Here is a 57671-nt window from a genome sequence, read left to right as displayed (position 1 = left end):
ATGTTTGGCCGCCTGATTAATGCCATCCCCAATGCGGACAAAGCAATTTTCTCAACCCACTGCCACAACGACTTGGGCTTGGCCGTGGCTAACTCTCTCTCGGCCGTTATGCACGGCGCTCGCCAGGTTGAGTGCACCATCAACGGTTTGGGTGAGCGCGCCGGTAACGCCGCGCTGGAAGAAATTGCCATGGCTGTGCGCACCCGCCAGGACATGATGCCCGTACAAACCGATCTGGATGTGAGCCACATTGTGCCCACCTCCCGCCTCGTTTCCAGCATCACAGGCTTCGCCGTACAGCCCAACAAAGCCATTGTCGGCGCCAACGCGTTTGCTCACGAATCCGGCATTCACCAGGACGGCGTTCTCAAGCACCGCGAAACGTACGAAATTATGCGCGCCGAAGATGTGGGCTGGAACACCAACAAACTGGTGCTGGGAAAGCACTCCGGTCGCGCTGCAGTAAAAGCGCGCTTTGAAGCGCTGGGAATTACCTTCGATAACCCCGAGGCGCTTTCCGCCGCCTTTGAACGCTTCAAAGACTTGGCGGACAAAAAGCATGAAATTTTCGATGAAGATTTACAGGCGTTAGTCAGCGACGTAAAACCGCATTCTGTTCCCGAAACCTATCAGCTGGGCGACTTAGAGGTGATGTGTAAAACCGGCCAGCAGCCGAATGCCAAACTAAGTCTGGTGATCGACGGAACCACTCAGCACGCCGAAGCTACTGGCAGCGGCCCGGTTGATGCAACCTACAAAGCCATTGAACGCTTGGCCAAAAGCGACGCCACCTTAAAGTTGTATTCGGTCAATGCCATCACACAAGGTACTGACTCGCAGGGCGATGTCACGGTGCGCTTAGAAAAAGACGGACATATCGTCAATGGCGTAGGCGCCGATACCGATATCGTTGTCGCCTCGGCTAAAGCCTATTTGCACGCTCTGAATTTACTTGCCGCACCCGAGCGCTCACACCCTCAACGCGAGGGCATATAAGCCGTATGGATGAAAGGCAGCGCCATCAGTACCTAAGCGCTCTGGGGGTAGACAGTTTTGTTCCCAGGGTGGTGCTGCCCTATGCGCCTGAGCCTGTGCTGTGCGACCTACCCGTAGCGGCGCCAACAGCAGCTGCGCCGACCGCACCCGTACCAGCAGCCACGGCCGTGAGCGAAACAAACCAAACAGTCGCGCCAACCAAACCGCAACCTGCAGACAGCAAACGCATAGGCAATGTACTGGACGATATGGGCATTACCCAGTCCAGCAAGCCCGTGCGCAAAGAGCCGCTGCAAATTAGCGCCCCCAAAGAGAAAAAAGGCGTAACACCTGTACACCTGCATCTTTGGCGGCCAAGCAAAAAATTATTGATTATTGATGAGCACACCCCGGGAAACGCGCTACCCACCGATAAATTGCTGACGAATATTCTGCGTTTATGCCGCGAGCAAAACACCCCACTGAATAACCCCGAGCGCATGCGCTGCCCACTGAACGAGCAGCTGGCAAAAATGTACACCGAGGCCGATTTACGCGAAGAACTGCAAGCGTGGTTAAGCGAAGAACTGGCCAAGCAACAAGAGCCTGAACTCTGGCTAATGGGAACCAGCGCCGCACAATGGTTTGTGACCCCAGAGGCCGAAGTCAACGAGTTTAAAAAAGTTGCGCTCACGCTAGCGGGAACACAGCAACTCACCGCCTTAGTGTTACCTAGCTTAAGCAAATTGCTGCAAGAACCCGCCCTTAAACGCCATTTATGGTCCGCATTACATGCCGTTTAAACCCTTGGACGCAACAACACTGGCGGATAAGCGCACTACCGAACACGGACAATGCATTCGCTTTAAACTTCTCACCCAAAATGAGATAGATGCGCTTTGCGCTATCGAGACCCGAGCGCACTCGCACCCGTGGAGCCGTACATTATTTGCCGATTGCCTACACTCGCGCCAGCATTGCGTGCTTATTTTTAACGAGCGCACACTTGCGGGATACTTTGTGGTTACGTCAGCCGCAGGCAGTGCCGAGCTGCTCAATATCGCCATCGATCCTTCACACCAAGGCAAAGGCCTGGCCTTCACCGCGTTGTCTTTTTTACTCGAGAAGCTCGAAGGCGTGGCAGATACCCTTTATTTGGAAGTGCGCGAATCAAACCAGGCGGCCATTGCACTGTATCAAAAACTGGAATTTGCCGAGGTAGGGATTCGCCCCAATTACTACCCGGCCAATAAAGGTCGCGAAGATGCCGTAATTATGGCGTACAGTTTTTTAAGCAGTTAACGAGCAAGCAGTGAGATAAAAAAACGGCTCCGCTGAACGCGGAGCCGGAGAGCTTTACAGACTTAACACCTTCTCGCCTCGGGCAATACCCGACACACCTGAACGAACCACTTCTAGAATAGAAGCATCGCCCACGGCTTGTAAGAAAGCGTCCAGCTTATCGCTGGTACCGGTAATTTGGATAATGTACAAGCTGGCAGTCACGTCCACGATCTGGCCGCGAAAGATATCTACGCAGCGTTTGATTTCAGCACGCTGAGCGCCAGCCGCTTTGACTTTAATCAGCATCACTTCGCGTTCGATGTGCGCGCCTTCGGTCAAATCCACCAGCTTTACCACATCAATTAACTTGTTCAGATGCTTGGTAATTTGCTCGATTTTATGGTCATCACCAATAGTGGTCAGGGTCAGACGAGACAGTGTCTCATCCTCCGTTGGTGCCACAGTCAGTGACTCGATGTTGTAACCACGCTGTGAAAACAAACCCACCACCCGTGAAAGAGAGCCGGGCGCGTTTTCCATTAGTACAGAAATAATTCGTCTCATGTTATGTGCGCTCCGTCTTGCTCAACCACATATCGCGCATAGAGGCGCCGGCAATTTGCATGGGGTAAACATGCTCGGACGTATCGACCGCAATATCCATAAAGACCACACGGTCTTTCATGGCAAAGCACTCTTCCATTTTTGCCTTCAGCTCTTCTTTTTTCGTCACACGAATACCGACGTGACCATACGCGTCCATCAGCTTAATAAAGTCGGGTAATGAATCTTCGTATAAGCTTTCGGAATAGCGGCTGTCGTACTGCATGTCTTGCCACTGCCGCACCATGCCCAGGGCCTGGTTATTGAGGCAGATAATCTTTACCGGCAGGTGATACTGCTTAAGCGCCGACAACTCTTCGATGCACATCTGAATGCTGCCTTCACCGGTCACGCAGGCCACCACCGCATCGCGATGAGCCATCTGCACGCCCATAGCCGCAGGCAAGCCAAAGCCCATGGTGCCCAAACCGCCCGAGTTGATCCAACGGCGCGGTTTATCAAACAGATAGTACTGCGCCGCAAACATCTGGTGCTGCCCCACATCAGAGGTAATGTAGGCGTCACCGCCGGTAACCTCGTGCAGGGTTTTAATCACGTCCTGCGGCATGATTTTTTCACCGCTGTTGTCGTAACGCGGTGCGGTGTAAATACCGTGGTTGTCACGCCACTCGTCGATCTGCTCCCACCAGTTTTTCACCGCTGAGGCATCGGGCTTTTGCTCGCTTTCAAGAATCAGCGCCAGCATTTCACTCAATACGCTGTCTACCGCACCCACAATGGGGATATCCGCGGTAACGGTTTTAGAGATAGACGCCGGGTCCACATCAATGTGAATGATTTTGGCATTGGGGCAGAACTTGTTCACCGCGTTGGTTACACGGTCGTCAAAGCGCGCGCCCACGGCCAAAATGGCATCGGCGTGGTGCATGGCCATGTTCGCTTCGTAGGTACCGTGCATCCCTAACATGCCTAAAAACTGGCGATCAGAACCCGGGTAGGCCCCTAACCCCATCAGGGTGTTGGTTACCGGGTAGTTCAGTTTGCGAGCGATGTCGGTTAGCAGCTCAGAGCCGTTACCCTGCACAACACCACCACCTGCGTATATAACCGGGCGCTTGGCATCCAGCATTAGCTGCACGGCCTTTTTAATCTGTCCTGCGTGCCCGCGAGTAGCAGGCGTGTAGGAGCGGATTTTGACCTTTTCCGGATACTCATAGGGGTAAGTATCAAACGGGTTGGTGATGTCTTTGGGTATATCAATCACCACAGGCCCTGGCCGGCCGGTGCGGGCAATGTAATAAGCCTTTTTCACCACTTCGGGAATATCGCGGGCATCACGCACCATAAAGCTGTGCTTTACGATGGGACGCGAAATACCGACCATATCGGTTTCCTGGAAGGCATCTTCACCGATACGCTCCGAGACCACCTGACCGGATAGCACCACCATAGGAATAGAATCCATATACGCGGTGGCAATACCGGTAATGGCGTTGGTAGCACCTGGGCCTGAGGTGACCAGTACGGTGCCGACTTCGCCGGTTGAGCGCGAGTAGGCATCCGCTGCGTGAGTGGCCGCCTGCTCGTGGCGCACCAGAATATGTTTGACGTCTTGCTGCCGGAAAATAGCGTCGTATATGTGCAGCGCAGCGCCACCGGGGTAGCCGAAAACGGTTGTTACGCCTTCGTCCCGCAGCGCGCGAATTAACATATCGCCGCCTGATAGCATTTCCACGTTATTTCCCCTTTCACTACTGAATAAAATAAATACGCTCCACTATAGCAGAGCGCCAACGCCTGTTGCCGCCGCAATAGCAGAGCTAATTGAATATCAGGATTCCCCAAGTTACGCGCTGGTAGCGACTGCGGTTTCTTGGGCAGGCGGCATCGGTGGATGCGCCTACGCGGTGCGGATGGTTCAACAAGCGGGTGACTTGCTGGCGCGGCCGAAGCAGCCGAGGTTGTCGGCGGACCTGCGAGCCATCTAGCGAGACTGGGTATTGTCTCAATATATGCAATAAAGTCAAGATTTTAGCCGTGAAATCGGAGATATAAGGTGGCGATTTCACAAATTCCAAAGCGGGCTCACCCCCTAGATATAAATAAGGTTATAGTGCCAGTCGGATAACGAATGAGTAGGTGGGGCTATGCTGTCAAATAAATCGTGTACGCAACCAAAACGCAAATGGCTGTTAACACTTATCTTTGCCACACTCTGCCTGGGTGGCCTTGCTGCTCAAGCGGCTGAAACTTTTTACAAATGGGAGGATGAAAATGGCAATACCCACTTTGGCACCCGACCACCCAATGGGGTAAAAAGCACAGCTATTCAACCCAAAACCGGCCACAGCGAACCGGTGGACTATTCTCACATGACGCCTGAGCAGCAGAACGCCCAAAGCTCCAGCGCTCAGGCAGAAGCGCAAAAAGACCCAGAGCGCTGCGAAGCAGCACGCCAAAATGCCGAAGTCTTGGGGCGCGGCGGCCGTGTGCGCGAGTCAACCGACGATGGCAGCTTCCGCTATCTGAGTGAAGAAGAGAAAGCCGAGCGTCTGCAACAAGCCCAAGAGGCGATAAACGAATCTTGCTAGGAGCACCCACTCCGACAACAAAGCCGCCTTACTGAGGCGGCTTTGTTGATTCGGACTAAATCAACTAGTGAATCTGGCGTGATCTAAAGGTGATTTTATCGCCTTCCAATACCGCCTCGATGGTGTCACCGGGTGAGAATTTCCCAGCCAAAATATCCTGCGCCAAGGGGTTTTCAATATGTTGTTGGATTGCCCGCTTGAGTGGCCTTGCACCATAGACAGGGTCATAACCCGCTTCGGCGAGCTTATCCATCACCTCATCGGAAATATTCAGCGCCATATCTTTATCCGCTAAACGCTTACCCAGTTGCGCGATCTGGATATCGGTAATACCGCGAATCTGGTTTTTGGCCAGCGGGTGAAATACCACCGCTTCGTCCACACGGTTGATAAACTCGGGACGAAAATGCTGGCTCACTACTTCCATCACGGCCTCTTTCATGGCGGCGTAGCGGTTTTCATTGTTGGTCGAATCCGACAAGCCGCCATCACCGTCAAAGCTTACCGTATCAAACGATTTATCTTCCGCTAAATCCTGAATACGATCCGACCCGAGGTTTGACGTCATAACTACTACCGTGTTGCGGAAATCTACCGTGCGGCCCTGGCCGTCGGTCAGGCGGCCATCATCTAACACCTGCAACAGAATATTAAACACATCCGGGTGCGCCTTTTCGATTTCATCCAACAACAATACAGAGTAAGGACGGCGACGAACCGCTTCGGTTAAATACCCCCCTTCCTCATAGCCGACGTACCCTGGCGGCGCACCGATCAAACGCGCCACCGAATGTTTTTCCATAAACTCGGACATATCAATGCGCACCATAGCGTCTTCGGTATCAAACAAAAACGACGCCAAAGTCTTACAAAGCTCGGTTTTACCTACACCCGTTGGCCCCAAGAACAAGAAAGAACCATTGGGCCGGTTGGCGTCTGACAAGCCCGCCCGAGAACGGCGCACAGCATTAGAAACGGCAACCACGGCTTCCTTTTGACCAATCACTCGTTTATGCAACGCGTCTTCCATTTGCAGCAGTTTTTCTCGCTCGCCCTCCAGCATTTTAGACACAGGTATACCCGTCCACTTGCTCACTACCTCGGCGATTTCTTCATCGCCCACGCGGTTACGCAACAGCTTCATTTCCATCATATCGACCTGGCTGGCCATATCCAGTTGCTTTTCAAGCTCGGGGATAATGCCGTACTGAAGTTCAGACATGCGACCTAAGTCACCTGCCCGACGCGCGGCATCCAAATCCTGGCGCGCCTGATCAAGACTGCTTTTAATTTCCTGCGAACCGTGTAACGCCGCCTTTTCGCTGCGCCATACCTCTTCGAGCTCGGCGAACTTACGCTCCAGGTCTTCAATATCCAGCTCGATTTTTTCCAGACGTTTACGGCTGGATTCGTCCTCATCTTTTTTTACCGCTTCCCGCTCGATTTTCAATTGAATCAAGCGGCGCTCCAACCGGTCCATTTCTTCGGGCTTGGAATCAATTTCCATACGGATACGGCTGGCGGCTTCGTCGATCAAATCGATGGCTTTGTCGGGAAGCTGTCGGTCAGTGATATAACGCTGCGACAATTTTGCCGCAGCAATAATGGCCGAGTCGGTAATGTCTACACCATGGTGCAATTCATAGCGCTCTTTTAAGCCGCGCAAAATCGCAATCGTGTCTTCCTCACTGGGCTCGTCCACCAGCACTTTTTGAAAGCGGCGCTCCAACGCAGCGTCTTTTTCAATAAACTGACGGTACTCATCCAGTGTTGTGGCACCCACGCAGTGCAGCTCGCCACGAGCCAGCGCGGGCTTTAACATGTTGCCAGCATCCATAGCGCCCTCGGCTTTACCGGCGCCCACCATGGTGTGCAACTCGTCAATAAACAGAATGATACGACCTTCCTGTTTAGAGAGCTCGTTAAGCACCGACTTCAAACGCTCTTCAAAATCGCCACGAAATTTCGCGCCCGCCAACAAAGAGCCTAAATCCAATGAGAGTAAACGTTTATTTTTTAAACCTTCGGGCACCTCACCGTTTACGATGCGTTGCGCCAGCCCTTCAACGATAGCGGTTTTACCCACTCCGGGCTCGCCGATTAATACCGGGTTATTTTTGGTGCGGCGCTGCAACACTTGCACGGTGCGGCGAATCTCATCGTCGCGACCTATTACCGGGTCCAACTTGCCCGCTTCCGCGCGAGCGGTTAAGTCGACAGTAAACTTCTCCAGCGCCTGGCGGTTTCCCTCTGCATCGGCATCGTCTACGGTTTCGCCGCCGCGCACCGCTTCCACGGCCTGCTTTAAGCGCTCGGTATTGCCAAACTGTTGCAACAACTTACCCAGCTCGCTGTCTTTGTCATCCATCGCCGATATTAATAACGACTCACTGGAAACAAATTTGTCGCCCGCCTTTTGCGCGTAACGATCGGCCAAATTTAATAGGCGCGCCAGCTCTTGCGACATACGCACATCGCCCGACGGACTTTGTACTTTCGCCAATCGATCCAGCGATTTATTGAGTTCGTTGCGCAGGCCTTTTACATCAAAGCCCGCTTGGGATAATAAAGGCTGAACCGTGCCACCTTGCTGATCCAGCATAGCCAGCATCAAATGGGAAGGCTCAAGTTGAGTGTGGTCACGACCTACCGCCATTGACTGGGCATCGGAGAGCGCCAGCTGCAATTGATTGGTTAAACGGTCTATACGCATGGGTGTCATCCCTCATAAACGCTTTAATAGTCTGCTTATTAAAGTAGGGGCAGCGGAGGGAAAATCAAGCTATTCGCGGGCCATGAAATGAATTACTTAATCCATATTGCGGTGGCCATGCGACCGGTGTGATTACCGTCACGGCGGTAAGAGTAAAAACGTTCGCGGTCGGCGTAGGTGCAAAAATCGCCACCGTAAATCTGCGTTACGCCACAGGCGTGTAGCGAGGCTCGCGCCAGAGCGTAAAGGTCGGCGTAAAAGTGCATCGCCTTGCTGCCTGGGCGCATGGCCTCAGCAATAGCATCCGTGTGCGCATCGGACTGGGCGTGTTTAAAGAAGGCTTCCAGTACATCCACACCCACTTCAAAATGCTCAGGACCGATGGCAGGCCCTAGCCAAGCCATAACATCGGTAGGTGGAGCGCTGAATTTACTCACAGCCCGGGGAACAATACCCCGCGCGAGCGAACGCCAACCGGCGTGCACCGCCGCCACCTCATTACCCGTTTTACTGCACAGTAAAACGGGCAGGCAATCAGCGGTTAACACCACACACGGTTGACTTTTATCGCGGCTAAAACTGCCGTCGGCGGTGCGCACCAATCCGTCATCTTGCGCTTTAAGCACCTTTACGCCGTGAATTTGCTCTAACCATTGGGGCGTTTTTTGCCAGTCGCAGTACTGCGCGAGGGCACTGCGGTTTTTTTCAACCGTTTGCGAATTATCACCCACATGAAGCGCAAGGTTGTTACTGGCGAAGCTTCCGGTACTCACTCCTCCTACACGCGTGGTAACAACGGCGCCGATGGATTGAGGAGCCGGCCAGTTTGGGGTAATCCATGAATCAGTCACTGTCGGCCTCCAGCGCCGCTAAAAGCTGCACCATATCGTCGGGCAAAGGTGCTTGCCAGCTCATAAGCTCGTTACTGTGAGGGTGAACCAACCCCAAACTGGCAGCGTGCAACGCCTGGCGCGGAAACTCTCGCAAGGTTTCTAACAAGGCGGCGGACGCCCCCTGAGGCTTACGAAAGCGCCCTCCGTAAACGGGATCACCCACCAACGGATGATTAATATGAGCCATGTGTACCCGAATCTGGTGAGTTCGGCCTGTTTCCAGCTTAAGCCGTAAATGAGCATGATGAGCAAAACGATCCAGCACGCGGTAATGGGTAACCGCCTCTTTACCGCTGATTGGCACAACCGCCATCAGTTTGCGCTGCTTTGGGTGGCGGCCAATGGGGGCGTCTACCTTGCCACCACCGGTAAACTGACCCACGGCCACGGCCTCATATTCGCGGCTGACACTGCGCGCCTGAAGCTGGGAGACCAAGTTGTGGTGCGCTGCCAGGGTTTTAGCCACCACCATCAGGCCAGTGGTTTCTTTATCCAGTCGGTGCACAATACCCGCACGGGGTAACTGAGCCTGGTCAGGATTGTGGTGCAATAAGGCGTTAACCAGGGTGCCACTGTAATTTCCAGCCGCGGGATGCACCACTAGGCCCGCGGGTTTATTCACCACTAAAAGGTGCTCATCTTCAAAGACGATATCCAGAGCAATGTCTTCTGCCTCCCAGGTAGCCTCATTTGCCAGCTCTGCCTGCAGCGCGAGGGCCTCTCCCCCCAGCAACTTATCTTTAGGCTTACCCGAAGCGCCATTTACCGTCAGCTGTCCGGCTTTAATCCACTCTTTTAAACGCTCGCGGGAGTAATCGGGGAACAAGAGCGCCGCCACCTGGTCAAATCGCTGCCCCCGACACTCGGACGGCACGTCAGCGGCAAGCTCAATGGTATTACTCATCCGGTTTCTCTCTTTTAGCAGGGGCGCCGCTTTGGCTTGCCCCCCGACTGTGTTTAAATAGCGCCCTACTGTTTCGGCCAAAGGCCCGAACGCTGTGATGCGAGATGATAACGAATTGTGAGCTATAACCCTATGCGAGCGTCTGTTTTTCTTTTGAGTGGCCTGTTGGTTCTGCTGCTCAGCGCCTGTTCATCCAACGGAGAGCGACAGGACTTTACCTCTGAAGCTGATTTGTACGAACAGGCCATGCGCCAGATGAGCAGCAGTCGCTGGGATAGCGCCATTCGCTCACTACAACTTTTGGAAGAGCACTTTCCGTTCGGCAAGTATGCCGAGCAAGCCCAGCTAGAGCTGATTTACGCCTACTACCGCTCGGGCGACCCGGATGCCGCCACGGTATCGGCTGACCGCTTTATTCGCCTGCATCCGCAACACCGCAACGTAGATTACGCCTATTATATGAAGGGCTTAGCGGCTTACGACAAAGACGAAAACTTCCTCGCCAGCATTACGCCGCTGGACCAAACCCAGCGCGACCCGGGCGCGGCACGTGAGTCTCTGGCTTACTTCACGCAACTGCTCAATCGCTACCCTGATAGCTCCTACGCCCAGGATGCGAAAAAACGCATGCTGTACCTGCGTAACCGCCTGGCGCGCTACGAAATTCATGTGGCCAACTACTACTTTAAACGCGGCGCTTACCTGGCATCCGTAAAGCGCGGCCAATATGTGCTGGAAAACTTCCAGGGCACACCGGCCGTACCTGATGCCCTCGCAGTGATGGTACAAGGCTATCACCTATTGGAGATGGACGAACTGTCTGATCGCAGTCTGGCCGTATTACGCCTCAACTACCCAGATCACCCAGCGTTTGACCGAAACGGTGATTTCAACTTTCAGCACGGGGACGTTGAAGACCGCAGCTGGATCAGCAAGGTCACCTTCGGTTTATTCGACAAACGCGACCCGCGCGGTTTCGATTCGCGCAGAGTATTCGACCCCCAATACCAAGACGCGCCGCGGGCAACACAATAAATACAGCAAGGGGCCAAACGGCCCCTTTTTCTTATCCTCTATCGATATCTTGACGACCGACAGTCCTCCTCACTCCCCTGCTTTCCAGCCCGAGGTTATGGGATAACGACGGTCGCGCCCAAAGCCGCGAGTGGTAATGCGTGGGCCAATAGGACTTTGGCGACGCTTGTATTCGTTGATGTCCACCAGACGCACAACCCGTCGTACATCTTCAGCGTTAAAACCCTCGCGAATGATTTGATCAGCACTGTAATCTCGCTCGACGTACAGTGCCAGAATTTCATCCAGAACGTCGTAAGGAGGCAGTGAATCCTCGTCCTTCTGATCGGGTGCCAGCTCGGCCGATGGTGGGCGGGTAATAACGGTTTCAGGAATAATCTCGCGCTCACGGTTGCAGTGGCGGGCCAACTCGAACACCAGGGTTTTTGGTACGTCCTTTAAGGCATCAAAGCCGCCGGCCATATCTCCGTACAACGTTGAGTAACCCACAGCCAGCTCACTTTTATTGCCGGTTGTTAATACCAGATAGCCTTTTTTGTTAGAGATTGCCATCAACAATACGCCCCTGCAGCGCGCTTGAAGGTTCTCTTCGGTGGTATCGGCATCGCGGCCTGCAAACTCATCGGCCAACGCCGCCATAAACGCTTCGTACATGGGCTCAATGCTGATGGACTGATAGCGCACACCCAAAGTCTCGGCCTGAGCAGCTGCATCGTTTTTACTCAGGTCCGAGGTGTAGCGAAACGGCATCATCACCGCCTCTACGCGATCAGCGCCCAGCGCTTCAACCGCTATGGCTAAGGTTAAAGCTGAATCTATACCGCCCGACAAGCCAAGTACCACACCGCGAAAGCCATTTTTATTGACATAGTCGCGCAAGCCCAGCACCAGCGCCTGATACACTGCCTCTAGCCGCGATGGCTGCGATGCCAGATCGGACTCGGCCAAGGTAAGGGTGTTACCATCGCGGACAAAAGTACTGCAGGCAACGGTTTCGCAAAACAAAGGCGAACGCTGACAGAGCTTGCCCTGCTGATCCACTGACATCGAGCCGCCATCAAAGATAAGCTCGTCTTGCCCTCCCACCAGGTTGGTGTAAACAATGGGCATAGCGCCCTCTACCGCACGGCGGGCCAGCAATGCCTCGCGCTCACCGGCCTTGCCTTGATGGAAAGGCGACGCGTTCAAATTCAGCATCAACCGCGCACCGGCTTCACGGGCTTGCAACATAGGCTCGCTGTGCCAAATGTCTTCACAGATGGTCAGAGCCGTCGGTGTTCCTTGCAAATCAAAGACACAGGGTGCATCCCCCGGCACGAAGTAGCGCACCTCATCAAACACTTGGTAATTGGGCAGATGTTGTTTGGCATACTCTGCCACCAGCTTGCCATGGCTTATGACACCGGCCATATTAAATACACGGCCTGCCACCACTTTGGGGTAACCCAAAACGATGGCAAGAGGGAGGTCAGCAGCTTTTAATTCCGCCAGCGCGCGATCAATCCGCAGTTGCAGGCTCGGGCGCAGCAATAAGTCTTCAGGCGGGTAACCAGTTAAGGTCAACTCGGGAAAAACAATGGCATCGGCTGCATGCGCTTGCAGCGCTTCGCGCGCCACCTCGATCACTTTTTCAGTGTTGCCAGGGATATCGCCTACCAATAAATTAATCTGCGCTTTTGCGATCACCAGATTTTCCATGTCTCTACTCTCTACCACCTTAAAATCAGTCGGTATTTTCCGCTAAAGTGCCAGATTAAGCAAAGCGGCGCTATGCTGTACAATGCCTCAACTCCTTGGGCGGTAATCAATATCCATGAATTCAAGACCTAACACACTAGAACAAGGTTACGATCCCTACCAGCTATTGCGCGTCTACACCTATTACCGCGTATTCCTCGGCTGCTTATTACTATTGATATTTGAAAGCGATGTCCTCACCAACCTACTTGGCAGTGAGCACGAGACCTTGTTTTTTTACAGCTGCTGGAGTTATACCATTCTCAATGTCCTGTCGCTTCTGGGGCTTTGGCATTACCGAGCGCCCCCCAGCTTGCGACAACGTTTCATTGCCGTTGCCTTTGATGTCTGTGCCATCTCATTAATGATGTTTGCCAGCGGCGGTGCCACCAGTGGCCTGGGCTACTTAATGATAGTGTCCGTTGCCGCTGCGGGTATGCTACTGCCTGCACAACTGGCTATTTTTATGGCTGCAATGGCCACCTTAGCTCTTATAGGTGAGAGTATTGCTCACCATGCTATAACCGGCATTGATACCAAGTCGTTATTCGCTGCAGGTTCTTTGGGAGCATTAATTTTCATCACGGCTTTCACCTTTCAGCACGTTACCGGAAAAATTCGCCGCAGTACCGCCGAGCTAAAAGCACAAGCTGAGCATGTTGCTCATTTACAAAAGCTAGCTCGATTAATCGTTGAGCGCATGCGTACCGGAATTATTGTGTTAGATAAACACGATGATGTAGCACTGGTAAACGATGCCGCGCAATCGTTGTTAGGAATTAACGCCGAACCAGAGCATAACCTGACTCTTACCCACCTACCCGCTATTCATGCCTCTCTGCAGCAATGGCGAAAATCACGCGACCCTCAACAAGGGAGTACGATTATCAGTACCACCACAGGCAGCGCTAACGAGCTTAAAATCAGCCTGGCGAATTTAGAACTTGGTAAAGATGAAGACACACTGGTGTTTATTGAAGACAACCGCGCTATTGCCCAGCAAGCGCAGCAACTTAAATTAGCCTCACTCGGGCGATTAACCGCAAGCATTGCTCACGAAATTCGCAACCCCTTGAGCGCCATTTCCCACGCCAGCCAATTACTGGGGGAATCATCCGACATTAACTTTGCCGATATTCGACTGCTTGAGATCATTAATGACCAAACCCAGCGAGTCAATCAAATTATTGAGAATATACTGCAAGTGTCTAGACGCAGTCCGGCCTCACCAACGACCATCGAACTCAATCAATTTATGCGAGGCTTTCTTGACCGAGATTGTGAACACCACAATCACATTAAGTTACTGTCTAGAAGCTCAGAAATTTATGTGCAGTTTGACCCCACACAACTACAACAAATTCTTTCAAACCTGATCAGTAATGCTCTGCGCTACACAAACAAAGCAGGCATCCAACATCCCGTCACCATTGAATTAAGCGTAGAAAAACGTCGCGACACCCCCAGTTTAAAAGTCATCGATAACGGGCCTGGAATTGCACCTGAAAATCAAAAACATATTTTTGAACCGTTTTTCACCACCGAAAACAATGGCTCCGGCTTGGGCTTGTTTATTTGCAAAGAATTATGCGAGGCCAACCAGGCAGTAATTGAATACTTGTGTGACGAAGAACAGCCAAGCTGCTTTACCATTCAGTTTGCCCATCCCGATAAGGTACAAAAATGAGTGACGCCGTAACCGCCCTTGTCATTGACGACGAACCAGATATCCGAGAGCTGCTGGAAATTACCTTGGGGCGCATGCAGATTGAAACATTCAGCACGGATAGCATCAGCGATGCCAAAAAAATATTGCAAGAGCGAGATTTTTCAATATGCCTAACCGACATGAAATTGCCAGACGGTAATGGTTTGGAAATTGTGGAATATATACAACAACATCAACCGCGATTGCCGGTGGCAGTTATTACCGCCCACGGCAATATCGACGTTGCAATAGACTCAATGAAAGCCGGCGCCTTTGATTTCATCTCAAAGCCTGTAGACCTAAGCACCCTAAGAAATCTCGTCAGTAGCGCCATACAATCCACACAAATCTCAGGCGTCCACCCCCCTTCAGAAATAGCGATTACCGGCGAATCCCCGGTCATGCAAAAGCTTAACAACAGCATTCGTAAACTCGCCCGATCTCAGGCGCCGGTTTACATTAGTGGTGAGTCAGGCGCTGGTAAAGAACTGGCGGCTCGCTCCATTCACCACCTTAGCCCCCGAGCCCACAACCCGTTTATTGCGGTTAACTGTGGCGCCATACCTCGAGAACTACTAGAAAGTGAATTGTTTGGCCATGTAAAAGGCAGCTTCACCGGCGCTCATCAAGACAAGCCAGGCTTATTCAAAGCTGCGGAGGGTGGAACATTATTTTTTGATGAGGTGGCCGACTTGCCCCTCGATATGCAAGTGAAGTTACTTAGAGCTATTCAAGAAAAGTCGGTGCGACCTGTTGGCGCAACCGGAGAAGTTAAAACCGATGTGCGTATCCTATGCGCCACCCATAAAAACCTGGAAGACGAAGTCTCCCACGGGCGCTTTCGGCAAGACTTGTTCTATCGTCTGAATGTTATTCAGTTAAACGTCCCTGCATTACGTCACCGCCAGGAAGACATTCCGCCATTGGCCAATCAACTGTTGTTTAAAATTGCAGAATCGGCGGATATGCCCGCCCCAACACTTGCTCCAAGTGCACTAAAAACATTAACTCATTATCCATTTCCAGGTAACGTGCGGGAGCTGGAGAACATCCTTGAGCGGGCTTTTACGTTATGCGAGGGAGACACAATCAATGCAGAGGATTTACATTTACCGGAATCATCGCCGAAGCCGTCTCTGAGCACAGGAGGCTCCAACGGAGCGCCGGACTATTACCATCGTTGCCTAGAGCACAACTCGCTGGATGAATATCTGGAGGACATCGAGCGGGATATCCTGTGCAACACGCTGGAGTCTTGCCGCTGGAACAAAACACAAACCGCGAAAAAATTAGGTATTACCTTTCGCTCACTGCGCTATCGTCTGCAAAAACTGGGGCTGGATAAAGAATAAGGCCCGCAACAGCGGGCCTTATTCACGAGCAACCTACCCAAAAAACTACCAGCACCGCCCCTCAGTATTTGGCGATGCATTTTTCTGCCCCAGATTGTTCAAGGTCAAACTGGTGCAATCCGAGTCACCCGTCTGCGGCGCCTTATCGGGCCTTGCCGTGGCAGTGAAGCCCGCACCACCGTCCGTCACTGCAACACTAATCTCGTAAAAATCCTCGGCCGACCGCGACGTACCCAGCATAGGGCAACCGGTATAGGAATGATTTAAGGTATAGCATCGCTGCATCTGATGTGCCGCATTGGTTAAGGATGCTTTTGCATCCGCGCGGTTGGACTTGCGGATGCTATCCAAATATGAGGGTACCGCAATGGCGGCGATAATCCCCACAATCGCCACCACAATCATCACCTCAATTAACGTAAAGCCTTTTTGTTGTTTCATAAAAAACCCTTATTGCAACTGGCGCCAACTCTGCCGACCTTTCACCACATCTGGCTCACCGGTACAGATATACTCAACAGTACCATCACTGTTTTGACGAATAATGAAGGTGCCGCCACCACAAGGCGCACCACCTTCTGTGGGATTTGAAAGTTTAGTGAGAGTGTCATCTGATACTCCCTCTGGGGCATCAGAGTCGCCACCGGTACCACCATCCGGTATCTCAGGTTCAAATGGCGAGTAAGAGTTATAAAGCCCCCCAACACCTATCAACGCCATAATCCAGCTTTTACCACCAAAGTCACAAGGGCTTTCGGTAGGTATTACCGTTGGGAAGATGACTCGATCGTATAACAGAATAGGTTTATCAACCACCCGTTCGCCAAGGTCTCTATCAAAATCTAAATACCAACCTTCCCACTTATCCCAATCCAACTCTTTGTTGTCAGGACCTGTATCACCCTCTAGTACTTGACGGCCAGCAGAAGACTGCGAAGTGATACTTTTTTCAAATAAGTCAGACTGATCGACCCCCCTACCGGCATCTTTGATACCATAAAAACTTTGCTCTTCTGTGTCGTCAAGATCACTCTTAGCCAAATAACTTCCTGTCCCAAAGTAGACCATCGTAGCTGGCTGACCGCTGCCGATGGGATAAGGGTTAACGCCTAGCACGGGTGCCGACGTAATAGGTCGATTATTTTTTGTTGTAAACAGTTTATAGTCAAGAGACTTAGAACCAAGGTCGAACTTATACATATTGCCTTTTAAATCACCAGCATAGGCATATTGAGCTAAAAACCCCCCACCTACAGAAATAGCCGGCTCACTAAGCCCGTTATCACCCCCGACACCTGTATCTACAAAAGTCGGCGAAAAACTACCATCTAGAGGAATAATCACTAACTGAGCTTTACCACTGTTACTGTTGTAGCCGTTGCCGGTAATAATTGCCCAGCTACCATCGGGCATAGGTGCAATTACAGGGGTGCTGGTGATATTGCCAATTTCCGGCTGGTTATCCGAGTTATATTCAAATAGCACATTGTCTTCGTCAAAGTCAGACAATTCGGTTACATCCAGAGCAAAAATCCCCTTACCCCCGGCACCAAGGGTACCCACCAAAATAGTTCTCCAACCTCGACCATCTATAAAAGCATCCCCAACAAAGATTTGCCCGTCTACAGAATATTGGTGAGGGTTAAATGAGCTACCATAATTTTCATCCGTGCGTATTTTCAGTTGTTCGTAAACCGTAGAGGGAATATAAGCGAATTTTTCTACACCGGTACCGGCATCAAAGGCATGCAACATGCCATCATTTGCTCCCACAAACACGGTTTGCTCGGTTTTACTTTCAACAAAAGTCTCATAGGTATCATGACCGTCCGCCTTAGAACGCGCGAAACCATAATTCTGACTCGCGGCCAATTTAGGGCTAGAGTTAACAATATCGCCCAGCAGCTGATCAGCGCCTCGCTCTCTCATACCGGCAATACTTTCTCCTCGCGTCCAAGCTACTCGCTCCCGCCCTAAATTATCACCGTTGCGCCCGCCGTTTAATGTTCTTCTTTGCTGCCTATTGAGATTACCCCACTCGAACGCAACCGCTTCATTACCGTCATGAGTCCAAATATTACGGTTATTAGGACTAGGCAATTTATTGGCCGCCGACCATACTTTTGCCCCAAGTGATTCTTCGCCAAGTTTGGCCGCCACTAGGTTGCCGTGCCAATTAGCAGTATCGAATGTCGCCTGAAAAGCCACCGAGTCACCACTTAACCGTGTTGAGTTAGTAGCAACAGCTGTTGCAGCGCCAGCCCCTTCAATAGCCGTCTCCAATGCTTTACGAACATCTTCCGCTAAACTCGCAGGGTCTGTCGCATAAAAATACGAAGGTGTATCCACACCACTTGGCATGGTGACTTCATTACCATTCTCATCAAGGGTATCGAAGCCACCCCAGCGAGCGGCGTAATATAAAGGCTGCTGCAATGGCAAGGCGCTAGAAGTTCCAATCTCAAAATCCTGTGAACTGGGGCCATTGGAAGTAGTGCAATTATTGCATTTTTTTCCTAATCCAAAACTAGAGGTGAACCCGTTTGCGCCACTATGGGCATGGAATCCATCTTTACCGAGAGTACCCCCAATTACGTAACCGAACCCCATTTTGTCGGGTGTACTGTCAGCAATTGTATCCGTAGTTATTGTAATTTTTGATGAGGTAACTTTGTACTCAAGCACCCCCCACATATCCTGGTCAAAGTCACCACCTTGCTCGCTGTCTTCCCAGTTAACATAGAACAAGCCTGTGTTCGCGGAGCCCCCGTGATTTTGCTCTACAATTTTAAAATCAACAATTGCACAGTTACCACCTATCGAGCTGTTTTGACAGGCGGGCTGAATAGTAACGTTTGTTCCTTTGCCCGGAACAGGAATCGTCACTAAAGGCACAGCAGGCGCCAAGGACACACCAAAAGTTCTTACAGTTTCCCTATTTGAGCGGATTCCATTTAACCTGGCATGATAAGCCAAAGCCGCTATTTTATAGCTGCCTTCAAGTCGCGGGGCATCCGGGCAAGTACCCGTGACATTATTCAGGCTTGAAACTGTTTTAGCAGTACATAGACCGTCATCAACTGTATTGACACCAATACTACCCACATATCGCGAAGTACCATTGATGACTTCATTCCCACTCCCTGAGCCGCTACCAATTTTTGTAAGAAGCGCCGACAAACTCTCACCATTCGATATACTGGCAAAACCGGCATCTACTTGATCGTGATCGTAAGAGCTGGTAGACGCGTTGAACTGCATAACGCTCAAGGGGGCACAATACGTATTAGAATCGAGGGGATCAGACCAACTGGCTTCTTTTAGGTCCGCTAATACACCACCAATTTGCGAATCATTGGCACTAAACATTGGTCCTAAATTACCCGCCAAGTAGCGCAAAGACTCCAAATAAATTTCAGACTGAGGGTTGCCCCAGTTTGTACAGTTCCCGCTACTAAAGCTATTTCTACCCCAGGGGCAGGAGTCCGTGACGTTATACCGTCCGTCGCTGAAGTTATAGCGCGCAATTCTTATTGCGTCTAAGGTACCAATAATACTGTACCCACTGGCGGGCGTTTTAAACACTCCGGTTTCAAGATCGATTTCATCGGTCATGGTACTGGCGGGCTTACGTAGCACACCGCCGGATTTGTTATTTTTATAAGAACCTGTCATTAAACCGAATTTAATTTGCTCAGATTCGCCGTACTCTTGCAACAAGCCTATAGGTTTAACACTACCGCTTTCGTACTCTTTACAACCTTTCTCCAAGTCGGCCGTTTCACAAACTTTTACCAACACAGGCAGGTCTTTAGAGGCGCTGGGCGAGTCGCCGTAAGCATTAATACCAGAGGCCGTCGCATTATTTCCGTTTTTACCCTGACTACCGCTGGTTTCGCCACTTAAACGGCACTGAAAACGTTCATTACTCGCCCATAGCGAATAATTGCCCTTAACAATTCGCATTAACGGATCAGTTAACACATTTTGGGATTGGCCAGTACCTTTAGTGGTATTACAAATGGTAATACCACTTTCTTCAGCGGAACCGCTCCCCACAAATTCAGAAGGAACCAGTTTTTTAACGTCCGAGCCGTTGTAGTATTTAGCAAACGAGTGTGCATCTTGCGGCAAAAATGCACGTTCAAGAATGGTTGTATTGGGATCATCGGTGGCGCGTTTACCGCCGTAAAGAATTTTTCTTACGGCATCCATTCGAGTCATGGTGGCCCAATTCAGAAAGTTACCACTCCATTCACTTGCTCCGCCGCAATAATGATTGTTAGTGCCAGAGCCATTACTCGATTCTTGAAAGTAGCTGCCTGTGTGCGTGTAACACTTCTCGCTATCAAAGTATCCGTAATAATCGACGCTATCCTCGTAGGTGATTTCAGCCTCCGGATCCCCGCCTTCCTTATCGCCATCCAAGTCTGAGTAATCATCATAAGCTTTAAAAAAGAGCTGATGATCCACAGACAAGTTCAGCATCATAATTGGCAATACAGGCTGTGCCAAAAACAACGGGGATTGGTGCAGGTTAATAGCGTGCACCGAATGGACAGTTCCTAAAGACAGCAACCCTACAAAACCCGCTGTAACAATTCGGTTTAATTTAGTGATCCATTTTGCCGTGTTCATGACAAGACTCCATATTGCTTATATAAGCGCTGATAATTAGTTTCGGTAAGTGGACTGAAGAATGACATTGGCATCGGTTGAGCCACCAGTAGATCGGGTAGTGACTCTGTAGCGTGTTTCCATACCCTTGGCCAGTAAGCTCGCCAAGTCTACCGAGCTGCCATCTAAGCCGCTGGAATAAAATTTAATTTCTTCAACTAAAAAGCTGGGGCGCTCTTTGATATGAGGTAAAGCTTCCGAGTAGCTTGTAGCCATAGCCGCCCAATTCGACTCAAAATCCAACCAATAAGCTGTACTGGATAAGTTTAGCGACTCTTCAAACCCCGGATTGCCAATAGGTGGCACAGGCACTTCAAGTTCAGTTTCCGCCTCGCGCAGGGCAGCTTCAGAGGCTTGGAACGCTAATTGCCGGTCACGCATATTACCGGCCATTTGCTCTTGAAGGCCGCTGCCCCTGATAGCGGACAAACCAATGACACTCATCACTAGTACCATAATGAGGCCAACAATTAACGTCGCGCCCCGTTGAGCCGTATAAAGTTCAAGATGTTTCATGTCACAACTCCTAAGGCAGTCGACTTCTGATGCCTACCGTCGTGGTAAACACCTGGCGAATCCGATTATCGTCTGCTGTTACTTCGTTACCCGCAAACTCATAGGTTTGTTCTTCATTTGTGGCGTTGTCGTCAGGTGTCTGAACCAGCACTTCAATACGAGCAGCCACCGCATTTTCCCAATTCAGAGCTGGGGCTGGAGCAACGTAATCATCTGCCGCCCTGTCTCCATTAGTGTCTAAGCCAATCAAAATATTGAGATTTTCAACGCCACGCAGCAACTCGAAAGACGGGTCTAGGTTCGTTTGTTGATACAAACCGGGGTTGCCATCAGCATCTTCGCCGATGTAATACGCAACACGATTTAACTTAAACACCTCGGCATCCGACTCTTTTTCGAAAGTTTCTGTCAAATTATTAGGGTCTCCACCCCAGATAGGTCGACTATTACCAGGGGCAGCACCCGCGTCATGTCTAAGCGCGACCTCAGCCCCACTCTCATTAACAGCAGTAACCTGAAAGATTTTGGCTTTATCGCAATCAGAAATAACAACGATGTCGTTCGCACAAATTCCGCTGGGGCAAACCGTCCCAGCACCAGAAGTTAAATTCACAAAAACGGTATTGGCAGTATTAGTCCGGCTCACATTTGCGGAATCGCCGCTGGCGGCATAAAGTACCAGCACGGGGGTATCTTCAACGGGATTAGGAGCAAGAGGAATATTTCCCGGTACTGCATCATGAGCATAAACATTCATTGACTGATTAAAATCGAACCCGGGGCTAAAGGTATGTCCTGGGTTTAATGTAGAGTCAATATTCCAAGCGGTGGGGTACATGCAACCTAAGAATCCCGACTGGCGTAAATCCCGGCTGATAAACTCAACCGCTAAGCGACCAGTCTCCTGCAAACGAGATAACCCTTGCTGCGTAGTAAACACGGATTTACTGGAAATGAACATTTGCACTACACCCGTCATCAGCACCAGGCCAATGGTGATGGCGATCATGAGTTCGACCAGTGACAAGCCTGTTTGCTTATTCCTATTCATTTATTAAATCCTTGAAACATACTCGAATGTGGTTTTCTCAATGTCATCGCCCGCCTGGTTGGCCGTGGGCTCACTCCAAACCAATCGAACGGTACAAACTCGTGCAGCACACTCCACCTCCCCTTCACCGCCTGGCAATTGCGCAGCCAGTGCTTCAACATCAGGTTCGACTACGGCACCGCCCTTGACTACGGAATCGGCCGTAGATGAGGCGCGCATTTGCTCAAGAATATCGTAGGCAATAATATTCGCTTGAGAGCGCAGATAAGCACTACTGTTGTACTGCAAGGAACGAGTTTGCAGGGCGGCCAGGGCCATCAGAGCGGTGGACAAGACCAGCACAGTAACCAGTACTTCGATCAAGCCAACACCGGTTTCGCGCCCTCTGTAAAATTCACTTGTCGTCATTACGGACACTCCACTTTATCTACATCCATCATTCCCGCCACACCAATTGTGATTTCACGCTGCCTTTCACCCACACAACCATCAACCCGGACATTGAAAATTACAGGTGCCGTATTGGCAGGGCCGTTAATACGCGCTAACTGTCCTGTGCTGGTGTAACGCACAAAACCCACATTGGCTCCGTTGTTGGTTGCGGTAATAACCGCATCATCGTGTACATCGTTGATATGGCGCAGCACATCTGCAACCACAGGTGTTGCAGCGGCGTCTGATACGGCATCGTCTACAAATATTAACCAACCGTTGGTCCAGTCTGCGGCGCACGCTGTGCCGGCATTATTGCTTGCGCATAAACTGACCCGGCGGCCGCGCTTGACCGCCTCGGCCTTGGTTCCTTGGAGCGCAGCAGCAAGTTCTTCGCCTAACCCATCAGAACGGTTATTGAGAATCAAATTGGTAAAATTGGGGGCAGCAATAGCGATCAGGATAGCCGCTACGACCAATGTGATCATTAGCTCAATCAGGGTAAAACCCTGTTGCCCTCGGGGATTAATGATTTTCAACGAGCCATACTCCCTTTTGTTGTAGGTTGCCATGCGTTTGACGTGGCTATTTTCACTTACTATATTTTTCAAACTATCACAGCGCTGGGGCTTTTACTGCTAGCCGGTGATATGCGGTCATCACGGAAGAATAAACGGACGCGCCACTCATAAAACAAGGATGCAGCCATGAAGCCTCACGGATTTACCCTGATTGAGTTAATGGCCACACTGACCATAACTGCGGTACTGCTAGCTATAGCCGTCCCTGCCTTTGAACGCTTAATACGCGATTTACGCACCGAGTCCACAGCGTGGGCGTTTTTCGACGCAACCCAAGCTGCACGTTCATACGCAGTCAAAGCTAACAGGCGGGTGACAATGATCGCCAACCCCACCTGGAACGATGGCTGGCAGATTTTTTACGACGAGAATCACAATGGCCTGCTGGATGATGGCGAGCAACTGTTGCTTAGCCACAGCGAGCTACACGAATCGATTCAGGTGAACGGCAATCGTCCGCTGCAGGACTACATCTCTTACTTAGGGACAGGAGAAAGCCGCTGGGCCAGCGGCAAAGAAGAAGGCGCTTTTCAGGCTGGAACCATTACAATATGCCCTGACGATGAGGGGCCGGGTTATGCACTGGTGCTGTCGCGGGGCGGTAGGTTTCGCAGGGAATCCTTAAGCCAAGAGGAATGCGCTTCCTCAACGTAATTCTTTGGGTAACGAAAAACGAATATTTTCCGGTATGCCGTCCACCTCTTGCGAACCTTCAGCGCCTTTACTGACCAGATGCTGAATTACCTGCTGCACCAACGCCTCGGGCGCCGACGCGCCAGCGGTAATGCCCACCTGCTTTTTACCATCGAGCCAGGCGTCTTCAATTTGCTCAGGGCAATCGATTAAATAAGCCTCGGCGCCGCAGCGTTCGGCCAGCTCTCGCAGGCGGTTGGAGTTCGAGCTATTGGGGGAGCCAACCACCAGCACCAAGTCACTCTCTAAAGCCAGTTGACGCACAGCGTCCTGGCGGTTGGTGGTGGCGTAGCAGATATCGTCTTTGCGCGGGCCTTCAATCAGTGGGAACTTGGCCCGCAGCGCCTCGATGATTTTGGCCGTGTCATCCATCGACAAAGTCGTCTGGGTGACATACGCCAGCTTAGTAGCGTCTTTCACTTCAAGCGCCGCAACATCGTCTTCATCTTCAACCAGATAAATACAACCGCCATTACTGTCGTCGTACTGGCCCATGGTGCCTTCAACTTCCGGATGACCCTCGTGACCAATCAAAATGCACTCACGCCCTTCGCGGGAATAGCGCGTCACTTCCATGTGCACTTTGGTCACCAGTGGGCAGGTGGCATCAAAGACTTTTAGCTTGCGCGCATCGGCCTCGTTACGCACCGCTTGTGAAACGCCATGCGCGCTGAAAATCACAATAACGTCATCGGGGACTTCGTGCAGCTCTTCCACAAACACCGCGCCGCGCTCGCGCAAACCGTCTACCACATAGCGGTTATGCACCACCTCATGGCGCACATAAATCGGCGAGCCGAACACATCCAGCGCGCGATTGACGATGTCGATGGCTCGGTCTACACCGGCGCAAAAGCCACGGGGATTTGCGAGTTTGATTTGCATAAATAGCCCTGATGAGATTTACAACACTGCGTCAAGCATCCGACGCCTGTTGCATTAATGTACCTGCGCCGGCTCGATTTCCAAGATTGCCACTTTAAAAACAATATCGCGGCCCGCCAGCGGGTGGTTAAAATCTACAGTAACCTCTTCGTCGTTAAAGTCTACGACAACGCCGGGCAGCTCTGTGTTCTGCGCATCGGCGAACGACAGCATTAATCCTTCGCTAAGCTGCAGGGAAGGATCAAACTCCGAGCGGCTAATGGTTTGCAAATTGCTGGGGTTGTGGGCGCCAAAGCCAGCCTCCGGCGGGATCACAAACTCTTCGCGTGCGCCTTCACACAAACCGTAAAGCGCCTCTTCAAACCCTTTTAACATTTGGCCGTCACCCACGGTGAAAGTCGCGGGTGAGCCCTCAAAGTTAGAGTCCACCATCTCGCCGTCGGGCAGAGACAACGAAAAGTGCAGGGTCACCTTGGTGCCTGGTCCAATCGCTAACTCACGCATTGTTTTGCTCCCCGGATTTTTCTGCTTTGTCATCCTGAAAAAAGAGCATATACACAATCATTAAAAATGCCCCAAAACAAATAGCCGAATCTGCCAGGTTAAACGCGGGAAAATAACTGTTGTTGTAATGCACCGAAATAAAATCCACCACGTAACCAAAGCGCAGACGGTCGATTAAATTTCCAACCGCGCCGCCCAAAACAAAACCCAGTGCGGCGGCCTCAAGCCAGCGCTCTCGGGCAATGCGCAGTAGCCATACAGTAATCGCCACACTCATAAATAGAGCGATAGCGGTAAAAAACCAACGCTGCCAACCGCCGGCGTCACTTAAAAAACTGAACGCTGCACCGTGATTATGTAGCAAGGTTAAATCAAAAAACCAAGTCACTTCGACCGGGCGACCGTATTGCAAAGCGGCTGTTGCGGCAGCCTTACTCCATTGGTCTAAACCAATCACCACCGCCGCCAGCACAAACCACCCCCAGGGGTGTGCGAATCGCTTAAGCATAACGACGCTCTTCTCCTGCGCCATCAATGTTATCTACACAACGCTTGCAGATATCAGGATGAGCTTCTACCGCGCCCACATCAGCACGATGATGCCAGCAACGTTCGCACTTGGGTTGCTCTGATTTACTGACACCCACTTTTAACCCTTCAACATCGGTGGCCACAGCCTCAGCCGGGGCGCCGTTAATATTAGCGATAGCGGCGGTAGAGCTGATTAAAATAAAGCGCAGCTCATCGGCGACCTTCTCCAGCGCCGCTTTCAACTCAGCGTCGCAGTACAACGTAAGCTCAGCGGTCAATGAGCCGCCGATGGCTCCCTCGCCCCGCTTGGCTTCCATCACACGGTTGACGGCGGTTTTTACCTCGGCAATTTGCTCCCAAAAGGCATCGCCCAGCTCGTCGTCGGCCACGCTTGGCAGCTCATACCACTCGGCGGTAAAGACAAAACCTTTGCGCTCACCCGGAATTTGCTGCCACATTTCATCGGCAGTGAAACTCAAAATCGGCGCAATCCAGCGTACAAACGCTTCGCTTAAATGGTAAAGCGCGGTCTGCGCTGAGCGACGCGGCAATGAATCGGCTTTGGTGGTGTACTGGCGATCTTTAATGATATCCAGATAAAAGCCACCCAACTCAACCACACAGAAGTTATGCAGCTTTTGATATATCTGATGCAGGCTAAAACTGTCGTACGCGTTGATCAACTCTTGCTGCAAGACGGCGGCGCGACGCACAATCCAACGATCCAGGGCGATCATGTTATTCGCCTCCACCAGGTCGGTGGCCGGATCAAAACCGTTGAGGTTAGCCAGCATAAAACGCGCCGTGTTGCGAATACGGCGATAGGAATCCGCGGTGCGCTTTAAAATTTCATCCGACACGCTCATTTCCGAGCTGAAGTCGGTGGCCGCCACCCACAGGCGCAATACATCGGCGCCCAGATCGTTCATCACCTTTTGCGGCGATACGGTATTACCAATGGACTTGGACATTTTGCGGCCGTCGGCATCCACGGTAAAACCGTGAGTCAGCACGGTTTTGTAGGGTGCTGTGCCATTGATGGCCATGGCGGTTTTGAGCGATGACTGGAACCAGCCGCGATGCTGATCCGAGCCCTCCAAATACAAGTCGGCCGGGTAGCGCAAACCCTCACGCTGACGCAGTACCGCATGGTGGGTTACGCCAGAATCGAACCATACGTCCAAAGTATCGGTGACTTTTTCGTAGTCGTCGGCATCGCCACCTAATAAAGGCGCGGCGTCCAGCTCGTACCAGGCATCCATACCGTCTTTCTCGACGGCTTTGGCTACCTGCTCAATTAATTCCGCAGTGCGCGGGTGCAGCTCGCCACTTTGCTTATGCACAAACAAAGCGATGGGCACGCCCCAGGTGCGCTGTCGTGAGATACACCAATCGGGACTGGACTCTAACATTGAGTCGATGCGCGCGCGGCCCCAGTTGGGCACCCACTGCACATTCTCAACGGATTTAGCCACTTCGCCGCGCAGATCGTTCTTGTTCATGCTCACAAACCACTGGGGCGTAGCGCGGAAAATCAGCGGGGTTTTGGTGCGCCAGCAGTGCGGGAAACTGTGAGTCAACTTACCGGCATTAAACAGTGCGCCTTTTTCGGTGAGCAGGTCGATGACTTTTTCATCCACCTTGTACACATGGTCGCCCGCAAAGCCTTCCACAAAGTCGCGGTAAACACCGTTATCATCGATGTAGTTCAGCGTCCCTATGCCGTATTTCTGCCCTACGGAAAAGTCGTCCGCGCCGTGATCCGGTGCGGTGTGTACGCAGCCAGTACCGGCATCCAAAGTGACGTGTTCACCCAAGATGACGGGCACCCGACGATCGTAAAATGGATGCTGCAGCACTAAGTGCTCAAGCTTGGCGCCGGAGGTTTTGCCGACGATTTGATAATCTTCAACGCCTGCGCGGTTCATCACCGACTCCAGCAGCCCCTCAGCTACCACCAAGCGCTTATCACCCACTTGCACTGCCACGTAATCCAGCTCGGCATTTAGGCTAACCGCTTGGTTGGCGGGTAATGTCCAGGGGGTGGTGGTCCAGATAACCACTTCTAAGTCGCCTTGGCCTGCCAATTCACTAAAGGCCGCGCTGGCGGCGCTCTGGTCCACAAACGCAAATTTAACGTCGATGCTGAACGAGGTTTTGTCCTGATACTCTACCTCTGCCTCGGCCAGTGCCGAGCCGCCCACCACCGACCAGTACACTGGCTTAAAGCCGCGCTGCAAGTGGCCGTTTTCAACGATCTTGCCCAGGGCGCGGATAATATCGGCCTCGAACTTGTAGTCCATGGTCAGGTAGGGGTTATCCCACTCACCCAATACGCCCAAACGAACAAAGTCTTTCTTTTGCCCTTCAACCTGGCGCGCAGCGTAGGCGCGGCACTTTTCACGGAACGCTTTCACGTCCAGTTTTACACCAGCCTTACCGTGCTTTTTCTCGACATTGTGCTCAATAGGCAGGCCATGACAGTCCCAGCCGGGCACATAGGGTGCATCAAAACCACTCAAGGTTTTGCTTTTGATAATAATGTCTTTAAGGATTTTATTGACCGCGTGACCAATATGAATGTCGCCGTTCGCGTAGGGAGGTCCATCGTGCAGAATGTACGACTCGCGCCCTTTGCGGGATTCGCGAATCGCCTGATACAGGCCCGCTTTGTCCCAGGCTTTAAGCATCTGGGGTTCGCGCTGCGCCAGGTTTGCCTTCATGGCAAAGGGCGTGTGGGGCAAATTCAAGGTTGCTTTGTAGTCACTCATGGTCGTTGTCTGTTACCCGATCTGTGTTAAGGCCGCGAAAAAACCGCGCCCCCGGCGAATATCCTGTTGCAATTGTGCTTTTAAGGCATCCAACGATGCAAATTTTTGCTCATCTCTGAGTTTGGCGTGAAACTGGATGGCCAGTGCCTCGCCGTAAATAGTGCGGTCAAAAGCGAACAGGTGAACTTCCAGCAGAGGTTCGATATCACCCGCCACCGTGGGCTTTACCCCCACATTGGCGACCCCGTGGAAAGTTTCACCTTGCAGTTGCGCGCTAATCACAAACACCCCCGATAGCGGCGAGCGAAAGCGCTTTAAGCGTAAATTGGCGGTGGGCACACCAATCTGGCGCCCCAGTTTTTTGCCGTGACCCACCCGTCCGGTAATGGCAAAAGGTCGCCCCAGAAAAGCCTCGGCGCGGGTAAAGTCCCCCGCAGCCAAAAGTTCACGAATGCGCGTACTGCTGATACGCTCGCCCTCAATGGTCAGGGTTAAGGTATCGGTGACGCTAAAACCCTGCCGCTCGCCCACACGCTCCAACAAGGTGTAGTCGCCGCTGCGGTCGCAGCCAAAACGAAAATCATCTCCAACCACTAAGTGTTTGATGCCTAAGCCGTTTAGCAACACAACATCAATAAATTCGTTAGCACTTAAGCGGCGCAACGCTTCGTTAAACCGCAAGCAAAGTACACGCTCAACCCCGGCCTGCTGCAACGCTATTAGCTTTTCACGCAAACGCATCAACCGTGCGGGCGCTTTTTCGCGGGCAAAATACTCATGGGGCTGGGGCTCGAATAAAATCACCACAGAGGGAAGCTGATGCTGTCGAGCGGCCTCTGCCAACTGGCGCAAAATCGCCTGATGCCCTAGGTGCACCCCATCAAAAGTACCAATAGTGGCAACAGAACCGCGATGTTCCGCGCGCAGATTGTGTAAACCGCGAATAAGTTGCACGTTAGGGCCTGTTGAGGGTGAAAAACCGAACGCGCGAGTATACAGCACCCGCGGGGTGCGGGGGTACCTTTGCACGACTCCATGCTAACCGCAAAGCCCATCAAACAAGCGAAGTTTTCCCGCAGCGCGAGGTCAGGCGCTCGGATGCTTCAGATGTCTCGGGCGCAATCCGAATATCACAAGCACAGCGGCGTAAACCACGGCACCCGCTACGCATATCACCGCGAGTCGCCACACTCTGGCAAAAGCCCCCCACTCCACCCAGTTGGGCCAAAGCACGAGTGCAGCGAACAACAAGACACCCATCGCCATATTAGCCAGCACCAGCTGAACAGCAAAACGCCCCCAGCCCCGCTGGCGCCAGAAAATCTGCTGGCGACGCAACCCGCGGTAAAGCAAAGCCGAATTGATGTACGCAGAGATCGCCGTCGCCAAGGCCAACCCCACATGACCTATACCGTAATAAAAGTGCAGTGGCACAACGAAAAGTAGGTTTAATACCATGTTGGTGGCCATGGCGATAATGCCAATTCGCACAGGTGTTTTCATATCCTGACGGGCGTAAAAACCGGGAGCCAAGACCTTAATCAGCATAAAAGCCAGCAACCCTAATGCGTAGGCGCGCAAGCTCAGGGTAGCCATAGCGGTATCAGAGGCCGTAGTAGCACCGTATTGAAACAGGGTAGTCAGTATCGGCTGCGCCAGAATCAGTAGAGCCACCACAGCGGGCAAAGCAATCAAAAATACTAGGCGAATTGCCCAATCCAGCGTACTGGCAAAACTGGCGGGGTCTTTACCCGCATGCTGGCGCGACAAATTAGGCAAGATCACTGTAGCGATAGCGACTGCAAACACCCCCAAAGGCAAATCAGCCAGACGCTCTGAGTAGTAAAGCCAAGAGATACTGCCGTCGGGCAGCAACGAGGCAATAACCGTATCCAGCAGCAGGTTAATCTGACTGACGGACACGCCAAACAACGCGGGCACCATCAAGGTCAAAATACGCTTTACCCCAGGGTCGCGCCAATCCACTTTAGGCGCAGGCAGCAGGTGCAATGGCTTTAAAAATGGCAGTTGAAACAAAAACTGTACAACTCCAGCAGCCAGCACACCCCACGCCAAACCCAGAGCAGGAGGATCAAACAACGGTGCCACCACCAGTGCAGCTACGATGAGCACAATGTTCAATAACACCGGGGTAAAAGCGGGTACCGCAAAGCGGTCATAGCTATTAAGAATCGCCCCTACCAAACCGGTTAGCGATATAAGCATTAAGTAAGGGAAAGTAATTCGGATCATCTCAGCGGCCAAAGCAAACTGCTCTGGATCTGTGCGAAAACCCGGCGCAAATAGGGTTGCCACAAAGGGCGCACCCAACACCGCGAGGGCCGTCACGACCATTAAGACAAACCCCAAGCCACCGGCCACACGATCTACCAGAGCTTTTACCGCAGCATGAGAACCGTTTTGCCGGTATTCAGACAACACAGGTACAAACGCCTGAGCAAAAGCGCCCTCGGCAAACAACCGACGCATAAAATTGGGGATTTTAAAGGCCACAAAGAAAGCATCGGCCCCGCCGCCGGCGCCAATGGTGTGGGCAAACACCACATCGCGCACCAGCCCCAGCACCCGCGAGCTCATGGTCATAGCGCCCACCTTGCTGCTGGATTTCAGTAGCCCAGGCTTGAGGGGGGGTTTAGGGGTATTGGATTGACTCACATTCTGTTCCAAAGCCTTCGACGAGAGCGACATTATCCACACCACCCACGCCCTTGAACAGCAGACCATTGAAAACGCACTTGATAATATTTATCATTTGCGCGAATTTATCAATACAACCGGACCCTCACTATGCCCCGCAGATCTCCTTTGGTACTCGCCGTTATTCTGGCCTCCCCCTTGACCTACGCCGTGAACACGGAAATCGACAGTACCGAAAAAGTGGAAACCCTGGTCGTCACCGGCCGGGCCCAATCTCTGTACCGGGCCAATGACTCCTCGGTATCCACCCGTATCGATGCCGATTTGTCGCGAGTACCTGCCTCAGTGCAGGTGATTAACGCCGAATTGATCGAAGACCAGGGCGCGCGGGATGCGCGGGATTTGTATCGCGATATCAGTGGCGTGAGCGTATTCAGTTACTCGGGCATTACCTTTCGCGGCTTTCGCCAGGATGAGGTGTTATACGACGGCCTGCGCGGCGACCCCTACGCGGGTTTTACCGTACCGCGCACCTTCGGGGTGGACCGCCTGGAAGTACTTAAAGGCCCCAGCGGCGCCATCTACGGTGCCGGCGCACCGGGCGGGCTGATTAACTACGCCACCAGCCAGGCCAGCCTGGAGCAATACGGTCGCGCCCAGATTGTGGTGGGCGACTACGATTTAACCGGGGTAAACGTGCAGGCCACCGGCGGCTTTGGCGACAGCGATTTTGGCTACCGGGTGGCCATGCTAAAAGAAACCGAAGAGCCCTTTCGCGAGCACACCACCAACGATAACGACCAGGGCGACTTAGGCTTTGTTTGGCAGCCGGGCGTCGACACCAGCGTACTAGTGAAATATTCGTTTGTGGATCAAACACTGGGCGCTAACCGTTTGCGCGGTGTGCCGGTGGATGAGGACGGCGAGTTTCTGGTGGACCCCAGCTGGAACCACAACGAACCCACCGATTTTCTCAGCCTGAGCGCCGATGTATTTTACTCGCGCCTACAACACGCGTTTAACGACAGCGTCAAACTGGATGCCGCCGTTCGCTACTACGAAAACCAAGAGCTGCAAAACTATCACGAACCGCGCGGGCTTTACGATTCCAATGACGATGGCGTAAACGATATGATGGCGCGCCAGTTTCGCGACCAGGTGCGCAACAGCGAAGGCACCAGCGCCTACGCCAATTTAATCTACGAATTTAATACCGGCGGCGTCAGCCATCAGCTGCTGACAGGTTTTGATATTTACGACCTGGACAGCGATTTTAAAGCCAAGCGCGGCAGCCCGATCGAATCCGGCGGCGTTGTCCCGCCACTCAGCCTTTACGACCCAGTGTACGGCCAGACCTCCCGCGCCCAGTACGGCCTGGATGATCGCGACTGGGAGAGTGATTCCCACACCGGACTGACCCAGTCGGGCCTGTATGTGCAGGACTTAATCGGGCTCTCCGACGCCTGGGATGTGCTGGTTAGCCTGCGCTTTAACGACTTTGAAAGCACCAGCGGCACCGCTGAAGACAGCGACACCGCCCTCACCTACCGCCTGGGTACGGTTTACCACTTAACCGACAACCTGAACTTTTACGCCAGCTACAGCGAGGGCTTTGAACCGCAAAGCGTCTCCAGCCAGGACGAAGAAAAAGGCGGCCCATTTGATCCGGAAGAGAGCGTTAGCTTTGAAATCGGCAGTAAGTTAACTCTGTGGTCGGGCCGCGCGCAGCTAAACATCGCCGCCTACGAAATTGAAAAAGCCAATGTCGTGCAAGCCGACCCGGCGGGCGATGTAGGCGGCGACGGCGTGGACGACTTGATTGCCGTGGGTAAGGTACGCAGCCGCGGGGTGGAAATGGATTTAAGCGCTGACCTAATGCGCCACTGGACCATGACCTTAAACTACGCCTTCAACGACACCAAGGTACTCGAAGCCACCACCGGCATCACCAACGCCACTGGCGATCAGTTTGCCAATACCCCGCGCAACCTGCTGGGGCTGTGGACGCGCTATGACTTCCCAGCCATTAACTCGGCATTCGCCTTTGGGGTTGATTACAAAGATGATCAGATCGGCATCAATGGCGATTACGTGAAGCCCTACACCGTGTTCGACGCCAGCTGGCAAAGTACTTTTGACCAGTGGAAGCTGCAGCTGAATGTGAGCAACTTGTTTGATGAAGAGTATGCCGAAAGCGGCTTTCTTACCCGCACCGGCCACTTTCCCGGTGAACCGCGCCGTGTGGTTGCCACCATTAGCCGCGAGTTTTAACCCCAAGTGGCTTGGCGGATAAACCGCAAACAGTGGTTTAGTCTGCACAGTTGTGCGGGCATAAAATTCAGTCTGTTGCTGTTTTTTATCTCGCTCACCGGCACCCTGGCGGTGTTTGCCTATGAAATCGACTGGCTGCTCACCCCCGAATTACGGGTAGAGGCACCTGCGGATGGCAAAGAGCGCCCGGCCGGCGAGCTGCTGGCCGTCGCCCACGCCGCCAATCCCGACTGGACCATCAGCTCCCTTAACCTGGGCCTGCCGAGTTTTATGGCCGCCGAAGCCATTGCCCGCGACGGGTCCGGCGAGCTGCAGCGGATTTACATCAACCCCTACACCGCCGAGGTAACCGGCACCGCCCCCTGGTTTAACGCCCACCGGTTCTTGCGCCAGACCCACCGGCACTTAATGCTGCCGCTAAAATGGGGGCTTACCATCGTCGGGCTGCTCAGCATTCCTTTGCTTGTATCCTTCATCTCGGCATTTTTTATTTATAAAAAGTGGTGGCGCGGCTTTGCCAAAACGCCTACCAGTGGCGATCCCCCCAGACGCTGGTGGGGCGACCTGCACCGCTGGCTGGGCATCTGGAGTCTGCCGTTTATCGGCCTGATAGCCATTACCGGCCTGTGGTACTTAGTGGAACGCTGGGGCGGTTCGGCCCCTTCTGCAACCAGCCTTTTACCCGAGGCAGGGGTCCGAGCTCAACCACAAGACGCCGCCAGACTGACTCCGGCCATCCATCAAGCCCTGGCTCAGAACCCAGGCTTTGAGCTCAAACGTATTCTGGTACTAGAAGATAAACCCCTGCTACTACAGGGCGAGGATACGGCGATATTGGTACGCGATCGCGCCAACACCATCGCTGTTGATGCCAATACCCAAACCCTTATCGGCCAGGTTAAAGGCGAGCAGTTAAGCGTTCACCAGCGTATTGCCGAAGCCGCCGACCCACTCCACTTTGGCACCTTTGCCGGGTATCCCAGCAAGATCATCTGGTTTATCTGGGGCCTGGCCATGACCATTCTCTCGGGTAGCGGCGTATGGCTGTGCGCCCTGCGCCTGGGCAGTCGCCGCACAGGCCCCAACCCCCGCGCCGCCTGGCGACTGATCGGCCACAGCCGCTGGCTGCAGCTGGCACTGGTGCTGGCAAGCCTCGGGCTCACCCTGCCCTTCTTTTTTGCTTGACAGCTTAACCCGCGCCCGATACTGTATATCCAAACAGTATCGCAATGGAGGTTAACCATGGCAGTAGTCGCCGTCTGGAAATGTGACCGGGATGGAAAGATGTTTGATGATAAAAAAGCCGCCGAAGCTCACGACAAAATGTTGGAGCTGGCAGCCAATATTACCGACCTGATTGAGAATTCCGTTAAAGGAATCAGCGAAGAGCACAGCGAAGCCATTGGCCTGCTACTGGCGCGCAATAGCGACAAGCTGGCCAAGGCCTGTAAAGGCAAGCCCGAGGCTTTACTAGAGGTAGATGAAGACTCCAGCGTAACGCCACTGGCCGCCAACCAGTAAAACACACCTTTCACCACGCGCCGGATGACCACCACTCATCACCACAACGGCGCACGCGGCGTCGCACCGCTTCCACAACGCGCCGCCGCTTCTTCACCGCTGCATTCGCCTCAACGATGCGGCGGTTTTTTTGACGTTAAAGAGCGCCCCCAAACAATTGGGTGGTGATCACAGCAGGTGCTGCGCCTAAAACGGGTTCAACCATGCCGCCCCTCTTACCCCACTGGAATCACCGTGTACGGCCTGTCGTATAGGCGTGTCGCACTCTCCACCAAACACGTACCCTGGCAGGATTTTGGGAACCTGCTCATAAATTTCACTGATGTTTGAAGCCCCTCCGCCGAGCACAATCACATCAGGGTCCATGATGTTGATCACGGCCGCCAAAGAGCGCGCCAATTGATCCATATACGCCTGCATCACTTCCGTAGCTGTAGCGTCTTTTTGCCGCCACAAATCAACAATCTCAGCAGCTTTTAGTGACCTTCCTGTTGCCAATTGATAGCTTAGGCTGATTCCCGTTCCGGACAAAAAGGTCTCTTGGCAACCTGAACGACCACAGTAGCAAGGCCTGGCGTTTAACTGGGCATCGTGCGTCCATGGCAACGGGTTATGCCCCCACTCACCGCCCACCCCATTGGGACCCGCAAGAGGCCTGCCGCGATAACACACGCCACCACCACAACCAGTCCCCAAAATAGCGGCGAAAACAAACTCGGCTTCACTTCCGGCGCCATCCGCGGCTTCAGATACAGCGAGGCAATTCGCGTCGTTAGTCACCTTTACATCACGGCCCAGTTTCGCAGACAAATCCACTTGCAAAGGCTGACCATTCAGCCAAGTAGAATTGGCGTTTTTTACCAATCCGGTTTTGCGCGATACCGTACCAGGGATCCCCAAACCCACCGGCAATGGGCCACTCTCGGCGGCGTTCTCGGCAGCCAAAACTAAACCCTCGATATCCTGCAAGGTACGTTGATAGTTATCCCGTACGGTAGGAATGCGTTTACGAAAAAGCTCGCGGCTGCCTTCGCCCAGCAATATGACTTCCGTTTTGGTTCCGCCTAGATCAATACCTATTCTGTAACTCGCCATAGCAACTCGTTAGCCTTGAAATCCCAAAAATTGAGAATTATAACAGGGGGCGAGCTTTAACTTGTTCAGCTACACTACAATCAGACCCCTTTTGCGCAAAGGCATTTCCATGTCCAATACCGATAGACGCCGCTTTTCACGCATCCCTTTCGATTTAAACGCCGAGTTGTCGCAAGCGTCTTTAGTGTGGCAAGCCAAACTTCGAGATATTTCTCTTAACGGAGCTTTAATCAGTGGTCCCAAGCCCCCCCAACTGGACACTCAGGTTCCAATTCAATTAAACGTTGAGCTTTCTGATCAGGTATCAATGAGCATGCTAACGAGGCTTGCTCATTACACCGATCAAGAACTGGGGTTAGAGTGCCAGTCAATAGACCTGGACAGCGTGCAACACTTACGCCGTTTAATTGAGCTTAATCTGGGGGATCCGGCAGCCGCTGAACGTGAATTACACGAACTGCTGGAGCCGAAATAAGGGCGGGCTTGATGGAGGCAATCCTTTGCCTCCATCAAGAAAAACTCAGTCGTCCGTGCTCTGGCTGACCGACATAATATACGTCGCAATTTTATTCCGCGTTTCTTCATCCAGGAAGTTGTGCGCAGGCATAACATGCTCACCCCAACGGCCACTGCTGCCTTCAGCGATGGTATTGGCAATATAGGCTTTAGGGTCTTCTAGCTCGCTGTATTTACTTTTAATCTGAAAGAAGCTTGGCCCCACAGACGCTTCGAACTCTTTGTGACAAGCAATACAACTGGTACTTTTGGTGGCTTCTTCCCCCTCCGCAATAATCAGTTGGGCCTGGTGATCTAAATCTGCCTCATTCACCGCGGCCAGCGCGGCCTCTTCTTCCGCGGTGGGCAAATCAGCGTTGGGGTCGTACTCAATAAAACTCAGCTTGGTGTCGGCACTGCTGCCCCACCATTGAGTACCGTACTCCAACACCCATAGGCGGCCATCAGGAGTGATTTTCATATCCAGAGGGCCAGCAAATTGAACACTCGGTGCGAAATCCTCGATCTTGGTGACGTTGTCGAACTCATCCAAGCTTACAACTTTAATCCAGCTGCGCATGAAGTCGCCAATAATCAATTTGCCTTGGTAGTAGTCGTGGTAAGCAAGATCGTCACCTTGAGGGTAGATACCCGCCACAAGGGCGTTACGCCCCCCTTGCCCCAACTCAGGAAATCGATCTGAGCGCGCGTAGGGGTACCAGATTAACGCAGGCTGTGCGGGAGGCAGAACGTTCAACCCGGTGTTGCGAGGCGAGTAATTTTCCACCGCCATAGGGTCAAACAGCTTACCGCTCTCATTATTTTCATAGTCATACATCCGATAGGGAATATTATTTCCCAGTACCGCCGGCCAACCAAAGAACCCGGGTTGAGTCACTTTATTAATTTCATCGTATCCGCGCGGTCCGAACTCCTCAGTATCGGCCTTGCCATCGGGGCCTACATCGCCGTAGTAAAGCGTGTCCGTACTGTGATCAATGGCAATGGTATAGGGGTTTCTTGTCCCCATAACATAAATTTCTGGCCTACCATCTTCCGCCGCTGCAAACAGGTTCCCCTCAGGAATGGTATAGCTGCCCGCTTTATCAGGTGTGATACGTAAAATTTTTCCACGTAAATCTTGACTGTTAGCCGAGCTTCTCAAGGCATCGTGATAAGTGCCTTCAGCGGTATTATTGATCGGCCCCGAATCATTGGATTCAAAGGGGTTTGTATTATCCCCGAGAGCCACAAACAAATTACCGTGGCGATCGAACTCCAAATTCCCACCGGTGTGGCAGCAGGTATTATCGTTGGGAATATCTAACAGCACTTTTTCGCTGGCCATATCCAGAGTTTTACCCTTCACTGTGAATTGTGATAGGCGCTGGAGTAGCTCAGCTTTACCTGACTCATCCGCCAGGTTGTACATAGCGTAAATAATTTTGTTATTGTCAAAATCAGGGTCAAACGCCACCGCGATTAATCCAAACTCGACGTTCTTTTTAGGCGCAAACACCTCAAACTCGGCCATGGTATGCAACTCTTTTGAAGCGACATCAAGCCATAACAATTTACCTTGGCGCTGCCCTATCATCACCCCAGAATAATCAGCGGTGATATCGAAGCTGATGGGCTCTACCAAATTGTCAACGAGTACGTTTTGCTTAAAGCGGCGGGAATCTGGCTTGGCTTTAGCGTAATCTAAAGGCTTACGCTCTGCTAAGGCGTAGTCTAGCCCTCCGCTCAAATGTGAACGAAATAACGAATTCTCAAAGGCTTCTGCCGTATGCCCAAGGCCGGTATAAAATGCGCGGCCACCATCAAAATCATGGTACCAGGCAATAGGGTGATAATTGCCCTGCTGCCCACCTTGATAACTGCGCTCATCCACCACCAGCAAATCGTGACGGGCATCCGACAGCGCGTAGAAGTCATACCACTCATCGACCAGATAAAACTCAGCGGGTAATGCCTCGGTTGCAGGGTGATGCTGATCAACCACTTTCAACTTGGCTTGCTGCACATTAGATGGATCACCAGGGTGAGACTTAAAGGCAGCCCCCACCAAACGCTGGTACCAGTGCCAATTGCCTTTGCGATGCTCGGTATCGGTGGCCGAGTGAATGCCGACAAAACCGCCCCCAGCTTGGATATAACGCTCCATCGCAACCTGTTGAGACGTGGTTAGAATATCCCCGGTGGTATTTACGAAAACGATGGCGGCCATCTGCGCCAGTTGTTCATCGTTAAAAACCGAGGCATCTTCCGTCGCTACAGGTGTCAACCCTTTGCTCTTTACTAACTCACTAACCGCCGTGACACCGGCGGGAATTGAGTCATGGCGCCAGCCTTCGGTCTTAGAGAAAATCAACACCTGTTTAAGGAGACTTTCAGCAGCATTATCGGAAGCTTGGTCGGCCGGTTCGTTTTTGGCACCACACGCAACGGCGGTCAAGCCAACCAGAATAATGGCAGCGAATGCCATGAATCGACGGGAGAAAATATTCATTTTACTAAGCACGCTGTAAGAGTCGTTATTTTTTCAACGGCGAGGCAAGCCCTGCCGCTACAGAATCAGATCAGCCGGTACGAACAGAGATCACCGACCCTAAAAGTCTACCCCACTATAAGTGGGGCGTCATTGCGCTTTTCAAAAATTTAGCAGTCTCTTTACAGAAGCTGACAAATCGATAGGGGTAAAATCCCGCTCAGCAGCATCTGACGATGCCTGTAGGGTAATTATCTGTCGGCTCGGGGCGCAGCGCTACTCAATGGCTGCCAAAGCCTCAGCAAGACTTTTCACCGCCACAATTTCTATTCCTTCCATTGCTTTGGGTGCATTGCCAACTGGCACAATAGCGCGCTTAAAACCGTGTTTGGCCGCCTCGCGCAAGCGCTCTTGGCCGCTGGGCACCGGGCGGATTTCGCCGGACAAGCCAATCTCTCCGAAAACCATTAAATCGCGCGCTAACGGCCGGTCTCGAAAACTGGAGACAATGGCCAAAACCAAGGCGAGGTCAGCGCTCGTTTCGGCCACCCGCACCCCCCCTACGACATTTACAAAGACATCCTGATCGCCCACTAAAACGCCGCCATGACGGTGTAAAACAGCCAACAGCATCGACAAACGGTTTTGATCCAAACCCACCGCAACTCGCCGGGGATTACCCAGGTGCGAATCATCCACTAGCGCTTGAATTTCGACCAACAGCGGGCGAGTGCCCTCCCACATCACCATCACCACCGAGCCCGAGGCGATGTCCTCACCACGCTGAAGAAAGATCGCCGAAGGGTTGCTGACTTCTTTCAAGCCTTTCTCGGTCATTGCGAATACGCCCAGCTCATTCACCGCACCAAACCGGTTTTTATTGCCACGCAGTGTACGAAAACGCGAATCGTGGGACCCTTCCAGCAAGATAGAACAGTCAATCATGTGCTCCAACACTTTCGGCCCCGCCAGTGAACCATCTTTGGTTACATGGCCAACCAAAATCACCACCGTCCCGGTTTGTTTGGCAAACCGGGTGAGGTAAGCCGCAGCTTCACGGACCTGGGACACCGAACCGGGAGCCGACTGAATATCGGCTAAATGCACTACCTGAATAGAGTCCACTACCATGATCTTCGGCTTTAACTGCTCTGCGGCCTGAGCAATTAACTCCACACTCGTTTCCGAAAGCATTTGTAACTTATCCGCAGGAAGCCCTAACCGATTGGCACGCATGGCCACCTGTTGCAAGGATTCCTCACCGGTAACGTACAGGCAGCTCATGCGTTCAGCCAACTGACACAGTGTTTGCAGTAAAACCGTACTCTTACCCGCCCCGGGGTGGCCGCCAATCAACACGACCGACCCGGGCACCAAACCACCGCCTAACACCCGATCAAATTCGCCCGCTCCAGTACTAAGCCGAGGTAAATCTTCAAGGCTGATATCCGACAGCGTCTGAACCTTTGAGCCGACACTTCCGGCATAACCACTGAACTGAGCATTCCTTGCCCCACCCTTGGCCACCGCCCCAAGCTTCATTTCCACAACCGAATTCCACGTGCCGCACTCGCTGCACTGGCCCTGCCACTTGGTAAAGTCGGCACCACATTCATTGCAGACATAAGCTACTTTTTGCTTGCTTGCCATATCGGTAAATCGCTCAGCTGTTGGTCGGCATACGCTGCCTGTAAATAGTTATGCCACTCAAGTGGCCAAACGCGATGGTAAATAAAATTAACTCAATAAAAAACGGTCGAGATACGCACTAGAGATCACGTAAAAAGCATGGGTAGCTATGGCTAAAGAATCTGAGAGTCTCATTCGCTCATTAAGCACAGCCTTGAAAACACACCATCGTGCAGGCGGCTGATTGCACAGGTGGGCCTCTACAGATGTAAATTTTCCCTCGATACCTCGTGCTAATACGGTAATTCTTACAATCGATGCCCTGTTTTGCTCTATAAACAGCAAAAACAGTGGTCTTAGCAGCTGGCATTAAAGTTGCGTTTACCGGTGAAAGCAAATACGGGAGTTAATTGTATGGCTATGGTACCGAAAACACTAAACGACTTACTTAATGTCACTCAGAAATTTCATACTGAAATGGCAAAAGAACTCAATCACAGTGAGGCGCAACAGCACGACGAACGGCATCAGCTTTTACTGCAGCACTTAGCCGACAAAGAGCAAGTGCTGGCTGATACATTAGCGGAATTAAAACTCGACTCCGATTTAGGCCCACTACAGACATGGTTTTACGAATATACGGATCGGCACCCCATTGCTGCCTTTGAACCCTCTGAAATAAACCTGCAAGAATACGACATCGATAGTGTTGCCACTCTGGTCACAGACTGGCATCGGGAGCTGGTCGATCTCTTTATGTATCTTACCGAGCGGGCCGAGAGTAATAGCACACAAAAACTGGCCCGCGACGTGTTAGCCATTGAGTCGAGTCACGCCAAACAGATGAGTTACGACATGACCCGAATGAATGAAATCTAATAGGTTAAAACCTTGGCTCTATTGACTGCCTTCGGGCTCTACTTCGATCAGGGCAGGCCCTCGCATCTCCAAAGCCCCTCCCGTGGTAAGCACCAAGGAAAACTCTAGCTCCACCTGAGAAACGGAGGTTTCAGGTGGAAGCGAAAAAGTAACAGCGTAATGCTTCCACCCATACTCGCCAGGCAACTCTGGCAGGAGGGCTTTCTCGGAGACCAAAGTTGACTTCCCAAGTAAAGGAGGCGTGCCCTTTCTAAAACCTTTCGCCCAAGCCATTAAGCTTGGAGGCTCCATGGCTGAGCCATAGTCATCGTTGAGTTCCGCCCTTATTTCCGCAGAAAACTCAAGGGTTTTGCCAAGTAGCGGGAGCACCTCTTCGCCACGAAAGCGCTGAAACACTTTTCCCCAAGGTTCCGTACCCGTGCGCTCCAGCCTCAATACTTCGCCATTGCTGGAGTAAGAATAGGAGGGATTACTGGCATGTTGCGACAACCCCCAATGCGCCACACCTCCCGACAAGTTGACGGCAAATAAACTATTTTTCAAATATCCGGGGTCGGGGGCGATGTATATAGGCTCACCCGCCTCGGAGCTATCGTCGTTAGCACCACTTTTACCGTTGCACCCTGAGATATTGAGAACAACAAACGAAAAACCAAGCAACATTAAAGCTTTCAAGTGTCTACCTCGCTATTTTAAGCCGAGCATTTTATCAGAGTTCCTGCCATTAGGCTGGCGAGGGGTCCGCACATCCTCATTTTCAAAGTTCAAGCTCCTAGGTTCCACCCGCCTGCCGCTTTTAAAGCCCCCCGCAGTTGCGCTTGATCGCGGTATGAATCGCCTTATATTTGCGGCATGCGTCCCTGCTGTATTAGACTTCCGACTTTTGGCAACAAAAACAATCGTGGACTGTAACTCCATTGGAGACACGCCCATTTAAAGGATCTGATAAGGCACTTTACACTCAAGGACTTGCCACGCACCCAATAAGCTTAACTCAATCACTCGACTAACTTTAGGGGCCTGGTAATGGCTTACCTCTACCGAACGGATTTGCCACTGCGAATTCCTGTCGTTGCGCACCACACAATAGGCGCACTGGAAGGCAAGGTAGATACTTTTATACATAACCCATACATCTCTCGCCGCCACCTATGCATCGAGTGGAGTGGTGATGTATGGCAGATAAAAGACCTCAGCCGAAACGGCACCTGGATTAACGGAAGCAAACTCGAAAAAGGCGTCTATTACCCCCTGAAACTCGGTGACCGCATTCAATTAGCCGGTGAAGAGGGAGTTAGCTTAGAAGTGCAGGACCTCACCCCTCCCCGTGATGTCCTGTTACCCATCGCTTCTCAGGACAACAACTCCGCGGTGATCGAGCTGCAAGCGGCCAACCTCATTCCCGACGAAGAAACACCTGAATGGTATCTCTATCAAGAGCCCAACAGCGGCCAGTGGTTAGCCCAATCTGTGGCTGATAACAGCGCCCCACCACTGCCATTAAGGCACAACGATATTCTTGAAGGCACTACCGGGCGCTGGCAATTATTTTGTGCCAGTGCCTGCGCACCGACAATGGAGAGACCCAGCCAAGCCTGCATATCAGACGCCGACATACGTTTCGAAGTCAGCTTAGATGAAGAGAGCACAGGCCTGTTAATCGTTAGTGAGGGGGAGCGGTACAATCTGGGCATTCGCGTCCATAACTATCTACTTCTGCAGCTCGCCAGGCATCGTGCTGATGACGCCCGCAACGGCTTAAGCGAAGACGATCAGGGCTGGGTCAGCAACGATTTACTGGTGCATGAATTAGGACTTGAGCCCAACCATCTCAACATACAGGTCTACCGGGCCCGCCAGCAGTTAACCAAAGCCATCCCCCACCTCAACCACGACAAGTTTGTTGAACGCCGAGGCACTAGCATGCGTCTGGGCTGCAGCAGATTTTCTATTCACAAAGGTGGTAAAGTAGAACAACAACTGCCCTGAGGCAGCAGCGCTCCTTAACGAATACCACTGCATGATTGATCCCAGCCTACATACCGATTCTTTGGTCGCCGACCGCTACCGTGTCATTAAGCGTATCGGTCAAGGTGGAATGGGACAGGTGTTTCTGGCACAGGATGAACAGTTAGACCGCCCTGTGGCGATTAAACAGCTGCGTGGCGATGAAGACAACGCCAAAGCACTGCACCGGTTTCAGCGAGAAGCTAAGTTCCTTGCCAAGCTTAATCACCCCTGCATCGTTCAGGTATACGATTACGTGACGGAAGAGAACGGCGGCTCACTGATCATGGAATACATAGATGGGGTAGATCTGGCGCGCAAGCTGCGCGAAGAGGCCACCTCTATGGCGCAAAGGCTGCAGTGGCTGTACCAGATCATGGCTGGCCTTGCGTGCGCCCACGCCTCGGGAATCCTGCACCGAGACCTAAAGCCCGAAAACATCCTTGTAAGTCGCAACGGCAATGCCAAACTGACAGACTTTGGCATTGCCCGCGAACAACAACAAAACACTGAATTAACGCAAGCGGTCATAGGCAGCTATGCCTACATGTCTCCGGAACAAATCGCCGACGAGCCATTAGACTTTAAAAGTGATCTGTTCTCCTTCGGCATAGTCGCCTACAGCGTCCTTTTAGAACAACACCCGTTCGGGGCCACAGGTAACACGTTAAAGCTGCTGCAAAATATTTCTACCGGCCCGCTCAATCAGGACGCATTAGAAAACAGTAAGCTCCCCGATGAACTTAAAAGCCTGCTGCAAAACCTGCTTGCCAAAGACAAAACCGCGCGACCCGACAGCAGTCAGCAAGTGTGTGAGCAACTGGCCTATATTTGTCAGGAGTATCCGCTCTCTGAAACTCTAGAAGGCGGAATGGAGACCGCTGAGCTCCCGCCGCTAACACTGTTCACCCGCCATACGGCTCAAGCCCTGCCCCTTCCCAAGCCGCGTAAACGACACTGGCTAACGGTAACAGCGACATTATTGATTGCCGTGGCAGCCGGAGTCTGGTTCACAGGGCAAGGCTCAGCCCCTGGGCTTATACCTCAAGCGGTGGCGGTGCTGCCGCCACGATTTAGCACGGACGGAGAGCTTGCCGACTCCGATCAACGCCTGGTCGGGGGCACGTTGTATCAGGCAGCCCAGCAAAGTGTCGTGCAATTACCGGGTACCGAAGCCATCCCCCGCTTTGAAGTAGACTCCCAGACCGGCGAGCCCTTCCAGATACTCACGGCATTGGCCGCCAAAGAGCTGATCGTTACCGATGTATTTTGCAACCTCACCTGGTGTGACATCAGTATTAACCGCCTGGCGCCCGCTGCTCAGGGACAACGTTTGAAGGTACTCGCCAGCGCAAACTTCCGCACCACGGTCGATCGCTACGCAATGCTCGCAGAAAGGGTACACCTGCACATCAACCAGCTTTACGACTACAAAAGCGATGTTCAGTTAGACCTACCAGATGAAAACGAGTACCGGGTTTTTGCCGAACAGTACCAGCAATACTACAGCGCTGGCGCCAACACCAGCCAACTGGACGCCTTAGATACCCTGAGCACAAAAACAAAAGCATGGGCCAGCGTGCAAATTCTGTATCGTGAAATCGCCTTAGATTTATATCACGACACCGGTAACGACCAGGCGCTCACCCGGCTGGAGCAATTTCTTCCCGCCAAAAACCGCACTGATACCGAAGCACAATTGTTAAATCAATTTGCACTGGCCCGCAGTCAAAAAGATTTTGCCCAAGCCCGCCATTGGCTGGAGCGTTTGGAGCAACAAGGACTGGATCACTCCGCGCTGATGGAGTTAGAGGGTTTACTGGCACTGTCTGAAAGCAATTACCCAGTGGCCATAGACAACTTTAGGCAAAGCGCGCAACTGCGGCCCAGTGTGCATAATTATTTCCGCCTTTCGATGGCCTCTTGGCTAAACGGCGATATCGAGCCCGCGCGTGACTATATTTCCCGTGCTCATCAGCTCAACCCTGCCGACCATAAAACCAACCGGTTTAGAGGCGTGATAGCGTTATGGGAAGGCCGGCTAGACGAAGCTCACGAAGCATTAAGCCAGGCGCTAGAAAGTGAACGCAGCGCAATCGTACTCAACAACCTCGGGGTAGTTTTACTGCTGCAAGGCGACTACAACGGTTCAAAAAAACAATTACAAGACGCACTGAAAATTGCGCCCGGCGACGAGCAAACGCTGTTTAACCTCGCAGACGCTCACAAACTTAACGGTGAGCTTAAGACAGCGCAAGGGCTCTATACGCAGGTGGCCGAACAAACCGCCACGTTTAACGACGCTTATTCGCTGCGACTCAACGCTCAAGCTTTGGCTCATTTAGGTCAGTACTCAGAAGCTATTGCGGCCTACCAGCAGGCGCGTGAACTGGACCCCGACAGTGGCGACACGCACTACACAGGCGCTTTAGTTTATGCGTTAGCCGGCGAGAAAATTTCTGCGCGCCTTTCAACACAGGCGGCTTTAAAAAGCGGAATGGGTGAGGCGTGGTTTGCACTGCCCTGGTTTAGCGAGGTTTGTGACGAGCAACAAGTTGACTGTTTAGCGCTGTAAACCAGCGCTAAACAGAAAAACAAATCTATCAGCCTGGTGGACGACCTACGCGAATACCAGGGTCGGCAGAGGCATAGATACTCACTTCACCCGATTGGCTGTCGCAGTACATGGCCAAAAAGCTGAAATCCACATCCTCATTTGAATCATCAAAATTGTGAATGGTTAGCACCAGCTCACAGCCGCCCTGCGCTACGCGGGTTTCAATATCGTGCAGCGTATCGCCCTTACCCGGCGCATACACCAGCCCTTCTTCAATAAAACGCCACTGACCGTTTTTATCTTCCTGATTAAGATGAAAGATCAGCACCGCTTTTTCATAACGACGGTCATCAGCGTCCGACTGAGGGTCAAAACCAACCACTATGTTTTGGAAGCTTTTCTTTTTGCCAACTACATTCATCGACCAGGTTTGCGCACTCCCCTTTTTAGGTTGTTGCGGGGTGAGCTCTATCGAGACAATTTTGGCGCCCCCCTGGGGAATCACCACGTCATACGTTTGGTTTTTCTTAGCCATATTATGATCCTTTAACGAAAGCCTTGAATCCATCGCCTTAAAAACGCACGCGCGCACTCAAGGTAATGCTGCGAGGGCGAGTTAGATAATCAAAGCGCCCCTGCTGACCGTATTCGGTTCTGTATCTACCGCCGGTTATGGCACGCTCATCGGTGAGGTTATCGACGTCCGCCGCCAGATACCAAGCCCCCAGCTCCACCCCGGCGTGTACATTCACCAGAGTGTAACCCGACAAACGTTGATAATCTGAAAAGCTGTCGTTTAATGCGGTGGTGCTGTCGCCAACCGTCACCAGCGATACTAGGGTATCCAACTCAAAGGCGTCAAACGAATGTCTGCCGTCCAGCGCTAAATTCCATTGTTCACGAGGCGAGCCCGGCAGGCGGTCATCTTTTTGTGGATAGGCGTCCATCACTAATTCAGCATCGGCGGGCTCATCGATACGAGCATCGTTATAGCTGCCGCCGAACTTCAGCCCCCAAGAGGGCGAGAGTGACCAGTAGCCTTCGACCTCACCCCCTTGAACCAAAGCGCTGCCCGAATTCACGTTAACGAGATAGCCATAATCGTCATAGGCGCTCTGCTGAATCTGTTTCCAGTCAATTAAATACACACTGGCGTTTAGACTCAAACGCGACCACAGCTCGTTTGTTTTTACCCCCAGCTCATAGTGTTCGGCATAATCTGGGTTGTAGGTGCGATTATTTTCGATCCCAGCGGGCAGTGCATTGCTGCCGCCACGGCGAAAGCCCTCTGAGTAAACCCCGTACCAGTGCACACCGGCAGTGGTCTCATATTGCGCGCTGGCCTTCCATAAAAAGCCGTCGTCGCTCTCCTCGTCGGCGTCGCAATAGGGCGTAGGTTCAACCCCATTAAAGCGATCATTCATGGGAAACATGGAGCAGATGGTTAAGTCATCAGTTTGATCGTAGTAGCGCCCACCAAGGGTCACCGTCCAGTGCTGGCTCAGCTTATGGGAGGACTCGGCAAAAATAGCCGACTCGCCCAACTCTTCAATTTGTTCAGCGTAGTAATCGCGCGGCTCTGGCTCATCCAGCCCCCAGAAAGTATCCAATCCAGGGGCTAAATCCACCACCGTGCCCTCAATTTTATCTTTGCTGTAATACGCACCGACTAACCACTGCCAGAGGTCGGCAGACTCGGGCGAGGTCAAACGCAGCTCAGTGGTGTCTTTGCTGACATCAAAATCTGACACTGTTTCAGAGGCAAAATCTTCGTAAGGCGAATAAAACGACGAGCCGTAATAAACCTCGTCCAGCCACAGTAAATAATCTGTCTGATCGGCGCGGCGCTCGGTCTGATAATCGTAACGGCTTTGTATAAACGTTGCGGTAGCGAAATCAAAAGCGTAACTGGCGGTAATATTCGCCATATGCAATTCGGTATCGGCGGGCTGTAAAAACCGGCTGGACGCACCGTAGGCATCGCCAGTAAACGGTTCGTTGCTTGCCTGGCGATCTTCCACGGTACGATCCTGGTAATGGTAACTACCATCCACGCGCAGCCGCTCGCTGGTCTGCCAGCGTAGGCTTAAGCGCGCTTGCTCTCCCTCTTCGCTGTTAATGTCGGACGCAGGACCCGTGAGCAGATAATCGTTGTCGATAAACCCGGCCACTTCGTCTTTGCTCAAGACAAGTCGCGCAGCAAAGGTGTCGCCCACAGGAAGATTACCAACCAAGGTAGCGGCATAACCTAAATCGTCACTGTGAGCCGTGTCGGTAATACTGGCGCTAAGCTCTGTTTGATAGTCGCCCAACACGGGCTTGGCCGTGCTATAGCGCACAATACCAGCCAGCGAACTACTGCCGTACAAAGTGCCTTGAGGGCCCTTTAAAACTTCTACCTGCTCTAAATCCAGCAGCTGCATATCCGGGGGTAAAAAATCCCCTTGCAGCGGGATATTGTCCACGTAGCGGGTAACCGTGCCGCCATTGCCACCCAGATCGTCTGATGCAACACTGTCATTGCGCAGACCGCGAATAATCAAAGGCGTGGGATTGCGACTACCGGTATCGACAATATTAAAACCGGGGGTCTGTCCTGCCAGCGCGTTCAATGTCAGCGGCTGCTGCCTATCGAGCCACCACTTTTCATGCACCGACACTGAGCCGGCGTAATCACCTTCGGCCGTAGGAATTTTCCCCGACACCAATACAACTTCATCAATGCGAGGCTGCTTATCACTCTCGCCACTGTCTGTTTCTGACGCTGCCTGTACCAAAGCCGGCAATAACGCCACCACAAACGCCGACCCCAGTCGCCCAAACTGCTGGGCCCGATGAATTCCCCCAATCATAGTAACCGCCTTTATTTCTTTTTAGGTCGTTGCCAGAGGTCTTCTCCATGACCGACTGACACGATTCGTATAGTCTTGTGCAACGCACGCAACTTCTGCGCTGTACCCCTCGCACAGACCCGAGTATGCCACAACAAGGATATATTTCACGTTTCAGAAAAGAAGTCGTTGACGACATTGATAAGCCCAGTTTAGGAGCAGAACTTGACGTCGGGAATGCACTCATTTGATGCGGTGTTGGTATTGAGATAGGACAAAGCGTTAACGGCAAACAGCACACAAGGCTAACGTTGACGGGCTACGGCCAAACCAAAGACCAGCTTGGGCTTGCGAGCTACAGCCGGCAAATGACTGGCGCAAAGACGATCCCAGAGTGCGAGGCAAGTACCAAAATTGCGGTCGCGATGTTCAGGCAAGCGACTGTGATGCAGCTGGTGACCGGCGGGGGAAATAAACCAGCGCTCCAGTGGGCCAAAGCTTAACCACACGTGGCTGTGTCGCAAGTTTGCGCCGAGAAAATTAAAGGCAAACCCCAGAGCGTCGACCCCGAGAATATCCCAACCGCTCAACTGCGCCCCAAACAGATAGACGAACAGGCCACTGACCGCGCCAAACACCAGCAGCCCGCGAATATAGTAAAGCCCCATTTCCAGCGGATGCACACGAAACAAGGTAAGCGGCGTGAGACGCCGGGCGCTGTGATGCACCTTATGAAAACGCCACAACCAGGGCACTTTATGCATGGTGCGGTGCAGAAAAAAGCGGCTGAAGTCTTCGCAGAGAAAAAAACACAGAGTATAAAGAGCGGCCACAGCCGTCGCCGATAACGCAAGGTCCGGAGCGTTGCCCAGTGATGACTGCAAAGCGCGGGCGACCCATAAGGTAGCCATCAGGTGAGTGCCGAGCAGCGGAATAATCACCGCCAGGCGCAACAGGCTATTGCCCACTAAAAAACCAAGGTCCACTACCGTGGAACGGCGCCACCAGTGATGAGGCGACAACAATTGCGCAACAGCCCGAGCGACACTGACCCGGCGCTCGCGCCACTGAGCCCAAAGCATGGCCACCAGGGCGATGGCCAAAGCGCTCAGCCAGAACATCCAATACATGCGACTGGCGGCATCCAGAGTGTAGCCGAGCGGTGCGATAAACCACTCGCCTAAACGCTGTAATAGTCCGCCGTCGTTTAGCATCATCAGAACTGGTAGCTCACACCCGCCTGAACCATACGCGGGGGATTGGCGCGGGCGCCAAACGGGCGGCGCGAGACAATCTGCTGCTCATCAGTGATATTTTCCACCACCAACTCCAACTGCCAGCGCTCGGCCAACCGGTAGTGGGCCGACACATCCAGCGTGGTTAAGGCCTCGATATCGTAACCGGCTTCCGGCTCGTTTTGTCCCGGTCTCTCGCGCATATCGCCGACATAGTTAAGTGCCAATGCCAGCTGCCAATCAATGGCCTCTAGCGCCAGTTGCGCTCGCGCCTGATGTTCGGGGGTGTAAGGCAATTCATCCCCGGCGCGAACCAATCCCCACTGGGAAAAGCCCGAATTAAAGTCCGACTGAAAAGCACTTTCGGTGTAGGTGTAAACCAGACTTAAAGGCATTTCCAACCGATCGGTTAAATTGGCCACATGGGTGGCCGTTAATTCCAGCCCGGCAATTTCCACGGCGCCGCCGTTAAACTCTTCACCCACTTCGCAGCCAGAGTCAGACACCCGACAGCGACCCAACAGATTCGAATAGTCGCTGTAAAAGCCAATGGCATCGAGGGTGGTTTGCGCGCCTGTGTAGCGCAGCCCGTATTCCACATTGACACTTTCTTCAGGTTCAACAGAATCATCCGCACCCGGTCCCGCGGGCGAATAGCCCTGGTTAACACCGCCCAGCAAACTCAGGTTTTCTGTCAGCGCGTAATAAATACCGACGCCGGGAGTGATTACATCCTGAGTATTCGCAAGCCGCGATTCATCGGCGCGGTTAACCACCTCGCCCTCAATCCGCTCGGCGCGCAACCCCAGATTGACCTTCAATTTACCCCACACCATTTCATCGCGCAGCGACAAAGCAAAAGCGTCGGTTTCGGCGCGGTTATTAGTTTTTAACGGGCGATCGGTTACGCCGTCAAAAATCAATTCACCATCGCGCATCCAGTAGCCGGATACTTTGTGATTGCGATCCACATAGTCGTGGTGGTAGCGAAGCCCCAGGCGCCAGTTATGCTCCAGCGCGCCGGTTTGCATGGTCCAGTAAACTTGCGAGTCAATACCGGACGAGCCGTAGTCACGATCATTGTTGGTAATGTCTAACGTCTCAGACAAAATCTCGCGGGAGTTAACCTCGCCGCGCAAGATTGCCATGCGGCGCGGAAAATACTCGGCGTTACTCATTAAGGTGCCGGCATCCAGGGCACCGGCATAGGGGGCGTTTTCACTCTGAGTTTCGGGAAAGAAACCATCGAGCTTATTCCAGGCGCGCTCAAAGCGGTTGATGTAACCGCGGTTAATCCATTGCCACTGGCCAAAATCCGCGGAGTGAATAATGTGTAGCTGTGTGTGCTCCGAGGTAAATTCATCTTCACTACTGGCGCGATAGCGGCGCAGCGGGTTCGCCGCAAAGTCCTCGTCGGTGGTGCCCAGGTAAGTCTCGTCCGAGGTTTCATCGGCGTAGCCGAGCTTTACCATCAACTGCTGATCCACCGTCGCATCGGCCGCACTCTGCCATCCCAGCTTTAAGTTAAAATCATTGCGAATAAATCCGGTATCGCCCCCGCCGTCCAGCTCTTTAAAACCATCGGCGCCATAGCGCAAACCATCCAGCGCAAACTGCCACTGCCCCACACTGTCGCTGTAGCGCAGCCGCTCTTTGTGATAGCCGTATTCACCCAGGCTTAATGCCAGCTCGCCCGAGCGCTCATCGGTAAGCGGGGCTGTGACCAGATTCACCGCACCGCCAACGGTGTGCGGTCCATACTCAATGGCGGAAGGGCCTTTGTACACTTCAACCGCATTCATGCGATTGACATTGGGCACATAGTAAGCCGCCGGCGCCGAATAGGGGGCGGGGGAAATTAAAATACCGTCTTCCATCAAGGTAATTTTCTGGCTGCGCTCAGCCGTGGCACCGCGAATACCGATATTGGGGCGCAGACCAAAGCCGTCTTCCTGGCGGATATAAACCCCGGGCACTTGAGCCATCAAATCGCCGATATCGGTGGTTGCAAATTCGGCAATGGCGCTTTCATCCAAAAAGCTGGCCGAGCCGGCCGAAGTGCGCACCGCCTCTTTACCGCCGGTGACCAACATCTCTTCAATCAATTGTGGCGGCTCGGGCTGCTGCGCCTGGGCACTCACTGCAATTACCGCCAAGGCCAGTGCCGATTTTTTTACCTGCTTAATCATTATCTGACTGCCCCCGCTCTGGTAAATCCAAGTTCACAATGGTGATAAAGTCGGTACGCAAGCGATCATTGATACGCTTGAGATAACCGTGTAACTGACACGCGGGGTAATCCGATTCCACCTCGGGGTTGGCAGAGGCATTCAAACAGGCAGTGTTACTATTCGCAGCCAGTAACCGCTCGCTTTGTGACAACAGTGATTCATCGATCTGCCCGGCAAGGGTCAGGGCGTTATCAATATCCTGATTAAAATCCGCAGCTATATCGGCGAAGCCTTCGGCGCGGATAATATCGTCAAAGCCCAAACCATCGGCGCCATTAAAAGACTGCTTAAAGCCCTTTAAGTTGTTATGAATATTGGCAATGGAGTTCTGCGCATAGGGCGACTCCACCGCATCCGGGCAGGCGACCGCAGAGCAGTCTGCGTGAATGGATAGGGGCACACCCAGCTTGGCGTCTTTGCTTGCCAGCTCGATATAAAAAAGTGCGTCCGACAGCGCTTTTAAGGACTCTTCAGAGTTAGCCGGGTTTACAAAGTGAAACCGGTAATCCCCCTGGTCGCTGCGCCAGGCAGACTCCACCGCCTGAACACCTGCTTCAACATCTTGGGCAACTTGTTCGGCGTACTCACAGCGCGCCAGACGGCGCTCGGCTTGCGGCCGCTGATTCCAGTTGGCGGTCTGCGGAATCTGCGCCGGGCAGGTATGCGCCAGATTGTCGTTAAACAGCAAATACTCTACCGCGGCAAGACCGCGAGAATTAAACGAACGCGAAGACAAATCAAAGTCGCCGTCTTCGGCGAGCACCACGGCCTGATCTACCGCGCAACTCGATAAAGGCGCGCTACTGCCATAGGCGTAAATGCGATTGCGCAAAGCGCCGCCGTTTTCGGTGAGTGGCCCCACCTGCAGCAATTCCAACTGTTGCCATTGGCCCATGACGTCTCGCCACTGAGTTTGCACAGGCGTAGGATCGGCCGCGCTGTTGTTTTGCAAAGCATCGCAATACAAGCCAATCTCTTCACTAAGACTCGCGGCGCTTGCGCGCTGTTCTTGTAACTTCGGCACAATAATATTATCGGCGTAGTTGGCCAGCATCGCGGTGTAATCAAATTCCCCGATGGAGGTTTGCGCATCACTATTACTGTCGCCCTCGCCGGCGCAGGCACTTAGCAGTGCCGCCGCCCCTATGATTAGCAGCGTTTTTGTTAAACTCACCTTTTTCTCCTCAAACGCAAAAAGGCGAGAGCTTGCGCCCTCGCCTGTTCGGCTTTAAATCCGATGGGGATTACCAGTTTTCGACGTTTTCTGCATCAAAGTCATAGGCTTCTTGCAGCAGATCGCGCGCCTGGTTTAATCCTTCGATATACGCGGCTGTGCCACCTTCATAAGTAGCGCCACCCTGGGTACCATCGGCCAGTACCGGTGCATCGCCCATTAATGCCAGCAGCTCGCGCAGGTTATCGCGGCTTTGTTCGTCAGCGGCGAAGGGCGACTCGGGGCTAAACTGCAAACCCAGGGCAAAACCTTTCATTTCCCCCCAGTGCTTGGCCAGGTTTTTAAAGTTATCCAGGCTGGCGAATTTGCCGTCGCTAAACTCACCCATATCGGCAACCACATCATTGATGTAATGCACCACAGTGGCGGCAACACATTTCTCCCAGGTAACCGCGGCGGTCGCGATATGCTCGTCCAGCTGAGTTTGCTGCTCTGCGGTCAGCTCACCGGCTTCAGCGGCCTGGGCAAGAATGTGACGACCGGCGATAAAGGCATCGAAGGCTTGCTGAGTAAGATCAGTGGGGTTGGTATTGTCGGCACTGCCCACATCGCGCTTGGCGCAGTTAACCGAGTTGCCAAAGTTGTACTCGCTGCGAATATCAATCAGACCGTCGCCGTTGCTGTCGTGGTAGCCATTTTGATAATCCGCACGGCCGCCGGCAGCGCGAATTTCCAAATCGCTGTAGTCACCGTAATCGCGAGCCGCGCCGAAATAACCAAAGGCTTCGTCCCAGTTGTGCTCACCCTCGGTATAGGCGGCGCCATCTTCAGACTCCAGCATAGTGGCAAAGTCCGACTGCAGATAGTCGCTAGTACCCTGGGAAAAGGCCACGGCGCCCAGCAGGAATTTCTGAATCAGCTGGCGGTAATCAAGGCCTTCGGCGCTAACGGTCACGGTATCCAGAGGCACATCGCCGCTAACAGTGGCAATCTGCGGTGTAACGCCATCGGTCACTTCGCTCGCCAACTCGGCGAAGAAGTAATCCACCAACTCCACCGGCAGAGGGTCGGCATCCAGGCCCTGGCTCCAGCCAAAAAAGTCACCGACGAGGGTTCCGGTTTCACCGCCACCGGTGCCGTCACCGCCGGCAATTTTACCCACCAGATCTTTACCGCCGGCAATGGCGCCGTAGGTGAATTGGCTGGCGTCGTTTTGCGGCAACAGGCTCTCGCCTTCCAGATCGAACTGGGGCGTCAAATCATCCGAGGTGGCCGCATCATAGCGAAAGTAAAAGTTTAACTGCGACTCAACATCGGCCGCGGCATCTTCGGTCAGGCCGTTCATTTCGGCCACTAAGTCGTCGATCAGAATCTGGCGTTTAGTCTGGCCGGTATAGGAGACAGTGTCTTCGCCATTGCTGTTGCTGAACTCGTAGGTGGTCGGCAGGTTATCTTCGGCCTCATCGTCGCCACTGTCATCGCCGGCGTTATCGCCATCGCTGTTATCGTCGTTATCCTCCACAGGAGTAGGCTCGGGTGTCTCGACAGGGTCATCACTGTCGCCTCCGCCACCGCAGCCGACCAAAGTCAGGCTACCAAACAACAGCGCCAACAGAGAAAGCTCTCGAATATTCACAATTGATCTCCTTAACACATAATGCGCACCGCTCTCACGAACGAAACACTATTGAATTTAATTATCATTCCCATAAGACGACGCTATAGTAACGGAAACGAGAACCAGTCGCCAACTGTTTAGATTTGTATACTTATTAAAAGCGAGACAGATTACGCCCCAGAAAAGGGCTTAGAGGCACTAAAACATCAAGAATAAGGCGTTATTCGATAGTTTCCAACAAGGGACATTGAGAAGAGGCCCCCTAAAAGACGAGGGGCAAAAGGGGCTAACAGACCTTAAAACGAGCGGCGCTCGAGTGAGCGCCGCTTACACACTCGGCGAATAATTAAGCGATAACCTCGGCAAGGTTACCTTTTTGTTCCAACCAGCTTTTGCGGTCGGAGGCGCGCTTTTTCGCGAGTAACATGTCCATCACTTGGTTGGTATCATCGCCATCTTCAATGCGCAGCTGTACCAGGCGACGAGTATCGCGGGCCATGGTAGTTTCGCGCAGTTGCAGTGGGTTCATCTCGCCCAAACCTTTGAAGCGCTGCACCCCCACTTTGCCTTTTTTCTTTTCCGCTTCGATGCGCTCAAGAATGCCGGCTTTCTCGCTGTCATCCAGTGCGTAGTAAACCTCTTTGCCCACATCAATTCGATAGAGCGGCGGCATGGCCACATAAACGTGCCCGGCAGCCACCAACGGGCGAAAATGACGCACAAAAAGAGCGCACAGCAGGGTCGCAATGTGCAAACCATCGGAGTCGGCATCGGCGAGAATACAAATTTTGTTGTAGCGCAAACCTTCAAGCGAATCGGTTGCAGGGTCTATGCCTAAAGCGACAGAAATATCGTGCACTTCCTGACTGGCGAGAATTTGGTTTGAATCCACCTCCCAGGTGTTCAAGATTTTACCGCGAAGTGGCATGATGGCTTGATAGTCTCGATCGCGCGCCTGTTTGGCTGAACCACCGGCCGAGTCACCCTCCACTAAAAACAACTCGCTGGTGGCGGGGTCGTTATTGGAACAGTCGGCCAGTTTGCCTGGCAGCGCGGGGCCCTGGGTGATTTTTTTACGTGCAACTTTTTTCGAAGACTTAACCCGTTTTTGCGCGTTGTTGATACACAAGTCGGCGATTTTATCGCCTTCCTCAGTATGCTGGTTCAACCACAACGCGAAAGCATCTTTGGCAACGCCGGAAACAAAGGCCGCGGCCTCACGCGAACTCAAACGCTCTTTGGTCTGCCCGGAAAACTGTGGGTCGGCCAGTTTGGATGACAGCACATAGGCGCAGTTGGCCCAGATATCCTCGGGCGCTAATTTAACCCCCCGCGGCAATAAATTACGAAACTCGCAGTAATCTCGCAGCGCGTCCAACAACCCCGTACGCAATCCGTTAACGTGAGTTCCGCCCTGAGCGGTGGGAATCAAGTTCACGTAGCTTTCCTGAATCAGCTCGCCGCCCTCGGGCAACCACTGCACAGCCCAGCTGGCAGCCTCGGTGGAGCCGGAAAACTCGCCCACAAAAGGTTGCTCGGGCAGCACTTCAAAGCCCTGGGTGTTGCCGCTTAAATAGTCACGCAAACCGTCTTCGTAATACCAGGTATCTTTTTCACCGGCGGTTTCGTCGTTGAAATTAACGGTCAGGCCTGGACATAACACCGCTTTCGCGCGCAACACATGGCGCAAGCGACTGACGGAAAATTTAGCCGAATCAAAATAACTGGGGTTGGGCACAAAGCGCACGGTGGTACCGGTATTGCGCTTGCCGCAGGTGTCGATAACTTCAAGGTCGGAGATTTTCTCTCCATCGCCAAAGACGATGCGGTGCACCTGGCCATCGCGCCGAATAGTCACCTCCAGCAGAGACGACAGCGCGTTGACTACCGACACCCCCACACCGTGCAAACCGCCTGAAAACTGGTAGTTTTTGTTGGAGAACTTACCCCCCGCGTGCAGCGTGGATAAAATAACCTCGACCCCTGGCTTGCCTTGCTCGGGGTGAATATCCACCGGCATACCACGGCCGTCATCGCTGACGGTAATGGACTGATCCTTGTGCAGGGTAACGCTGAGCGTTTTGGCGTGTCCGGCCAGGGCTTCATCGACACTGTTATCGATGACCTCTTGGGCCAGGTGATTGGGACGGGTTGTCTCGGTGTACATCCCGGGGCGTTTCTTAACAGGGTCAAGCCCCGTGAGGACTTCAATATCTTCAGCGGAATAGTTGGCCATACTTCTTTTTACGTAAAATTAACGAGAGGCCGCTTTTTCAAACGTCCGGAAAAAATCTATGATCGCGCCCAAATGCCGCTCAAAGCCTACAAAGCTGTGATCGCCGCCCTCTTCCACTAACTGTTTACTGTGCGCGTATTTAGTTACCGCCTGACGGTAATCTAAAGTTTCATCGCCAGTTTGCACCATCAGCCAATAATTTTCGGGTCGCTTGATGGGGGTACAGTCAGACGCGCGAATCTCGTCAATGTGGCGGGCATCCAAGCGGTAACTATCATCGGTGTGATAGGCCTTTAGGTCAACACCCAAAAATTCAGGCATAAATTGCCAGGGCTCAACCGATGGA

The 57671-nt window shown here is 52.6% G+C and carries 45 protein-coding genes (2 of these 45 cut by a window edge); 15 read left to right on the top strand and 30 right to left on the bottom strand.

Annotation, left to right across the window (positions count from 1 at the left end; all coding sequences use genetic code 11):
- The 3 genes in view from D568_RS0102060 to rimI are tightly spaced (at most 5 nt apart) and all read left to right on the top strand, a layout consistent with a single transcriptional unit that may run on beyond the window.
- Positions 1-996 carry the 3' portion of a 2-isopropylmalate synthase gene (locus D568_RS0102060; protein ID WP_020207901.1) on the top strand. Its footprint begins 552 nt before the window's first position, so only the last 996 of its 1548 coding nucleotides appear in the window; its start codon lies off the left edge, out of view; its stop codon occupies positions 994-996.
- A gap of 5 nt (positions 997-1001) precedes the next feature.
- Positions 1002-1778 (top strand): hypothetical protein, encoded by a 777-nt coding sequence (locus D568_RS0102055; RefSeq protein ID WP_020207900.1) that lies wholly within the window; start codon positions 1002-1004, stop codon positions 1776-1778.
- Complete coding sequence (gene rimI / locus D568_RS0102050; RefSeq protein ID WP_020207899.1) at positions 1768-2277, top strand: ribosomal protein S18-alanine N-acetyltransferase; 510 nt, start codon at positions 1768-1770, stop codon at positions 2275-2277. Before D568_RS0102055 ends, rimI begins: the two co-directional genes overlap by 11 nt.
- Positions 2278-2331: 54 nt before the next feature.
- Here the strand turns inward: rimI and ilvN are convergent, their stop codons facing one another.
- Together ilvN and D568_RS0102040 are read right to left on the bottom strand one after the other, a co-directional pair.
- A complete protein-coding gene (gene ilvN, locus D568_RS0102045) occupies positions 2332-2823 on the bottom strand; it encodes an acetolactate synthase small subunit (RefSeq protein ID WP_026286800.1) in 492 nt (163 codons plus the stop codon).
- Between the two features lies 1 nt (position 2824).
- Positions 2825-4558, bottom strand: coding sequence for an acetolactate synthase 3 large subunit (locus D568_RS0102040; protein WP_020207897.1), 1734 nt, complete (start codon positions 4556-4558; stop codon positions 2825-2827).
- A gap of 412 nt (positions 4559-4970) precedes the next feature.
- On the opposite strand from D568_RS0102040, the gene D568_RS0102035 reads away from it, so the two are divergent.
- Positions 4971-5414 carry a DUF4124 domain-containing protein gene (locus D568_RS0102035; protein WP_020207896.1) on the top strand — a complete coding sequence of 148 codons (444 nt, stop codon included), beginning with the start codon at positions 4971-4973 and terminating at the stop codon, positions 5412-5414.
- Between the two features lie 64 nt (positions 5415-5478).
- Here D568_RS0102035 and clpB read toward each other — a convergent pair whose 3' ends face one another.
- From clpB to rluD, 3 genes are all read right to left on the bottom strand, one after another.
- Complete coding sequence (gene clpB / locus D568_RS0102030; RefSeq protein ID WP_026286799.1) at positions 5479-8127, bottom strand: ATP-dependent chaperone ClpB; 2649 nt, start codon at positions 8125-8127, stop codon at positions 5479-5481.
- Positions 8128-8219: 92 nt separating this feature from the next.
- Positions 8220-8978 carry a peptidoglycan editing factor PgeF gene (gene pgeF / locus D568_RS0102025; RefSeq protein WP_020207894.1) on the bottom strand — a complete coding sequence of 253 codons (759 nt, stop codon included), beginning with the start codon at positions 8976-8978 and terminating at the stop codon, positions 8220-8222.
- Positions 8971-9924 (bottom strand): 23S rRNA pseudouridine(1911/1915/1917) synthase RluD, encoded by a 954-nt coding sequence (gene rluD, locus D568_RS0102020; protein ID WP_020207893.1) that lies wholly within the window; start codon positions 9922-9924, stop codon positions 8971-8973. The genes pgeF and rluD overlap by 8 nt, the downstream gene beginning before the upstream one ends.
- A gap of 132 nt (positions 9925-10056) precedes the next feature.
- Between rluD and D568_RS0102015 the strand changes: the two genes are divergently transcribed.
- Complete coding sequence (locus D568_RS0102015; protein WP_020207892.1) at positions 10057-10959, top strand: outer membrane protein assembly factor BamD; 903 nt, start codon at positions 10057-10059, stop codon at positions 10957-10959.
- A 69-nt stretch (positions 10960-11028) separates the two neighbouring features.
- Here D568_RS0102015 and D568_RS0102010 read toward each other — a convergent pair whose 3' ends face one another.
- Positions 11029-12657 (bottom strand): NAD+ synthase, encoded by a 1629-nt coding sequence (locus D568_RS0102010; RefSeq protein ID WP_020207891.1) that lies wholly within the window; start codon positions 12655-12657, stop codon positions 11029-11031.
- 115 nt (positions 12658-12772) lie between these two features.
- Between D568_RS0102010 and D568_RS0102005 the strand changes: the two genes are divergently transcribed.
- Both D568_RS0102005 and D568_RS0102000 read left to right on the top strand, forming a co-directional pair.
- Positions 12773-14383: a sensor histidine kinase gene (locus D568_RS0102005; protein WP_020207890.1), complete on the top strand. Its 1611-nt coding sequence runs from the start codon at positions 12773-12775 to the stop codon at positions 14381-14383.
- Positions 14380-15756 carry a sigma-54-dependent transcriptional regulator gene (locus D568_RS0102000; protein ID WP_020207889.1) on the top strand — a complete coding sequence of 459 codons (1377 nt, stop codon included), beginning with the start codon at positions 14380-14382 and terminating at the stop codon, positions 15754-15756. The genes D568_RS0102005 and D568_RS0102000 overlap by 4 nt, the downstream gene beginning before the upstream one ends.
- 45 nt (positions 15757-15801) lie before the next feature.
- Here D568_RS0102000 and D568_RS0101995 read toward each other — a convergent pair whose 3' ends face one another.
- The 6 genes from D568_RS0101995 to D568_RS20865 are packed head-to-tail and all read right to left on the bottom strand — an operon-like array spanning position 15802 to position 23043.
- The gene (locus D568_RS0101995) at positions 15802-16197 is read right to left on the bottom strand and encodes a type IV pilin protein (protein WP_020207888.1); all 396 of its coding nucleotides are present in this window, start codon (positions 16195-16197) and stop codon (positions 15802-15804) included.
- Positions 16198-16206: 9 nt separating this feature from the next.
- Positions 16207-20394 carry a pilus assembly protein gene (locus D568_RS0101990; RefSeq protein WP_020207887.1) on the bottom strand — a complete coding sequence of 1396 codons (4188 nt, stop codon included), beginning with the start codon at positions 20392-20394 and terminating at the stop codon, positions 16207-16209.
- A gap of 36 nt (positions 20395-20430) precedes the next feature.
- Positions 20431-20949 (bottom strand): pilus assembly PilX family protein, encoded by a 519-nt coding sequence (locus D568_RS0101985; RefSeq protein ID WP_020207886.1) that lies wholly within the window; start codon positions 20947-20949, stop codon positions 20431-20433.
- A 10-nt stretch (positions 20950-20959) separates the two neighbouring features.
- Positions 20960-22000, bottom strand: a complete 1041-nt coding sequence (locus D568_RS0101980; protein WP_020207885.1) for a PilW family protein — start codon at positions 21998-22000, stop codon at positions 20960-20962.
- A gap of 3 nt (positions 22001-22003) precedes the next feature.
- Complete coding sequence (gene pilV, locus D568_RS20870; protein ID WP_020207884.1) at positions 22004-22408, bottom strand: type IV pilus modification protein PilV; 405 nt, start codon at positions 22406-22408, stop codon at positions 22004-22006.
- On the bottom strand, positions 22408-23043 hold the full coding sequence (locus tag D568_RS20865) for a GspH/FimT family pseudopilin (protein WP_157497596.1): 636 nt from the start codon (positions 23041-23043) through the stop codon (positions 22408-22410). Before D568_RS20865 ends, pilV begins: the two co-directional genes overlap by 1 nt.
- Positions 23044-23139: 96 nt before the next feature.
- Here D568_RS20865 and D568_RS0101960 point away from each other — a divergent pair, with 96 nt between their 5' ends.
- Positions 23140-23667 (top strand): GspH/FimT family pseudopilin, encoded by a 528-nt coding sequence (locus tag D568_RS0101960; protein WP_020207882.1) that lies wholly within the window; start codon positions 23140-23142, stop codon positions 23665-23667.
- On the opposite strand, the gene ispH is transcribed toward D568_RS0101960, so the two are convergent.
- The 6 genes from ispH to murJ form a co-directional block, all read right to left on the bottom strand.
- A complete protein-coding gene (gene ispH / locus D568_RS0101955; protein WP_020207881.1) occupies positions 23659-24591 on the bottom strand; it encodes a 4-hydroxy-3-methylbut-2-enyl diphosphate reductase in 933 nt (310 codons plus the stop codon). The two genes, D568_RS0101960 and ispH, sit on opposite strands and share 9 nt — an antisense overlap.
- A 54-nt stretch (positions 24592-24645) precedes the next feature.
- The gene (locus D568_RS0101950; protein WP_020207880.1) at positions 24646-25095 is read right to left on the bottom strand and encodes an FKBP-type peptidyl-prolyl cis-trans isomerase; all 450 of its coding nucleotides are present in this window, start codon (positions 25093-25095) and stop codon (positions 24646-24648) included.
- The gene (lspA, locus tag D568_RS0101945) at positions 25088-25603 is read right to left on the bottom strand and encodes a signal peptidase II (RefSeq protein ID WP_020207879.1); all 516 of its coding nucleotides are present in this window, start codon (positions 25601-25603) and stop codon (positions 25088-25090) included. The genes D568_RS0101950 and lspA overlap by 8 nt, the downstream gene beginning before the upstream one ends.
- The gene (gene ileS / locus D568_RS0101940) at positions 25596-28397 is read right to left on the bottom strand and encodes an isoleucine--tRNA ligase (RefSeq protein WP_020207878.1); all 2802 of its coding nucleotides are present in this window, start codon (positions 28395-28397) and stop codon (positions 25596-25598) included. Before ileS ends, lspA begins: the two co-directional genes overlap by 8 nt.
- 12 nt (positions 28398-28409) lie before the next feature.
- Positions 28410-29351, bottom strand: a complete 942-nt coding sequence (ribF, locus tag D568_RS0101935) for a bifunctional riboflavin kinase/FAD synthetase (protein WP_026286797.1) — start codon at positions 29349-29351, stop codon at positions 28410-28412.
- Between the two features lie 132 nt (positions 29352-29483).
- A complete protein-coding gene (gene murJ / locus D568_RS0101930) occupies positions 29484-31106 on the bottom strand; it encodes a murein biosynthesis integral membrane protein MurJ (protein ID WP_083915275.1) in 1623 nt (540 codons plus the stop codon).
- A 99-nt stretch (positions 31107-31205) separates the two neighbouring features.
- Between murJ and D568_RS0101925 the strand changes: the two genes are divergently transcribed.
- Genes D568_RS0101925 through D568_RS0101915 form a run of 3 tightly spaced genes read left to right on the top strand, consistent with a single transcriptional unit; the run spans position 31206 to position 34847 of the window.
- The gene (locus tag D568_RS0101925; RefSeq protein ID WP_020207875.1) at positions 31206-33326 is read left to right on the top strand and encodes a TonB-dependent siderophore receptor; all 2121 of its coding nucleotides are present in this window, start codon (positions 31206-31208) and stop codon (positions 33324-33326) included.
- Positions 33327-33332: 6 nt separating this feature from the next.
- Entirely contained in the window at positions 33333-34511 is a 1179-nt protein-coding gene (locus tag D568_RS18930) for a PepSY-associated TM helix domain-containing protein (protein ID WP_020207874.1), read from the top strand.
- Positions 34512-34568: 57 nt separating this feature from the next.
- A complete protein-coding gene (locus D568_RS0101915; protein ID WP_026286795.1) occupies positions 34569-34847 on the top strand; it encodes a YebG family protein in 279 nt (92 codons plus the stop codon).
- 186 nt (positions 34848-35033) lie between these two features.
- Here D568_RS0101915 and D568_RS0101910 read toward each other — a convergent pair whose 3' ends face one another.
- Complete coding sequence (locus tag D568_RS0101910; protein ID WP_020207872.1) at positions 35034-35942, bottom strand: ROK family protein; 909 nt, start codon at positions 35940-35942, stop codon at positions 35034-35036.
- Between the two features lie 109 nt (positions 35943-36051).
- On the opposite strand from D568_RS0101910, the gene D568_RS0101905 reads away from it, so the two are divergent.
- Positions 36052-36417 (top strand): PilZ domain-containing protein, encoded by a 366-nt coding sequence (locus D568_RS0101905; protein ID WP_020207871.1) that lies wholly within the window; start codon positions 36052-36054, stop codon positions 36415-36417.
- A gap of 45 nt (positions 36418-36462) precedes the next feature.
- On the opposite strand, the gene D568_RS0101900 is transcribed toward D568_RS0101905, so the two are convergent.
- Positions 36463-38949, bottom strand: a complete 2487-nt coding sequence (locus tag D568_RS0101900; protein ID WP_211211591.1) for a ThuA domain-containing protein — start codon at positions 38947-38949, stop codon at positions 36463-36465.
- A gap of 255 nt (positions 38950-39204) precedes the next feature.
- Entirely contained in the window at positions 39205-40578 is a 1374-nt protein-coding gene (radA, locus tag D568_RS0101895) for a DNA repair protein RadA (RefSeq protein ID WP_020207869.1), read from the bottom strand.
- 393 nt (positions 40579-40971) lie between these two features.
- Here radA and D568_RS0101890 point away from each other — a divergent pair, with 393 nt between their 5' ends.
- On the top strand, positions 40972-41436 hold the full coding sequence (locus D568_RS0101890) for a hypothetical protein (protein ID WP_020207868.1): 465 nt from the start codon (positions 40972-40974) through the stop codon (positions 41434-41436).
- Between the two features lie 18 nt (positions 41437-41454).
- On the opposite strand, the gene D568_RS0101885 is transcribed toward D568_RS0101890, so the two are convergent.
- On the bottom strand, positions 41455-42111 hold the full coding sequence (locus D568_RS0101885; RefSeq protein ID WP_157497595.1) for a hypothetical protein: 657 nt from the start codon (positions 42109-42111) through the stop codon (positions 41455-41457).
- Positions 42112-42462: 351 nt separating this feature from the next.
- On the opposite strand from D568_RS0101885, the gene D568_RS0101880 reads away from it, so the two are divergent.
- Positions 42463-43425: an FHA domain-containing protein gene (locus tag D568_RS0101880; RefSeq protein ID WP_020207866.1), complete on the top strand. Its 963-nt coding sequence runs from the start codon at positions 42463-42465 to the stop codon at positions 43423-43425.
- 31 nt (positions 43426-43456) lie between these two features.
- Positions 43457-46018: a serine/threonine-protein kinase gene (locus D568_RS20860; protein WP_020207865.1), complete on the top strand. Its 2562-nt coding sequence runs from the start codon at positions 43457-43459 to the stop codon at positions 46016-46018.
- Positions 46019-46046: 28 nt separating this feature from the next.
- On the opposite strand, the gene D568_RS0101870 is transcribed toward D568_RS20860, so the two are convergent.
- The 8 genes from D568_RS0101870 to D568_RS0101835 all read right to left on the bottom strand — a co-directional run.
- Positions 46047-46535: a DP-EP family protein gene (locus tag D568_RS0101870; protein ID WP_020207864.1), complete on the bottom strand. Its 489-nt coding sequence runs from the start codon at positions 46533-46535 to the stop codon at positions 46047-46049.
- Positions 46536-46572: 37 nt separating this feature from the next.
- Complete coding sequence (locus D568_RS0101865) at positions 46573-48852, bottom strand: TonB-dependent receptor (RefSeq protein WP_020207863.1); 2280 nt, start codon at positions 48850-48852, stop codon at positions 46573-46575.
- 284 nt (positions 48853-49136) lie between these two features.
- On the bottom strand, positions 49137-50048 hold the full coding sequence (locus D568_RS18920) for a sterol desaturase family protein (RefSeq protein ID WP_020207862.1): 912 nt from the start codon (positions 50046-50048) through the stop codon (positions 49137-49139).
- Complete coding sequence (locus D568_RS0101855) at positions 50048-52255, bottom strand: TonB-dependent receptor family protein (RefSeq protein ID WP_020207861.1); 2208 nt, start codon at positions 52253-52255, stop codon at positions 50048-50050. The genes D568_RS18920 and D568_RS0101855 overlap by 1 nt, the downstream gene beginning before the upstream one ends.
- Positions 52248-53471: an imelysin family protein gene (locus D568_RS0101850; protein WP_020207860.1), complete on the bottom strand. Its 1224-nt coding sequence runs from the start codon at positions 53469-53471 to the stop codon at positions 52248-52250. Before D568_RS0101850 ends, D568_RS0101855 begins: the two co-directional genes overlap by 8 nt.
- A 70-nt stretch (positions 53472-53541) precedes the next feature.
- Entirely contained in the window at positions 53542-55107 is a 1566-nt protein-coding gene (locus D568_RS18915; RefSeq protein WP_051083987.1) for a DUF4856 domain-containing protein, read from the bottom strand.
- Between the two features lie 328 nt (positions 55108-55435).
- A complete protein-coding gene (gene parE / locus D568_RS0101840) occupies positions 55436-57325 on the bottom strand; it encodes a DNA topoisomerase IV subunit B (protein ID WP_020207859.1) in 1890 nt (629 codons plus the stop codon).
- 18 nt (positions 57326-57343) lie between these two features.
- A protein-coding gene (locus D568_RS0101835) for a YqiA/YcfP family alpha/beta fold hydrolase (RefSeq protein ID WP_020207858.1) crosses the window boundary here: on the bottom strand, positions 57344-57671 show its 3' portion. The gene runs 269 nt beyond the window's last position; 328 of the gene's 597 nt are visible here — the last part of the coding sequence; its start codon lies off the right edge, out of view — the gene reads right to left on this strand; it ends in the stop codon at positions 57344-57346.

It is taken from the genome of Gilvimarinus chinensis DSM 19667 (assembly GCF_000377745.1).
In the GTDB taxonomy this organism is placed as follows: Bacteria; Pseudomonadota; Gammaproteobacteria; order Pseudomonadales; family Cellvibrionaceae; genus Gilvimarinus; species Gilvimarinus chinensis.
This window is presented reverse-complemented; position numbering and strand designations above follow the sequence as displayed.

What these genes read in the sequence shown, in the direction of transcription:
- D568_RS0102015 (WP_020207892.1), top strand. Translation starts at nt 10,057, where the DNA reads ATGCGAGCGTCTGTTTTTCTTTTGAGTGGCCTGTTGGTTCTGCTGCTC.
- D568_RS18920 (WP_020207862.1), bottom strand. Translation starts at nt 50,048, where the DNA reads ATGATGCTAAACGACGGCGGACTATTACAGCGTTTAGGCGAGTGGTTT.
- rimI (WP_020207899.1), top strand. Translation starts at nt 1,768, where the DNA reads ATGCCGTTTAAACCCTTGGACGCAACAACACTGGCGGATAAGCGCACT.
- D568_RS0102000 (WP_020207889.1), top strand. Translation starts at nt 14,380, where the DNA reads ATGAGTGACGCCGTAACCGCCCTTGTCATTGACGACGAACCAGATATC.
- D568_RS0102035 (WP_020207896.1), top strand. Translation starts at nt 4,971, where the DNA reads ATGCTGTCAAATAAATCGTGTACGCAACCAAAACGCAAATGGCTGTTA.
- D568_RS0101905 (WP_020207871.1), top strand. Translation starts at nt 36,052, where the DNA reads ATGTCCAATACCGATAGACGCCGCTTTTCACGCATCCCTTTCGATTTA.
- clpB (WP_026286799.1), bottom strand. Translation starts at nt 8,127, where the DNA reads ATGCGTATAGACCGTTTAACCAATCAATTGCAGCTGGCGCTCTCCGAT.
- pilV (WP_020207884.1), bottom strand. Translation starts at nt 22,408, where the DNA reads ATGACGACAAGTGAATTTTACAGAGGGCGCGAAACCGGTGTTGGCTTG.
- D568_RS0101995 (WP_020207888.1), bottom strand. Translation starts at nt 16,197, where the DNA reads ATGAAACAACAAAAAGGCTTTACGTTAATTGAGGTGATGATTGTGGTG.
- ilvN (WP_026286800.1), bottom strand. Translation starts at nt 2,823, where the DNA reads ATGAGACGAATTATTTCTGTACTAATGGAAAACGCGCCCGGCTCTCTT.
- D568_RS0101890 (WP_020207868.1), top strand. Translation starts at nt 40,972, where the DNA reads ATGGCTATGGTACCGAAAACACTAAACGACTTACTTAATGTCACTCAG.
- D568_RS0101865 (WP_020207863.1), bottom strand. Translation starts at nt 48,852, where the DNA reads ATGATTGGGGGAATTCATCGGGCCCAGCAGTTTGGGCGACTGGGGTCG.
- parE (WP_020207859.1), bottom strand. Translation starts at nt 57,325, where the DNA reads ATGGCCAACTATTCCGCTGAAGATATTGAAGTCCTCACGGGGCTTGAC.
- D568_RS20860 (WP_020207865.1), top strand. Translation starts at nt 43,457, where the DNA reads ATGATTGATCCCAGCCTACATACCGATTCTTTGGTCGCCGACCGCTAC.
- D568_RS0102005 (WP_020207890.1), top strand. Translation starts at nt 12,773, where the DNA reads ATGAATTCAAGACCTAACACACTAGAACAAGGTTACGATCCCTACCAG.
- D568_RS0101990 (WP_020207887.1), bottom strand. Translation starts at nt 20,394, where the DNA reads ATGAACACGGCAAAATGGATCACTAAATTAAACCGAATTGTTACAGCG.
- D568_RS0102010 (WP_020207891.1), bottom strand. Translation starts at nt 12,657, where the DNA reads ATGGAAAATCTGGTGATCGCAAAAGCGCAGATTAATTTATTGGTAGGC.
- D568_RS0101870 (WP_020207864.1), bottom strand. Translation starts at nt 46,535, where the DNA reads ATGGCTAAGAAAAACCAAACGTATGACGTGGTGATTCCCCAGGGGGGC.
- lspA (WP_020207879.1), bottom strand. Translation starts at nt 25,603, where the DNA reads ATGCTTAAGCGATTCGCACACCCCTGGGGGTGGTTTGTGCTGGCGGCG.
- D568_RS0101900 (WP_211211591.1), bottom strand. Translation starts at nt 38,949, where the DNA reads ATGAATATTTTCTCCCGTCGATTCATGGCATTCGCTGCCATTATTCTG.
- rluD (WP_020207893.1), bottom strand. Translation starts at nt 9,924, where the DNA reads ATGAGTAATACCATTGAGCTTGCCGCTGACGTGCCGTCCGAGTGTCGG.
- radA (WP_020207869.1), bottom strand. Translation starts at nt 40,578, where the DNA reads ATGGCAAGCAAGCAAAAAGTAGCTTATGTCTGCAATGAATGTGGTGCC.
- D568_RS0101960 (WP_020207882.1), top strand. Translation starts at nt 23,140, where the DNA reads ATGAAGCCTCACGGATTTACCCTGATTGAGTTAATGGCCACACTGACC.
- D568_RS0101950 (WP_020207880.1), bottom strand. Translation starts at nt 25,095, where the DNA reads ATGCGTGAGTTAGCGATTGGACCAGGCACCAAGGTGACCCTGCACTTT.
- D568_RS0101915 (WP_026286795.1), top strand. Translation starts at nt 34,569, where the DNA reads ATGGCAGTAGTCGCCGTCTGGAAATGTGACCGGGATGGAAAGATGTTT.
- D568_RS0101925 (WP_020207875.1), top strand. Translation starts at nt 31,206, where the DNA reads ATGCCCCGCAGATCTCCTTTGGTACTCGCCGTTATTCTGGCCTCCCCC.
- ileS (WP_020207878.1), bottom strand. Translation starts at nt 28,397, where the DNA reads ATGAGTGACTACAAAGCAACCTTGAATTTGCCCCACACGCCCTTTGCC.
- D568_RS0102055 (WP_020207900.1), top strand. Translation starts at nt 1,002, where the DNA reads ATGGATGAAAGGCAGCGCCATCAGTACCTAAGCGCTCTGGGGGTAGAC.
- D568_RS0101910 (WP_020207872.1), bottom strand. Translation starts at nt 35,942, where the DNA reads ATGGCGAGTTACAGAATAGGTATTGATCTAGGCGGAACCAAAACGGAA.
- murJ (WP_083915275.1), bottom strand. Translation starts at nt 31,106, where the DNA reads ATGTCGCTCTCGTCGAAGGCTTTGGAACAGAATGTGAGTCAATCCAAT.
- D568_RS0101855 (WP_020207861.1), bottom strand. Translation starts at nt 52,255, where the DNA reads ATGATTAAGCAGGTAAAAAAATCGGCACTGGCCTTGGCGGTAATTGCA.
- D568_RS0101985 (WP_020207886.1), bottom strand. Translation starts at nt 20,949, where the DNA reads ATGAAACATCTTGAACTTTATACGGCTCAACGGGGCGCGACGTTAATT.
- D568_RS0101980 (WP_020207885.1), bottom strand. Translation starts at nt 22,000, where the DNA reads ATGAATAGGAATAAGCAAACAGGCTTGTCACTGGTCGAACTCATGATC.
- D568_RS0101880 (WP_020207866.1), top strand. Translation starts at nt 42,463, where the DNA reads ATGGCTTACCTCTACCGAACGGATTTGCCACTGCGAATTCCTGTCGTT.
- ispH (WP_020207881.1), bottom strand. Translation starts at nt 24,591, where the DNA reads ATGCAAATCAAACTCGCAAATCCCCGTGGCTTTTGCGCCGGTGTAGAC.